The organism is Bartonella sp. MM73XJBT.G, assembly GCF_028618435.1.
In the GTDB taxonomy this organism is placed as follows: Bacteria; Pseudomonadota; Alphaproteobacteria; order Rhizobiales; family Rhizobiaceae; genus Bartonella.
In genome coordinates this window covers 1-53,136 of sequence record NZ_JAQISW010000014.1, presented here as the reverse complement: position 1 = coordinate 53,136, position 53,136 = coordinate 1, and the positions used below count along the sequence as shown (strand labels likewise).

The following is a 53,136-nucleotide window of genomic DNA, read 5'->3' as shown; positions in this document are numbered from 1 at the left end:
CGGAATGTTGAAACACTCATATGAAGCAATTTTGCACTTTCACGGTCTGTTAAAAGAATATCGTTTTCTGTCATTATAATTTCCTTTCAAGAGTAAAAAATGGGAACAAATCATAAGTATTTATTAAGCACATTTTGGAATCACTGGAAAGGTATTTAGTCTATAAAAAACAGTGTTTTATTATACATTTTCTGATGTGATAATTTATGAGTCTCATTGAGAAAGAATGAGAGAAGAGAGAGATAAAGTTATCCACAGATCATGGGGTATTACACCCCATATCTTAAGATTGACCTGTAACGTAAGCCGCCCATTTATCCATATAGACACGACGCTGTTCTAAATAATCAGTACGACGATAGGAGCGCTCTACTTGCCCCCCGACTACATGCCCCAGAATAGTTTCAGCGACCTCATAGGGGGCATCGGTTGTTTCAGCAAGCCAATTGCGTAAACTAGAACGAAATCCATGGGGGCAGGCTTTTAATCCAGTCTGTTGCATGTATTGTGACATACAATTTGCAGCAAGGGGACCCCGACCTGTTGCAGAAAAAAAGAAATCGTTACGAGAAAGTAAACGCGCTTGTTTTAAAATGTCTAATGCTTCAGATGATAGAGGCACACGAAATTCTTTTGTGGTATCCCGTTTTCCTTTCATATTTTCAGCAGGAATAGTCCATATATCCCCCTCAACTTGATTTTTATGAATATGACACAAAGGATTTGTACAAACGCCTGTCAGAATAAGCAAACGCAAAGCCAGTTGTGTTAGGGTTGATGCTTCGCAAAGTGTTTTATAAAAAGCCGGTACATCTTTCCAAACCATTGCTGGTCTATTAGTGACCTTATGACGTTGTTTTCCTAAAAGAGCCCGGGCTTTTTCTGTTGCTTGTAAATCAACATCCAATCCTAGTGCCGCCGCATGTTTAAGACAAAGATTGAGACGCATCAATGCTGTCCGAGCAGCTCCAGCTTTTGTATGCCAAATAGGGGCAAGGGTATCGCGTATCTCTGTTTGCGTAATTTCTGAAACGGGTAAACAACCTAATTTAGGGAGAATATGAAGGCGTAAAGGTAAAAACCAAATTCCATCTTTCCCATCCCCTTTTAATTCAGCTTTACGGCTTTCAAAAGCATCTAGTGCAATATCTTTTAAATAATGGAGATTGCTTATTGCTTCACGCTTTTGTTTATCGCGTTCTTTAATGGGGTCACGCCCCTCACGTAAAACAGAACGCCATCCTGTTGCCAATTCACGGGCTTGTTTTAAAGAGACATCTCTTAAAGTCCCCAAGCCCATTTCGCGACGACGCCCGTGAATGGTATAACGGTAAATCCATTGAGCACCCCCATCTTTACGCTTATGAAGAAGCAAGCCGGCACCATCATTATATTTACCAGCCCCCAATGTTGCGACAGACCTTGCATTAAGACGGTTCATAAGAGCCATTTTTTAATCCTTTCTTATACAAATTTTATCCACACATTCATCCCGCTTTTGATATGCAAGGGAATGATTTTGATTGATTCAACATACACAGATTTGAAATGAGAGAAGCTTGCGTTATTCGAGGGTCTAATTCAATATGAATAACGCTAGATTATCATTATAAATCAATATGTTGTATCTTTAAGGAGAAAATTAGTTTCTTTATATGAAGTGATCAATGATCGTTCAGGTGATGTGGTGAATTTTTTTCGGGTGTTGCAACGCCATTATTACCCTTTCATGGATCTGTTGGAGTTCCAGGTGAGTAGCCGTGAGGCGTTTGAACGGTTACGCACCCAAGATCTCAAGACCCTGACAGATTTAGAGCGAGCATTGCGGTTTTTATATCTGCAGCGGTTGAGTTTTGGTGGCAAAGTGGCAAAACAGACGTTTGGAGTTGATCCACACCGTGGTGCACGGTTTAATAGTCTCAAACTTGAAGCCTCCTTAAAGCTTATTTACCGTCGTTTAGCAGGTGTGACCATTGAACATTTAGATTGGTTTGAGTTTATTAGGCGCTATGATCGTCCCAACATCTTGTTTTACCTTGATCCGCCTTATTGGGGTGTTGAGGATTACTATGGCAAGGATTTGTTTAAGCGAGAGGATTATCAGAGGATGTCCACACTGCTTGCACAATTAAAGGGAAAGTTTCTTCTGTCACTCAATGATGTGCCGGAGATTCGCAAAAGCTTTAGCCCATTTAAGATAAAAGAGGTCACCATATCTTATACATGCAGTTCAAATAATCCAATTCCAGCTCAAGAGCTCATCATCTCAAATTGCGACTTTTAGCAAAGGAGAAAAAGCTGCCTTAAAGGGTCTTTAAATGATCTTTGAAAGGTCTTTGAAGACCCTTTGAAAACCCCTTTAATTTTTTAAAAAAGACGTGAATTTTAAAAATGAATTGCTGCAAAACCTGCTGACAAGCTACATACAAGACATATAGAATCAATAATTTATAGCACGACAAAAGTGCTGTGGCGGAGGGAATGCTATATTTATATAAAATCAATAGATTATATAGAAGTTCGGGAATTTTGATTCCGTTGATTCTTTTAACTTATTTTCTGCCTATCCCGAACCTTTTTAGAGCTTATTCTCGATCATTTAGTTCTAAATTTATCTTTTATTTTCTCTTCTTTCAGATATTAAGAAAGATGGCTGTGAGAGAAGGAATTGTGTTAGAGATCTGCTAAGGTTATTGTGTTTCAAAGGTTGCTTTTTAACACCTTTTGAACTATATTACCACCTTATTGTAAGGTAGGAGTATAGTCATGGCTACAACTGTTAAACTGTCTGATGATCTCATTAATGAGGCTAAGCGTTACGCGTCTGTTTATAGCCGCTCGGTTCCTAAGCAAATTGAATATTGGTCGCGTATGGGCAAAATAGCCGAAGAAAATCCAGATCTCTCCTTTCAATTTATTCAAGCAATCTTACTTGGACAACAAGAAAATGCAGATGGCGATGTAACAGCATTCGAATTTGGCTGAATCTATGCAAGTTTTACAAATCCATTCATTTAAAAAAACTGTCAAAAAACTGCATGCCAACCAAAAACAAGATCTAGACCAAGCTGTTCGCGTCATTATGAAAACGCCCACCATTGGTCAAGCCAAAACAGGTGATCTTTCTGGTGTTTTTGTCTATAAATTTAAAATGGCCAAGCAATTGACGCTGCTTGCTTACAGCTATGAAGATCACACGATTACTTTGACCTTGTTAGCACTTGGCTCTCATGAAAATTTTTACCGAGATCTTAAAGCATAATATATTTTACAACTTGATAGAGGCACACAGCATTAATTTTACTAAAGTTCTCCAGTGCTAAAGGTATTAAACCAAAATTTATAGACATGATCAAGCTATATTGGGCACCTAATTGCGGCATAATATTTTTAGCTAAACCGATTGGAGGACTTTGCAGCAAAGGAGTACTGCACTCATCTGCTATTACATACCTCTAACTTGAGTTAAAAACAAAGCTCTTCCGTACACCCCAACAAATGACTTTGTCATGATAGAACTTTACTAGATTAGAGGTAAGTCAGTAGCATCTGTTATAAATTTAACGCTTCGCACTTTCCTCGGTAAATTCAAGCCGCAAAATACTAAATACAACTAAGTCCTATAGCTCAATGCGCACATAATCATGCATGGTGTTTCTACGCTCAACAAGTTACACCTCAGTTCTCTTGCGCAAATACGAATAAGAAGGGTTTAATTTGCTAATTTTAGCTCAGTCTTAAGTACAACGTCTGGAAAGGCTACACGTGCCTGCTGCATCAACGTAATATTAATGCCATAGAAAAATCCCTTACTATCTGCTATAGCTTCATAAGGATTGCCTATAATGTAAAATAAATTTACAAAATGATTGACTAGGATATTAAAGCACGATAACGATTCATGCAATGCAAATCCGCAAGAGGAGATAAGGTATTGCATTTTAATTGAAGGTTTAGTTTTTAAGGAAAGTAAAAGCCTTATCCAACTAAGGCTCCGTGGGGAGGGGGCCATTACATGCAAGAACAAACATTTGTAAATTATAAGAAAAATGCTTATGAATTGGGCATGGAGCGTTTACGCTCTATGGAATTGGTCGAGACCCCTTCAATTCTTGAAGAAATGGCCGATGTTGCCCCTGATCTCGCAAAATTCATCATTTCTTTTGTGTATGGAGAAATTTATGAGCGACCTCACTTAACAAGCCGTATTCGGCAGCTTGCCACCGTTGCCATCTTTGCAACTCTCGGTAATGCAAGACGGCAACTCAAATTCCACCTTACCAGTGCTCTTAATATTGGGTGTAGTCCTGCTGAGCTGATTGAAGTAATGATACAGTTGGCACTTTATGCAGGGTTTCCAGCAGCCTTAAATAGTGTTTTTGCTGCAAAAGAGGTCTTTGATGAAAAGCAACTAGACTTCATATCTAGTTGCGGCTCGCCATTAGTATGCGAGGATCGCTACGAATCTGGACTGAAGGCACTAGAACATATTGATGGCCCCGATGGACAAATGATTATTAAGACACTGGGTAGCATTGCTCCAGACTTAGCTCGTTTTGTTGTTGAGTTTGGGTTTGGTGATATCTACACACGGCCTATCCTCAACTTCTTTGAACGGGAAATTATAACGGTGGCAGCGTTAGGAACGTTAGGAACTGCGATTCCACAGCTGAAGCTGCATATACAGGGTCTGCTTAATGTAGGTGGCACGCCCGAACAGGTGATTGAATTAGCAATTCACATTGCTTCTTATGCAGGCTTTCCTGCAGCGATTAATGTCGTTGAAATTGCTTCCGCGGTCAACTTTATTCTTTCCTCATCTAATACCGCACAAATTTCTTCTATACGTCTCGATGCTCCACTTTGGTATCAAGTATAAGGATCTATCCAATGAAAATCACGCCCAGAATAGCTCTTGTCTTAACCCTCGTAGGAACCTTTTTTTGGGGTTCCAATTTCCAAGCCACTAAGATAGCTTTAACGACTGTTTCTCCATGGACGGCTTCTTTTGAGCGGTTTCTCATTGCCGTAATCGCCATATTTTTAATTATGATTTTCAAAGAAGGCTTGCGGTGGCATGTTTTATCGCAAAATTTTATTTCTTATATTTTCCTAGGAATTATCGGTGTGGCAGGGTTTAATGGCGCTTTATTTGTTGGCTTGCAAACGTCAAATCCCATAACAGCCTCCCTCATCATGGCGACAACCCCTATTAGTGCTAATATTATTGAAGCTATCATGAATAAATCTTTCCCAACCTGTGAGAGGGTTATAGGGATGCTCATTAGCATGTTCGGGGTCTATTTAGTCATAACAAATGGGAGATTTTTGTCTAACCATGTTTCCTTTGCCAAAGGAGATATTATGATTCTTTTAGGTTCCATTGGTTGGGCGTTCTATACCGTGGGCACGCGGTCATTTGTCAAGAACGCAACCCCGCTTGAAACAACAAGCTGGACGATGCTCTCTGGCACCGTCGCCCTTGGCGTCCTAACCTTTTTATTCGAATCCCCTCTTCAAGAAACCATGTCTATGTCCGGCGCTAGTTTATTCGCACTCCTTTGGATAGGGGTTGCAGGATCAGTTTTAGCCTACCTATTTTGGAATATTGGAATAGCGATCCGAGGTCCGGGTAAGACGGCGATATTTTTCAATTTTGTACCTATTTCAGCTTTATTGGTGCAAATCCTGTTCGGCTTCATCCCTCAAATCATGCAAATCATAGGCGTTTTTGTTACGATTTTTGGAGTTCTAATCGGACAAGGCTATATATTCAGCTTACTAGGATCTAGAAAAGCCGTTCCCAATGCGCATAAAGAGTAATATACTTTTTAAGATGAATGGAAATTGGCGTGTTATTTTTCGCTTTATCGGAACAGATGTGGAGCTTGTTGATTATCAAGATTACCATTGATGAAAGGAATGAAAACAAATGACGCATAACCCCGCCCATTCTAGTGAAGTTCTAAAAGTAGCTTTTTTAGAAGAAATGGGGATAACAATACAAAAATTAGCGTATCGTCTTCATATAACAAAATACGTATTTATTGTCAAATAATATTTTATCTTTTTTTGTATTTTTTAAATACGTTGTGTATTGATAATATCTTATGATTATGAATTGCTTCTTTTATATTTATATGCGTTTAAAGCTATATTATGGGCTTTATGAAACGATTGCGTTATGTTTTGAATCTATACATCTATAATATTTAAAAAGGCTCTCATTATGCGTATTTTAAACTTTATAACCTATCAGTTTTTTTACTAAATGAATTTAAATTTTTTTGTGAATTTTGTTTATAATACATTTAAAATTTAATAGCCTCTTATAGGTGCTCTCTTTATAATCAATGCGTTCATTTACAGTTTAGTTATTTGAAGCTGCTGTTTTTACGCATTTTCTATAGCTGTTATATGCTTTATAGCCATGGCATCATTTTTCATTTTCATAAGAGAAACGATAAGTAGGATAATTGTAATTTATAGACTGTTATGAAAACATCTAAAGAGAGATTGATAATTATAGAGATCAGTAAAATTCCTTTTAATAGGCTTTTGTCAGTGATGTCAGTTTTGTCAGTTCTTTTTAGACCCTCTATTATTTTTTTTGAATGGTGAAAATAAAAATCAATATATTTCAATATGTTAATCTTTTAAATAAACAACCTATATTAAATACAATCCGTAAATACAATCTATAATATATATAAAAAGGGGTTTTGTAGGGGGGGTGGGGGTTTTAAGAACCTACAAAACCTATAAGTAATATAAGAAAAATGAATATACATAACTCTCTTTAAACAAAGCTTTTGAAAAGGATAAAGTTATCATTTTAGATTACGGTATAACCTCTTAAAGGCAATGTAAAAAAATCTAATTCTATTTAAGAGTGGGTTTCTTAAAAGTCTTAAAGCAATCCAAATAAGAGTATCTAAAAGTGCAAGTTTCTTCTTTTTAGAATAACGCATGATAAATTATCCTTTTAAAGATTGTACGTAAGCAATGTATAAAGGGGGTATAGAACCTATAGGTATAAGACCTTTTACCCCTTATAAGGTTAATATACCCATTATGTGGCATACCAAGTCTATTCAGTTTCTCTAATTTCCAATTTTGGTAGTTTTTTTACGATTTTCATGGTTTCTAAACTTACGGTAATAACCCTTTGAAACAACTCTAGAGGGTAGGCAGGGTTGCCAATGGTTTCAACGGCATAACGATTGGCATCATTCACAATGCCACTCTTTTTATCAGTCTTTACACATTGACGCCCCATAACCCATTCAAGAGCGGGTCTACCATTGACAATATACTCATAAGCTTCTGAAGCGGGTCTTGCGTCAAATAGGCAATGACAAACTTTTCAAAAGCAGCTTGCTTTTCTTGCTCTGTTATCTGCTATTTTCTACCAGCGTCAATTCTTTTTGAAAAAATGATAATAAAAATTAAAAATTCCTCCTCTTTACCCCATAATAATCGCAATATACTTTTAGAATGTGTACTCTTCTTTACAAGGGAATGCATAAAAATTTCACCTTCGCTTCTAAAAAGTTAGCGATTTTTTTTAATAACAAAACTTAAAAACTCAATTTTTTAAAAAGCTTATAAAATAATTTATTTGGCTTAATTGAGTATCGATAAAAAACATAAATCAAAATATAGAAACAATTCTTACAATAACGTCTCTTATGAAAGAGCACTTAACTTAATCAGTTTAGAAAAAAATATTTTCTTATAGCCTTGTATCTAGTAAAATCTCTTCACATTTTTGGGCATTTTAATTATAAAATCATTTTAACGTGAAGTACTTATATTGCGGGGCAGCTTACCACCAAAAAATATCTGATACTTATATGATGGAGTTATTATCATAGGTAATGGCTAAAAAAATATTCCAAAGAAAAATGCTAACGAGCAGATTATTTTCAATCTAGATTGTCCCAACCTTTGGAGGGAAACGATTAAATACCCGTTCTTCTAAAGACATCAACTATTTCTTTTTAGTTTAATCTTTATTTTATTGCAGTTTCTTCTGCTCAAAATTATAAAGTTTAAGGCTATAAAAACAAATAATAAGCCAAGCAATCCAACTAATACCGACAATTAAAACTGGTCGCGTCTCATCGAAGTACCATAAGAGAATAAAAATAAAAGCCATAAATAAAATAGAAAAAATTGATCCTATTGGCCAAAGTGGAATGGGAAAGCTTAACCCCTTCTGTGTTTCTTTAGGCATCTTAATTCGCATAAAAATTTGCGAAAGTAGAATCATCATCCAAACGAAAACCGTCGCAAATGTTGCCATTGATGCAATAAGAAAAAAAAGCTTTTCATGATAAAAATAATTAAGAACAGCACCAAGAAGAAAAATAGCAAAGACCATCAAAATAACAAAAACTGGTATGCCATTTTTTGATAAATATTGGAACTTCTTTAAAGCATAACCTTCCTGCGATAAACCATGGACCATACGACAAGCACCATACATTCCGCTATTCATTGCCGAAATAGCCGCTGTAACAACAACAATATTTAAAATATTTGCTGCATATGAAATCCCAAGATTTTCAAAAATAGACACAAAAGGACTATCCATAAGACCAATCTCATTCCAAGGATAAAGAGACATTAAAATAGCTAACGTCATAACATAAAAAAGTAAAATACGAACTGGAGTGGAATTAATTGCCTTTGAAATCGTTTGATGAGGGTTTTGAACTTCCATGACTGCCATGCCAATGATTTCTATGCCACCAAAAGCAAAAACAACAACACTAAAACAAGCTAAAAAACCAAACCAACCATTAGGAAAAATACCTCCATTCTTCCATAAATTATGAACAGTAACAGTGGAAGAATCTGTACCTTCACCCCATCCCCCAAAAATAATTGCTATTCCTAAAATAATCATCGCAATGATAGCAATAACTTTAATAGAAGACAGCCAAAACTCTAGTTCACCATAGACTTCTACAGCAGCTAAATTAATACCCGTGATGATGAATGTAATACTCAGTGCCCATACCCAAGGAGCAACATCAGGATACCAGAAACCCATATAAGTCGCAAAAGCTGTAATATCAGCCAAACCCACAAGAATCATCTCAAACACATATGTCCATCCGGTTAAAAAACCTGCTAATGGCGATATGTAATTTGCCGCATAACGAGCAAAAGAACCAGGCAATGGATTATAAAGGATCATCTCTCCTAAAGCCCGCATAACCATAAAAATAGCTAAACCAGCAATACAATAGGCAATCAAAACACTGGGACCCGCAAGCTTAATTGCTTGGGCTGACCCATAAAAAAGACCTGTTCCAATAGCAGAGCCAAGAGCTAAAAAAATAACTTGACGTTTACTCATCCCCCTCTTCAGTTCATTTATTGCCATTTCTTTCCTTTTTTATTGAAATGCTGATAAAATACACAACAATAACGGCTTTATGATAAATAAAGCTCCATGTTTCTTTCACAAATATATTTCAAAAACATCGAAGACCAGCCAGCTCAACACTTTGCTCTAAACAATGAAAAAATACTTTTATAGCGAATTATTCAGCTTTTATAGCTTGCAATTTCGTTAAATAAAGTGATAATGAATTTTTTTATAATTGTCATTTAATTCATTTCGTATTCTAGAGTTTTTTACAAAGAAAATTAGCTTTAATGTAGTGTAAACTTTTAGACTTCTATTTCAGTGCACTGAAATAGAAGTCTAAAAATTCATAACAAGAGCATTAACTATGCGTACAATTAATTTTTTTGTTACTTTTAGAAAAATTTCTTTTGGTCCATAAAACAAACCTTTTGCACCAATTAATGAACTCAATCAGTGATAAAGCGAAACTCGCCAATTTTTAAAAGTATGAGAAAGTGCATCCACAGCCCATCCTCTAAGGGCTCCAACAACTTTAACAACAAGTTTTCCGATAAAAAAATATACGGTAAAAATAGCATCTTTGACTGTTTGTCCAATAATAGCTCTCTCCTTTCCTCTAGGAGTTTTCCCTGAGATATTAATAAAACCTTTGTTTTTTGCCGAAACGAGAGGCTCTTTCTCTTGAGCAGCCATCATAACAAAAGTTTTCTCTGAAAAGCTACCTCTCCTAAAACTTGCATGAACCTCAAGAGTTTGTGAAAAACAAAAAAGTATTGTTGTTAAAATACATAATCTAGCATTTTTAAACATTTACTTCTCCTTTTTTAATTAAAATACAAAAAATGAACTATAAAACTCATAAAGTATTAACAAACAAGAAGAATATAAAATAAAATATCTAGTTGGTTACAAGTAGCAGATATATACATAATTAATTAAATAATTTAAATATAGTATTGATCTTCTATATTTTTACATGAGGAAGTTTCAAAATTCAATATCTAGCCTTCCTCATTCGCCTTAAAACAAATATTATTGAAAACTTAAGGAAGGAAAAATTGTTTCTGGTAAAACAGATAATAAGCGCCCTTCACGTACAAGTACATGTGCTTGATGAAGATCTGGAGCCAGATAGCGATCTTCCTTAAGAGAAGCAATATTTTTGCGTAAAAATCCCATAACAGACTGTAAAAGAGTACTTGTTTTTAAAGGTGCACGATATTCAATTCCTTGTGCTGCAATAAGCGTTTCAATGCCAATAATTGTAAAAAGGTTTTCGCTCATTACCAATAACCGACGAGCACCATGGCAAGCCATTGAAACATGATCTTCTTGATTAGCTGAAGTTGGTGTTGAATCAACGCAAGCAGGATGAGCCATTTGCTTATTTTCAGACATTAAAGCTGCTGCTGTTACTTCAGCGATCATGAAACCTGAATTTAGTCCAGCATTGTGCGCTAAAAAAGCCGGCAGACCATAAGAAACTGCTGGATCAACCATCAGAGCAATACGCCGTTGAGAAATAGATCCTATTTCACACAAAGCAAGAGCAATTTGATCAGCAGCAAACGCTACAGGCTCAGCATGAAAATTCCCACCGGATACAACCTCACCATTTCTTAAAATCAACGGATTATCTGTAACAGCATTTGCTTCAATAATCAGTGTTTTTGCTGCTGCTTGCAAAATATCAAAACATGCCCCCATAACCTGTGGCTGACAACGTATACAATAAGGATCTTGTACACGCTCATCACCCCGTAAATGTGCTGCACGAATTTCTGAATCCTCTACAAGCTTTTCTAATGTTTTTGATACGGCAATCTGCCCATAATGGCCTCGTAAAATATGGATATCAGGATGAAATGGTGCTGTTGATCCCATGGTAGCATCTGTCGTTAAAGCCCCAGCCAACAATCCACCACACAATGCCCGATAAGCTCGAAAAAGGCCGGCAAGTGCAAGTGCTGTTGATGTTTGAGTCCCATTAATAAGAGCTAGACCTTCCTTTGCCTCTAAAATAATAGGAGACAACCCTGCTTTTTCTAACGCAACCGCTCCACTCATACGAACATTCTGAAAAAACGCTTCTCCTTCTCCCATCATAACAGCCGCCATATGAGCAAGTGGCGCAAGATCACCTGAAGCGCCAACTGATCCTTTTTCTGGGATGACAGGAATAACACCCTTTACAAGCATATTTTCCAGCAAATTGACTAACTCTAAACGAACTCCTGAAGCCCCTCTTCCCAAAGAGATCAGCTTTAAGCTCATCATCAAACGCACGATATTTTCAGAAAGAGGATCTCCTACCCCACAACAATGAGACAAAATAAGATTTCTCTGCAACACAGTGACTTTATCTGCATCAATTTTAATGGAAGCCAACTTCCCAAAACCAGTATTAATACCATATACAGGCTCACTTCCTGCAACAATTTCAGCAATGCGCTGCGCTCCTTTCTCGATAGCTAAATGCGTATCATGATGAAGCTTAGTGATTGCACCATCAAAATAAATAGCTTCAAGTTCGCTAAGTGCTACCTCACCCGGGTTTAGTATAATCGTCATAATTTTCTTTCTTTTTTAATTAAAGTACACCCCTTAACATTATTGATCCTTCTATAAAACCTATAAAATAAAAAAATATAATCACTCTTTAAATGAAAATACTTTTTTAAAAGTCATTTCTTAGGATAAAAATGCATAATATTGGTGCTATTCCTTAACATCTTAACAATTTCCTCTCATCAATGCCTACATCCATGATGGACAAATGCTTTTTATTCTTAAAAGGAAAAAAACATGAACTTCAATAAAGTAAGGGGAAATGAGGACGATAGCGATCATAATCATCAGCTAATCCATTAAATCTTTTACTTTGCAGTTAAACGTTTTTCAATGTAGCATTTTTCCCCTTTTTCATAATTGTTGATATCTATAATCTAAAAACCTTTTTATCCAATAGGTTAAGCACGACTTCTAAAGAAGGAAAAAATGGGAACTTCCTCTTCTTTTTATAAACTTGATACCTATATTCTTCTTTTTCCCAATTGTTATTTGCTACGTTCTGAAACAGAAAAAATCCTACGGAAATAATATAATCTTATAATCTTTTATAAGAATAATTGATAGGAATAGTGTTGATCTTTCACAAGATAACATCTATATTCTCATTAGTGTTTTTATATCAAAAAGTCACTTAAAGCACGCTGAAAGCGCACAGAGATGTCGATCTATTAATAATAATATAGCTATTTATAAACTTAAAAATACTTTCCACAAGTGAGATAAACCCTATATGATACTAAAATATCTATGGAGACATCTTTATGTTAAATGTACAAACTTCTTCAATATTTAAAATATTAAAACAATTTTCAATTGTTATTTTTTTGGCAGGGTTAATACCATTTTTAAGTGGTTGCGGATTTAATACGATACCAACAAATGAAGAAAAAGCACACGCAGCATGGAGTGAAGTGCTTAATCAATATCAACGCCGTACAGATCTCATCCCCAATCTTGTAGAAACAGTTAAAGCTTACGCAGCCCATGAACAAAGCGTTTTCACAAATGTCATTGAAGCACGTGCCAAAGCAACACAAGTCAACATTAATGCAGATATGTTGAATAATCCGGAAATTATGCAGCAATATCTCAAAAATCAAGCAAATTTATCAAGTGCACTTTCGCGGCTTATGGCAGTTGTTGAAAACTATCCGGATCTTAAAGCAAACCAGAACTTTCTTGCTCTTCAATCACAACTAGAAGGAACTGAAAACCGTATCTCCGTTGCGCGCCGCGATTATATCGAAACAGTTCGTGCCTACAATACAGCACTCAAAACAATGCCGACAATGATTTGGGCAAAATTATGGTTTCGTGATGCTAAACCGATACCAACTTTTACCATCGATACGGATAGCCAAAAAACTCCAAAGGTTAATTTTAATTAATGAAATCATTTCAACACACTATAAAACGTCGTTTTTTTCAACGTTTATGGATTCCTTTGAGCATTCTATACTTAATCATTGCATGGGGGAATGTCTCTTACGCATATACTAAGTTTCCTCCCTTAACCGGCTATATCAACGATATAGCTCATTTACTTGACCATGCAACAAAGAGAAATTTAACGGAAAAACTTGCTACACTCGAAGAGAAAACAGGAGATCAAATTGTTCTTGTAACGCTCCCTACTCTTTCGGGCAATGATATAGAAACTTACAGCAATTCTCTTTTTCGTACATGGAAGTTAGGCCAAAAAAAAATCAATAACGGCGTATTAATCGTCATTGCACCCAATGAACGTGAAGCACGTATTGAAGTGGGCTATGGTCTGGAGGGGGAACTAACAGATGCTATTTCCTCTGTCATCATTAATAGCTTCATGATTCCTAATTTTCGTGAAGGAAATTATCAAAAAGGAATTGTTGAATCTGTTCATGCAATTATCAAAGTGATCACACAAAGTGATGCTGATTTTTCTTATCGAATCAAACAAAAAGCTAAAGCTGTTGAAGAACAACGTAAACAAACCGCAAAAGAAGAAATGATTATAAATACAATCATGTTTTTCATTCTTTTTATAGCAATGGGTTTACCCATTCTTGCCATGATTTTTGGTCAGAAAGTAGGTCCACAAAAGTATCTTTGGATGGGTATTGTTTTCACACCTTGGTTTTTAAACTTAAATACGAGGGGTAGAGACTCTGGTGGAATATTTGGTGGACATTCATCAGGAAGAGGAGGATTCAGAGGTGGTGGTGGATCATCAGGTGGTGGTGGTGCAACAGGAAGATGGTAAAAGAAACATAACACTTTTTAAAATAAAATTCATTGCATTTCTCATAAAATGTCTCTTAATCTTACGTTTTTGTTATTTTTCTAATACAATACAAACTCAAACATTAAGATAAATATTGCCAATGACATTTGAATTGAAACATAGAGATCGTAGTCACTTATCGCATCATTTTAATGCAATTCTCGGAAATTCACCCGTTGAATGGAAAATAAGTGATCATTTGGTTGAATATCCTGAAGCGCTGCGTTATATGCAGGAGCGTGTGGAAAAAATTCTTGCAAAAACTGCCCATGAGCAGGTTTGGCTTCTTGAACACCCTTCCCTTTATACAGCAGGTACGAGTGCAGATAAAAAGGATCTTTTAGCGCCTCATTTATTTCCTGTTTATGAAGCAGGACGTGGAGGTGAATTTACTTACCACGGTCCAGGGCAGCGTATTGCTTATATTATGCTTGATCTTAAACGCCGAAAACAAGACATTCGTGCTTTCATTAGTGCATTAGAAGAATGGATCATACAGATGCTTGCAAGCTTTAATATTAAAGGCGAACGCAGAGAAGATCGCGTTGGTGTCTGGGTTAAACAGTCTCATGGCCCATCAAAACAAAATGATCTTTCTTCCGAAGATAAAATTGCGGCGATTGGCATTCGAGTTCGCAAATGGATAAGTTTTCATGGTGTTTCTATCAATGTTAATCCTAATTTAGCTCATTACTCAGGAATTGTTCCTTGTGGAATTACAAACCACGGTGTAACAAGCTTTCTTGATCTAGGATGTCCTGTAACAATGCATGATATTGATATTGCTCTCAAACAGGCTTTTGAACAAATTTTTGGTCCAACAATTGATGTTTCCTAACTGCATTGATTTTTAAATAAAAAACGGGCATAAAATTTACTTTAGTAAATATTTTATTTTATGAGGTAAATAGTTAAACGCTATGAGCGATAACAACAAGGATCTTTTTAGTGTTTTTAATAAAGCCCAACCTAGGGTAAATACAAAAGAAAGCACTCTGCAATCTCCAATGAAATTAAAAGAAATGATTTCAAAAAAAAGTGCAAAAAATACGCAAGAGGACGACTATAATGCCCTCTCTATTCGAGTGCTTGAGGGTTTAGAACCTGTACGTTTACGCCCTGGAATGTATATTGGTGGAACAGACAGTAAAGCACTTCACCATTTATTTGCCGAAATTATTGATAATGCGATGGATGAAGCTGTTGCTGGTTATGCAGACTCCATTGAAGTCTCATTAGATAGGAATGGTTATATAACCGTTACAGATAACGGACGCGGTATTCCTGTCGAAAATCATCCTCAAATGCCTGACAAATCAACTCTAGAAGTTATTATGACACAACTCCACTCCGGAGGAAAATTTGATGGAAAAGCATATAAAACCGCGGGCGGGCTTCATGGAGTAGGAATTTCTGTCGTTAATGCTCTGTCAGATGATATGGAAGTTGAAGTTGCACGAGAACGAAAACTTTACCGCCAACGCTTCTCACGCGGTATTCCTCAATCTGGATTGGAAGATTTGGGAGATGTTTATAATCGCCGTGGTACACGTGTTCGTTTTCATCCTGATCGTGAAATTTTTGGTGAAAAAGCAGCTTTTGATCCGGAAAAAATTTACCAGATAGCACGCTCTAAAGCCTATCTTTTTGGCGGTGTAAAAATTCGCTGGACTTGTGATCCAGTCATACTTGAAGGCATAAAAAATATTCCTGAAAAGGCTGTTTTTCATTTTCCCAATGGGCTTAAAGACTATTTACTTGCGTCATTAAAAGATGAATATCGCGTCACATCAGAAATTTTTTCTGGAAAAATACAACAAAATAATGGTCATGGTTGTGTTGAATGGGCCATCGCTTGGCATGGCGGAGATCCTTGTGTGCAATCTTATTGCAATACTATTCCTACCGGAGAAGGTGGAACACACGAAACAGGACTGCGTCAAGCTCTTTTGCGTGGCTTAAAATCTTACGCTGAGTTAATAGGAAACAAGCGCGCAGCAATCATTACATCAGACGATATTATGATTTCAACAGTGGCAATACTTTCACTTTTCATCAAAAATCCTGAGTTCGTTGGACAAACAAAAGATCGATTAGCAACAATCGAAGCGCAACGTATCGTTGAAAATGCAATCCGCGATCCTTTTGATCATTGGTTAGCAAACTCCCCCCAAGAAGCAACGAAACTTCTTGATTGGGTTATTGAACGTGCTGAAGAACGTGTTAAACGACGTCAAGATAGAGAAATAAGTCGAAAAACAGCTGTCCGTAAATTACGTCTTCCTGGTAAGCTTGCAGATTGTAGCCAAAACCATGCTACGGGTGCTGAATTATTCATTGTTGAGGGGGATTCTGCAGGGGGATCTGCTAAACAAGCAAGAAATAGAGCAAACCAAGCAATTTTACCTCTTCGTGGTAAAATCCTCAACGTTGCCAGTGCAGCCCATGAAAAAATGAATTCAAGCCAAACAATTAGTGATCTTATCCTAGCTCTTGGATGTGGAACACGCTCTAAATATCGTGAAAAAGATCTCAGATATGAACGTATTATCATTATGACAGATGCAGATGTTGACGGTGCTCATATTGCGTCACTGCTCATTACCTTCTTTTTTCAAGAAATGCCTGACCTTATTCATCAGGGACATTTATATCTTGCCGTCCCTCCCCTTTATAGAATATCGCAAGGAGGAAAAGTTGCTTATGCACGTGATGACATCCATAAGGATGAGCTACTTAAGACTGAATTTACAGGAAAAGCTAAAATTGAAATCGGGCGTTTTAAAGGGCTGGGTGAGATGCGTGCGGAACAACTTAAAGAAACAACGATGCATCCTCAAAAACGTACATTGCTTCGTGTTTCTATTAATGCCGTTGAAATACAAGAAACAAAAAAGACCGTAGATAATCTCATGGGAACAAAACCAGAAGCACGATTTCGTTTCATACAAGAAAACTCTACTTTTGCTTCTAATTTAGATATCTAATGTAAAAAAAATATCTCTTTTAAACTACTGCAGCAGCATCAATCACACGCAGTTGTGGATTGATCGTTCCATTCCAATAATTCAAACTAAGATGACCAGCTAAATGAATCATCTCACCAATATTTTTCGACAAAAAATCACCAAGCGCTGTCCCTACAGCACGAAAAGCTATTCCTTGCAGTTTCTTACCTTCCACATTAGATACAATGAGGCGAAGATGTCCTTTACCAACTTCAGATAGGTTCATTAATCGATGAGAGGGAAGAACAAAAACAGGTGTTGCATTCCCTGTCCCAAAAGGCCCAGCCTTTTCAAGCAACTCAAATAGTGCTTGATTAACACCAGAAGCAGAAAGAGAACCATCTATACTAAGAGACTTTTTTGCATGTAATTGTGAAACCATGACAGAAACTTTTTCTTCTAGCCATTTTCGAAAGCTTTCAATTTTTGTTGATTGAATTGTAATGCCCGCTGCCATACTATGTCCCCCTCCTTTTTCTAATAAATTGAGTGTAACAGCTTCACGAACGAGTGCCCCTAAATCTATGCCACTAATTGAGCGTCCCGATCCTACGCCATTTCCATCTTCTTTCAATGCAATAGCAAAAACAGGACAAAAAAAACGCTCTTTGAGACGGGAAGCAAGAATACCGATAATCCCCGGATGCCATTCTTTATGGGAAATGACAAGTGATAATGGTGTTTCTTGATCTTGATAAATAGAAGCAATATAAGATTCCGCCTGTGCTAATTGAATGTTCTCCATTTCTTGGCGTTCTTGATTAAGTTGATTTAATTGTTCTGCTATTCTGTCCGCCTCATCTTTATCCTCACAACTGAGTAAACGTGCCCCTAAAGCTTGGTCGCCAATACGTCCTCCTGCATTAATTCTAGGGCCTAACAAAAAACCTAAATGAAAACTATTAAGTGGCTCACCTATCCGTGCAACCTTTGTTAAAGCTGCTATCCCAGGATTATGCATAGAACGAGCAACTTGAAGTCCTTTCATCACAAAAGCGCGGTTAACCCCCTGTAATGGAACAACATCACATATGGTTGCCAAAGCAACAAGATCAAGTATACTGAGAAGATCAGGCAACGGTCCTTCGAATTGTTTTTTCCGCAGTAAACGATGAACCCAAGCTAACGTAACAAAGACAACACCTGCTGCACATAAATGCCCTTGTCCAGAAAAATCATCAGGGCGATTAGGATTGACAAGAGCAACGGCTTCTTGATGAACCTCTGACATTTGATGATGATCTAAAATGATAACATCAGCACCTGCAAGCCTTGCTGCTTTGACAGCTTCTGAACTGTTCGCCCCACAATCAACAGTAATAATTAAACGAGCACCTTCTTGCACAAGCATCCTCATTGCTTGTTCATTTGGCCCATAGCCTTCAATAATACGATCAGGAATATAAATTTTGACTTCAATCCCAAAATAGCGAAAAAAACGTGCTATGAGTGCTGATGCGCAAGCGCCATCAACATCATAATCACCAAAAACAGCAACCTGTTCTTGATTAAGAAGAGCCTTAATAATACGCTCTGCTGCGCATTGCATATCAACAAAACTTTCTGGATCAGGCATGAGCGTACGCAATGTTGGATTAATAAAAGCAACAGCTTCAGTTTCATCCACATCTCTTGCCGAGAGAACACGGGACAATTGATCTGGAAAACCAAATTTTTGAGAAATAGCACGCGCATTATTGATCCCTTGAATATCAAGGGCATCTAACCAAGCCTGACCACAAGCAGAAGATTCAACATTGAGAAAATAACGAGAGCGCTGCATTACTGCTTATGTTATAATGAAGGCGAATAAAATACAATCACGCGTTCAAGATAAAACAGTCTTTTACCACATTCATCCTCAATAAAGTGCACATAAGTACTTCCCTAATATAAGGTATTAAAATACCTCACTTATAACGCACTGTTTTATAAAGTTTTTATTTTCTCTTGACGTAAATCAAAAGACATTATATCAGAGTAAATAAGAGTAAATAATATGCGTTAAATACTTCGCTGTGCTAACAATTTTCAACGCAAACAATGGAAATGCCCTCATACTACAGGGGCTTTAATTAAAGGATACTTCTATGGCAACTTTTTCACAAAAGCCAACTGAAGTGGTGAAAAAATGGGTTATTATTGACGCAGAAAACCTTGTTTTAGGTCGTCTTGCCACATTTGTTGCGAACCGCTTACGTGGCAAACATAAAGCTACATTTACGCCACATGTTGATGATGGAGACAACGTCATCGTCATCAATGCCGATAAAATAGCTCTTACCGGTAAAAAATATACAGATAAAAAATATTATTGGCATACTGGCTATATTGGTGGAATCAAAGAACGTACAGCACGTCAGATTCTTGAAGGACGTTTTCCCGAACGCGTTATTGAAAAAGCTGTAGAACGTATGATTCCGCGTGGTCCCCTTGGGCGCCGTCAATTGAAGAATCTCCGTGTTTATGCTGGAAGCCAACATCCACATGAAGCACAACAGCCCGAGTCTCTTGACGTTAGTGCTTTAAACCGCAAAAACAAAAGGATTGCTTGATTATGGCTGAAATTAATTCTCTTGCTGAGCTCAGTGTCGTAACAAATACTGTAGAAGCTCATGAAAATGTCACTCCCATCCACGTACAAAAGCTTGATTCACAAGGGCGTGCTTATGCAACAGGAAAACGTAAAGATGCTGTTGCTCGCGTATGGATTAAACCAGGTTCTGGAAAAATTACCATTAACAACAAAGAATTTGACAAATATTTTGCTCGTCCTGTTTTGAGAATGATTCTTCGTCAACCAATTGTTGCAACAAATAGAGATACCCAATTTGATATTATTGCAACCGTTGCAGGTGGTGGTCTTTCTGGACAAGCCGGTGCAGTACGCCATGGTATTTCAAAAGCTTTAACTTATTACGAACCAGAACTTCGTCCAATTTTGAAAAAAGGGGGGTTCCTTACCCGCGATAGCCGTGTCGTTGAACGTAAAAAATACGGTAAAGCAAAAGCGCGTCGTTCTTTCCAGTTTTCGAAACGTTAATTCCAATATTTGTCTAATATTTCGTATAATATATAGAGCCCCGTTTTTATCGGGGCTTTTTTCGCTCTGTTAAAACAGATTTTTAGATGAATGTAGGAATAAATCTATACCACTTAGAAGAAAACAAGAGCGAAAAACGACCACTTCTCTTAAGAGAAAAACTAAGAGACATAAACTAAAAAAATCAAAATTTCCTTTCAATTTTTCAAGTCTGTTTTGATAACTTTAATATATCCACCTGCTAAAGTACAAAAATACTTGCATGATAACTTTAGCAATCTCATACACATTTCCAATGTCTTTTTTTATCATCACTTAACAAAACTTTAGTCCACAAAATGCTTTACCATTGTGATAAAATGGGGGACAGAAATAGGCTTTGACATATATTCTTCACATCCACTGGCACGAATTCGTTCCTCGTCTCCCTTCATAGCAAAAGCTGTTACAGCAACAACAGGGATTGATCTCAGTTCCTCATCTCCTTTTAATTGTTTAATAACATCTATTCCAGAAACCTCTGGTAACTGAATATCCACAAGGATAAGAGACGGCATCGATGAACGCGCCAAATCTAATGCCATAAGACCATTACGTGTTTCAACCGTTTCATAGCCACTCGCTTCTACAAGATCACGGAATAACTTCATATTAAGCTCATTATCTTCCACGATCATGACTTTCTTTGACATTCGTATAACTCCGCCCTTCTCAGATAAAATAAAGAAATAGAAATGAATCCACATTCTCTTTGTTTAAGATAAAATGATAAAAAAAATTGTAAACTACAAAGAGACAAAAAGCTTTCAATAAAAGAATTTTTACGAATATTTGTAAGACGTATCACTATGATTTTTCAGTTTATCAGAAAGAAAATTCACAATAACCATAATTATATTACTCTGTATTTTTTAGTAGATACACAAAGTTTATGGATATCTCAATTAAAGCAGATGATAACCCTGTTACTTTTGCAAAAAGATATATATTTTTATCATAGAAAAATATTAACTACAGACTTAGTTCAAATGCATATTTTGAAGAGAAAAAAATTAATTAGCTTTTAAAAGCAGCTGATTATTTAAATTTAATCCCCTCTACACTGCTATCGTACAAACAATAACTTAATGATATAAAAGGATAAATTTATCAATATCATTAAAAGTAAAAAAACAAATAAACCGTGATTAAATATCACGGTTTATTTAATATAAACATTTAATAACAAAATAATTTAAAGTTCATCAAGGATTAAGAGCCCATGCACTATGAGCAACAGCATCAAACGTTCTTCCACCTGTCGCTCTGTTAGGACTCGGTGGCTTTCTCGTAAAGAAATATACAAGATATGCGATTAAACCAAAAAACGCGGTCTCTAGGCCCATTAAAGCTACAACCTTTTGGACATTTTCCTCAGCACCTTGTCCTCCAAATTGGCTCATAATCATATTAACAGCTTTAGTAACCCCATTTTCTTGTGTCATTACAGAAATGAAACCAGTATTTTGAAATCGATCATTTAAAGAATCGGCATTAGCACCCAAAACCTGTAAAAAGAAAATAGCCATTGCAACAACATACACTATACAATGCTTAAATATTTTCATTACAACCACCTATATAATATTGAATAAAATAATTTATATTTACTGTATCCTCTAAACAAAAAATATCGCATCATCTATCGATAATTTCTATTTATATTCTTAGAATAATAATATAACACAAAATTTTAATTAATAAATTTATTTTAATTATCATTTTATATTATATGATATTTATTATTAATACAATACATATTTAATTTACGTTGTCAATTGTTTAATTTGTGTTTTTTGTAATAATATAACTAATTTATTTTTTTGTTATAATTTTATTTTTAAAATATATAGTTAAAATATTATATTGTTATTTTTAGTTACACATAATATTTTTAATGTAGAACAATAAATTTTTTATAAAAATTATATTATTGAAATATTCTAATACAATAATTTTTCTTATTATAGATTGAAAATAAATAGCGAACCGCGTAAAACTTAGCGCACACACAAGCTTAGCTCTTTGATTGGAAAAACTTAAGTAACTTTGATACACATAGATTTTTTTATTTGTAAACAATCGATAGTTTATATACCCAATCAAAATTTGTTTTTGTGTTCTTATGTTGTCTAAAACGCTTTTATTATACATCAATATAGCTATATAATAATAAATCAAAAAATCTTACCTATATAATTTAAAAGAAAAATTTAGAATAAATCATACATTATCTATACGTTATTAAAATAAAAAGTAGTCATAATACTGAAAAATAGAAGACTCATTATAAATACTCATACTGCTACGGTATTTATTTTTTTCTTATATAATTTTTTAAAATTTTAGTAAAAAAATGTAAATGATACGCGAAAAATTCTCAATCTTTTCAAGATTTATATCTCAAATCACACCATTTTAATACTAACCATCAAAATTATATGATCATTTATTTTACAACATAACATTCAAGCATTATTTTTGTTTATTAAAAAAGAAACTGTCTAGATTTATTTTTCTATTTATTTCTTTAGCAAAAAATTAAAAACATAATTTTATTATTTATTACTGTAATCTATATATTAATAATAATAACTAAATTAATATATTACAAAATAACGATAATGATTGAATGAAATGCTTTTATAATAAATGTAACAAAATACGTCTATATTAATAATATCCACCATATAAATTAAAAACTAAATTAAATAATAATTATATTTAAACATAATTTATATATTTATATGAAGTAATATAATAATATAAATGCAATTATTGATGATTTTTATAAATTTATTTTTACTACGAACTTTATGAAAATAATATTAAACTTACTAAGATATAAGTAATAATTAAATTTTCTGAATTAAAACATAGAAAATTATAATTGACAAACATCCTAATAATATTTGTAAATATGTTTTTTTATTAACATATCTACAAAATTATTATGTTTTAGAGATATATTGCAGATATTCTATAAATTACCAACATTGATAAGAGTGATACACAGATCCAAAGTCCCACCGACTAAAGCACCGTTTATACTACCCTCCACTGTACCTAGTGCTACACTGCTGCAGCTGGCATCACCTGTTACAGCTAACGCAGCTGCTCCTATGATTCCTCCAAGAGCTCTGGCCTCTACCGCTCCAATAGGCACCACTATTGCTGTCCCTATTTGCTCTGCTATTTTTTCGTCCCACTACATGAAACACCAGAATCATATGATAGGTTCAAACTTCCCATTTCTAATCTCTTTATATATTTAACATTTTATCAAAATATTAAATCTCAAATAATTATTATATTTTTTAGAAAAATAAAATATTATTATAATATAAAATACAAAGTTTTCTTACCAAAATCATGAAATGATGACTCACCTCAATAATTTTTTATCCTTCTCTTGGTTTACAAAAAACACTAGAAATACATTTTTATGACGTTATTGAATCAATCTTGTTACTATTCATCGTCTTACCATTCGTTTTTGGCATCAAACTGCCATCTAACTCAAATAAAATTGATCTGAAATCAAGCCATTATCTCTGGTTTCTGTTCTCCCTTACTAACAGCTGTGAGAACATGCCAATATTACTCATCAATATATTTAACAAAAAACACCGCTGTATAAATTTTATATGCCTTATAGCGTCGGCGTAAATAACAATATTCTACAGCACAATAAAATTATTCACTCAATTTTTTTATTTTTATACATCAGGCAGACTTTTACATTATCCCCCTAATCCATTAAATTTACGCATTGTTTTCTTATAGACCATAAAAGTCATGGCAATGGAAAGAAAAGTGCTCAACAGAAGATATCCGATATTCCATTCATTTTTACCAAGCAGGAATGATACAGGGAGGGAAGCAGAAAAAGCTAGAGGCAGCAAAAACAGCAGCCATTTCACAAGATTTAAGGGATAGATTGCTATGGGGATAAAAGAAAGTTGGTAAAGCATGGCATGAAAATAGGCAACCGGCATCTTACGGTTGGTCATGAATGTTATAAAGTTAAACATCATGAAAAAACACATGTTTACGATAAAGGCACAACCAATTGCAATGATAAAGGAAAACCATTTCAGCTTTATTTCCGACATATTTGGTAGAGAGACAAAGGAATAAGAACTCACACCAACAAGCAAAAATTTAATCAGATAAAGAGGTCTGCACCAGCCAAGCAAGATTAACAGCCAAATTGAAACAGGCTTTGTCAAATAGCCCTCAATTTTACCTTCTGCTACTTTTTCAAAAAATGTTTCAATAGAACTGGTAAAAATATTTAAAAATATTCCAAGTAAAATGAAGACAACAAAGATAAAATGAATTTCATCTCTGCTATAGCTCCCAATATTTCCTGAAAAGCAAGAAATTCTGTCAATAAAGGTGAATTGAATAAAATAATAGCACAGAGAAAGAATAAATTCTCCAAAGAAGTTTTTACCATAAACAAGTTGTCGGCGCATATTCATACCGATAAAATAAAGAATTATTTTCATCTCATCCCCCCGCTCCATGATACGCTTTCATTCCTTTTTTCCAGACAAGATGAATAAAAAATAAAAGACACAAAATATAAAAAATACTCCCCAACATCAATTGTTGAAACACCGCTAAGTTTTTTGTGGAGAGGAATTCGGCAGGGGCTGATATGATGAAACGATAAGGATTAAACTTCATCAATGGAATAAGCCATGTTGGCCAAAAAGAGGGAGGTAAAAGGGTACCGCCAAGAAGTGCTGAACTAAGAATACTAAAAGAGAGCAAGATATTGTATTCAATCACCCAGAAACTCAATAAGGCAATGGCAAAGGAGAGAAAAAAACACAGTAATTGTGAGAGAACAAAAATGAGAAAAAATAATAAAAAAGCCATGACCAATCCTGAAATATTTTCATAGGATAAAAGAAGCTTTACAGTAAAAAGAGCGATTAAGGGAATGGCATAGAGCACACTTTCACCCAAAAAGGGCAACAGCATTTGTGTCATGTAACTGAATGGTTTGGTGAGATAGACTTCTAATTGACCTTCTTTCACATGTTTAGAGAAAGATTGAATGATGCCATAACCATTATTTAAGCGTGAAAAAACTAAGGCAAAGGCGTAATAATACATCATATCCTGAAAGCCAAAACCGTTTATGTTGTCGCCCGTATCAGAAAAAAGCGCATTCCACAACAGAAGTTGAATCATGAAAGGCGAGAGCGTCCCCATGACAAAATCAGTAAAAAACATTGCTCTGTCACTGAGGATGGTGAGCAGTCCGTTTTTGGCGAAGAGAAATAGAGCAAAGCAATGGTTAGATAAATTCTTTAAATTTAACACGGAGTATCTCTTCAAGTGAGGGAGTGGATACAGAAAACGGACAGTTAAGTTCTGTTGCGATTTCTCTTATGAAACGTGGAACATCTTCATGCAACAGTGAAATATCGAGTGTACATTTTTCATTGTTAAAGTGTTTCTCTTGTAAAGGAGCAGACAATTTTATGGCGAGTTCATCAATGTTTTTTATAAGGGTTGAGGGTGTTAGCAAATGTTCACAAAAAACAGTTATTCTCACACAAGAAGGGATCATCTCTTTAAGCCTATCCATAGTGCCATGAAACTGCTTCTTTCCTTTATGCAAAAGAATAATATCATCGACATAGCCATCAATATCTCCCATATCATGACTGGTGATGATATATCCTAAACCTTGCTCTCTTTTTAGTTTTTTAAGCAGTTCTCTGATTTCATGTTTGGAGGTAATATCAAGACCAATGGTTGGTTCATCTAAAAACAACAGCTTAGGTCTAAAGGACAAATTAAATGCCAATTCACTTTTTACTCTCTCACCAAGGCTTAGCATGCGCACGGGTTTATCCATGATATGCTCAATGTCTAATAACTCTGTGATTTCTTTAAGATCGCGGTAAAAAGAGCCAGGTTCAAGGTTATATAAGGGTTGAACCATTCTTAGACTATAGCGTAAGGGTAAATCCCACCATAAGCAATTTTTGTGACCAAAGACTACGCCAAGAGACTTAAACAAATCTTTTTTCGTTTTATAAGGATTAACGCCTAAGACTTTGACATCCCCCTCATCAGCGGCTTGTATACCAGAAAGTATTTTAATCAGTGTTGATTTTCCGGCTCCATTAGGTCCAACAATGGCGAGTGCTTGCCCTGAAAAAAGGGTGAAACTAATATCTTTTAGCACGTGATGGTTTCTATAGGTTGGCTTAAAAAGAGAAACCACCTTGTTTGTAAAACCAGGTGCACTGTCTACGCTGCGGTATATTTTTGAGACCTTGTTAAGATTAATCAATAATGATCTCATCAGACACTCCTCATTTCAACTTATCCCTCTTGGAACATTTCCATAATCTTTGAATAGATTTGTTTTTTCTTTTGGAAAAATAATCTTTCAGAAAAACGAACAGAAGAATAATTGATCATTGAAAGGTGCACTTTGCTCATAAGTTCTCATTGTATAAGCAAAGCTACAAACCATAAATCTATAAATATACCCAACCCCACCGCTAGCAGGATAAACTTCCTTGAAAACAACAATTTGTTGAGAAGCTGTTCTCCCTAAGAGTTCCTGTAAAAGTCTTCAATTATTTCCCATGAAAAAATTAAAAATTGCCATCACTTTTTCAGTCAATATCCTTCAGACTTTATCTCGTTCATCTTCCTGAACCAACATGCCTCCCCAATATATCACCTCTATAGATAATTCAAAAGAGCAGCTTCATAAGCCCAAGATTATCGAAGATACACCATTTTAAAAATAACAATACAGCCAATATGGACAAAGAACTGTAGGAATAAAATTGATAATATTTAAAAGTTCATAACTCAAAAACAAATGAAGTTTTTTATTCTGTTTCATCATCACGCTCATTAAAAGACAAAAGATTAAAACTTTGGACCATATGAGGGGGTAAAGGCGCAACAATATCCAATATGCCTCCTGAAGGATGAGGAATACGAATACGACGTGCATGAAGATGAAGGCGATTTTGAATGCCTCCTGGGAATGTCCAATTACTATCAGAAAAAAAATACTTTGAATCGCCAATGATAGGATGATCCATATGGGCAGCATGCACACGCAGTTGATGTGTTCTCCCCGTATAAGGTTCCATTTCAAGCCACGAAAGAGCTCGTCCGCGCGACTCTAAAACGCGATAATAGGAAACCGCATGATGTGAATCCGGCTCCCCATGATCACAAACACGCATTTTATCACCTTGTGCCGTCATTTCCTTAACCATCCACGTTGAAATTTTATCCTGTTTTTTTTTAGGAACGCCCCGAACCAACGCCCAATAAGTCTTTTTTGTTTCCCGTTCTCTAAAAGCAGCTGTTAAGGCCTGTGCAGCTCCCCTAGAACGGGCAACAATAAGCACCCCCGATGTCTCACGATCAAGACGATGAACCAAACGCGGCTTTTCACCTTTTTTATTGCGCCATACCTCAAGCATACTATCTATATGACGTGTTAAACCAGAGCCTCCTTGTACAGCAAGACCTGCTGGTTTGTTAAAAACAAAGACCTTTGGATCTTCATAGAGCAACATTTTTTTTAAAATGACTCCATCACCCTGTCCGCGAATTGTTTTATCTGTTATAGGAAGGCTTTCCTTTTTACCAACAAGTAAAGGCGGCACACGAACAACTTGACCTGTAAAAAGACGCGTATCGGCTTTAACACGTCCACCATCAACCCGTATCTGGCCAGAACGCAACAATTTTTGCAAAGCTCCAAATCCAAGCCCTGGATAATGCGCTTTAAACCAACGATCTAAACGCATTCCATTTTCATCTGTCTCAACTTTTTTTATTTCTACACCTGCCATGAAAGTTCCCTTACCTGATAATTTTCATCGCCCAATATTTTTTCCTGATAATTTTATTGATCTATTTTTGCACCTTTATAAACACAAAAATTCATATTCTCGTTGGCTTTATCACACCATATTACAATGAGTATTCAAATTTGCCTTTTCTTAACGTTCAATTTTTATTAGCTAGAATTCAAGCATTATAAAAATCAACAGCCTTTACGCTTAACAACGAATGGAGATCATTAACAGTGTCCTTATTCAAAACCTATGCACGTGTTCTCACTTACCTAAAGAGAGAGAAAAATGCATCCCTTTTGATCTGTAACGCTAATGTTATGTTAGCGATCATCACCATTGCAGAACCTATTTTATTTGGACGCGTTATTGATTCTATTACAGAAAAAACAGGGATAATCCCTACCCTTACCATTTGGGTTTGTTTTGGTCTTTCCCATATTATCGCTTATGTCCTTGTTGCTCGTGGTGCGGACCGCTTAGCCCATAGACTCCGTTTAACGATTTTAACAGAATCTTTTGAACGTATCATTGCCATGCCTTTAATTTGGCATCAACAACGCGGAACTTCCAACGTACTCCATACACTTTTGCGCGCAACAGACACCATGTCAAGCATATGGCTTGATTTTATGCGTCAACATCTCTCAACACTTGTCGCCTTATTGGTTCTCATCCCCACAGCCTTTAACATGAATTGGCGTCTTTCAATAGTCTTAGTTGTACTTGCCATCATCTATGTCTTAATTGCCCGTTTAGTAATGCGAAAAACAAAAAACGGACAAGCCGCTGTAGAATGCTATCACCATAACCTTTTTAAACATGTCAGTGATTCAATCTCCAATGTTTCTATTGTACAAAGTTATAACCGAATAAAGGAAGAAGCGTCCATACTGCACCAACATACAAATGCTCTGCTTAAAGCGCAAAATCCTGTTCTCAATTGGTGGGCGCTCGCCAGTGGCTTAAATCGAATGGCTTCCACAGTTTCAATCGTTTGTGTTCTTCTCCTTGGAGCTTTTTTTGTTGCAAGAGGTCAATTAAGGGTAGGTGAAGTCGTTGCTTTTGTCGGATTTGCACAACTCATGATTAGCCGTCTAGATCAAATGAGCAATTTTATTAATTGTGCTATATCCTCACAAACGAAACTGCAAGAGTTTTTTGAAATGGAAGACTCAACTTTCTCTATCAACGAACCACAAGATCTCCCTTCCCTACAAAATGTTAAAGGTGCTATACAATTTCATCACGTTACCTATAAATTCCCAAATTCTTCTCAAGGTGTTTTTGACATTTCCTTTGAGGTTAAAGCAGGGCAAACTGTTGCGATTGTAGGACCGACAGGAGGTGGAAAGACAACATTAATCAATTTATTGCAGCGCATATACGACCCTACCTTCGGACATATCTCCATTGATGGAATAAATATATGCTCGATCAATCGCGAATCTTTACGAAAATCTCTAGCAACAGTGTTTCAAGATACAGGACTTTTCAATCGCAGTATTCATGACAATATCTCAATAGGAAAAGAAAGTGCAACAAAGGAAGAACTTTACGAAGCAGCAAAAATAGCAGAAGCTCACGATTTTATTCTAAAAAAAGCTGATCGTTATAACACAATGGTGGGCGAACGAGGATCTCGATTATCAGGTGGAGAAAAACAACGGTTAGCAATTGCACGCGCAGTTTTAAAAAATGCTCCCATTCTCATTCTTGATGAAGCAACAAGCGCTCTTGATGTTGAAACAGAAGCACGTGTCAAAGATGCTCTTGATTGCATAAGTCATAACCGCACCACGTTCATTATAGCACATCGCCTCTCAACAATACGCAATGCTGATGTGGTACTCTTTCTAGAACAGGGTTATTTAATTGAAAAAGGAAGCTTTCAAGAATTGATCGATAAAGAGGGGCGTTTTTCTAAATTTTTAAAAGCAAGCAATTTAACAATCACGCCACCCAAAAGAGAAGGAAAAAATGAAAACGTCATCCCCTTACATGAAGCCATGCATCATAAAAATAATTACTCTTCACAAATCTCATGCAAAAAAATATCTTAATGCCAAAAATTACAAAAACACTTTATTCATGCAAATGCGGTAAGTGCACACAGAAAAATTTGAATTAATATATGTTTTATAATTTGCAAGAAAAACCTGTTCTCTTACACATAAGCCGCAAAGGAAACCAATAAAACAGCTCTAAAAAATGAACTTCTTATGAAGAGCGAGTAATAATTTAAGCAACTTGAAAAGAAAAAACGATATATTACAACTTCATAAGCTTAAGAAACTGTTCTGCAATAAATCTTTCGTTATCCTCTTCACAATTCTTATTGTGAAATAAGAATAGAGATATTTCTTTTAAAATCAATATAATAGATGCTATATTTCATGAAATATATGATCCGTTCAGTTCATATACAAAAGCACGAATCACCCCACAATTTTGCCAACGCAACACTGTTTTTTTATCTTTACAATTTTATCTCTCTCAATGAGACTGTATCTACATTTTAGTAATACACCAGACAGACATCCGTTTAGACGCCAATCCAACATACAAATGTAAAAAACACCGATAAGGAAATTTTTTACTTTTTAAATTTTTCTAGAAAATCTTTTAGTGCTGCAAATGCCTCATCAGCCTTGTTCCCCTCAGGACCACCAGCCTGCGCCATATCAGGACGCCCTCCACCGCCTTTCCCACCAAGAACAGATGAAAGAATACGCACCAAATCAACAGCATTTAACTTATCTGTTAAATCATCCGTAACACCAACAACAGCACTCCCCTTGCCATCTTCTGAAACAGCAATAAAAGCAATAACCCCTGATTCAATTTGTTTTTTACCAGAATCAACAAGTGCCTTAAGATCCCGTGGTGGAATATTGTTCACAACACGTCCCATAAAAGCAAGTTCATTGATGATACTAATATCATCTTGACCATCTCGCTTTGTTTCATCACTCAGCAGCATTTTTTTGCGCACATCATTCAACTCTTTTTCAAGTTTACGGCGATCTTCAAGCAAATTTTCAATCCGTTCTTCTACACCCGTAGCAGAAGTTTTTAAAAGATTAGCAATTTCACGGATACGCGCCTCTTGGCATCTCAGATAAAGACGTGCTGCTGCACCTGTTAAAGCCTCAATACGCCGCACTCCAGAAGCGACAGAACTTTCAGAAACAATATGAATCAAACCAATATCCCCCGTTCTTTCCACATGTGTTCCTCCACAAAGTTCAATTGACCAACGCTTTTTTAATCCTCCCTTTTCAAGCAAGTCTCCCATCGAAACAACACGTACTTCGTCACCATATTTTTCACCAAAAAGTGCCATTGCCCCTTCAGAAATTGCATCATCAACAGCCATAAGGCGGGTTGTTATCTCGCTATTTTGCAAAACAATGTCATTTGCTAAATCTTCTATTTTTTTCAATTCTTCTGCAGAAACAGATTTTGGATGAGAAAAATCAAAACGTAACCGTTCCGGCGAGACAAGAGAGCCCTTCTGTGTAACATGGGATCCCAATACTTGACGTAAAGCCTCGTGTAATAAATGGGTAGCAGAATGATTGGCCCGGATTTTTTTACGACGAACACCATCAACCGCTAATTCTACACAATCAGACCTCATTGCCTGACCAGATTTAACCTTTCCGATATGAAGAATAACACCCTCAGCCTTTTTCTGTGTATCGTGCACTTCAAAAATAAAATTTTCACCAGAAATAATACCGCTATCACCAACTTGCCCACCAGATTCACCATAAAAAGGAGTCTGATTTAACACAAGAATAGCTTTCTGCCCTGAAGAAACCTTATCAACAATTTTACCATCACACACAAGAGCTGTAATAATACCTTCAGCTTTTTCTGTTTCATAACCCAAAAATTCTGTAACCCCTACCAGATCACGAATAGAAAACCAAATTGTCTCTGCTACAACTTCACCTGAACCAGACCAATGAGCACGGGCTTCTTCTTTCTGGTGTTCCATTGCTTTATCAAAGGTATCAACATCAACAGATACTCCACGACGCCGAAGAACATCCTGCGTTAAGTCAAGTGGAAAGCCATAGGTGTCATAAAGCTTGAAAGCAACTTCACCATTTAAATCATCACCTTCTTTAAGATGAGCACTTGCATCATTTAACAACCCCAATCCTCGTTCAAGAGTCTTGCGAAAGCGCACTTCTTCTAATTTCAAAGTTTCTGCAATCAAAGATTCAGCACGCACCAATTCTGGATAAGCTTGTCCCATTTCGCGGATAAGAGCAGGCAAAAGCCGCCACATTAAGGGTTCTTTAGCACCAAGCAGATGTGCATGACGCATAGCACGACGCATAATACGACGTAAAACATATCCCCTTCCCTCATTAGAAGGAAGAACACCATCCGCAATCAAAAATGCGCATGAGCGAAGATGATCAGCAATGACACGATGGCTGGCAATAAAATCACCCTTTGCCTCAATCCCTGTCATTTCTTGTGATGCACCAATTAATGCACGAAAAAGATCAATGTCATAATTATCATGCACCCCCTGTAAAACAGCAGCAATACGCTCTAACCCCATACCAGTATCGATAGAAGGATGAGGCAATTCAATCCGCTCTTCCTTACTAAACTGCTCATACTGCATAAAGACAAGATTCCAAATCTCAATAAAACGATCACCATCTTCATCCACACCTCCAGGAGGTCCCCCAAAAATTTCATCACCATGATCATAAAAAATCTCTGAACAAGGACCACAGGGACCAGTTTCTCCCATTGACCAAAAATTATCTGCCGTCGCAATACGGATAATTTTTTTGTCTGAAAGACCTGAAATTTTACGCCATAATTGTGCCGCAACATCATCACTCTGATAAACAGTTACCAACAATTTATCTTTAGGAAGACAAAATTCTTTTGTTAAAAGATTCCATGATAAAAAAATGGCCTCTTCTTTGAAATAATCACCAAAGGAAAAATTACCCAGCATCTCAAAAAACGTATGATGGCGCGCTGTATAACCAACATTGTCAAGATCATTATGCTTTCCACCCGCACGAACACATTTTTGCGCCGTTGTTGCCTTTTTATAAGAATACTGTTCAAGTCCAGTAAAAACATTTTTAAACTGTACCATTCCTGCATTTGTAAACATGAGTGTGGGATCATTACGTGGAACAAGGGGGCTAGAAGAAAGAACTTTATGCCCATTACGATGAAAATAATCCAAAAATGTTGACCGGATATTATTAACACTATTCATATCAATACCTGCAGAATACAGCACCAAACCACAAAAGAAAAATCCCCCTCGTTAAATATCCTCTTTGCCAAGCATGGAGTTAATTTAATCAAAGAATGGAATTTCATTTAAAAAAATTGAGAAAAAAATGACTGTATATTTAAAACTCAAACGAATAAAAATAGAAAAGCCCTAAATAAAGCACTTAATGCTCAAATAAACATAGCATCAAATTGCTTCATCACTTTCTGTCACATCTGCTCCTGCATTTTCTAACAATTCAATGGCAATCAAACCAGCATTTTGACGCAAAGCTGTTTCGATTTCTGCAGCAATCTCCAGATGTTGTCGCAAAAACTGCTTCGCATTTTCACGTCCCTGCCCTAAACGTTGAGAATTATAAGAAAACCATGAGCCAGATTTTTCCACAATACCAACTTTGACTCCCAAATCAATCAATTCACCTAATTTGGAAATCCCCTCACCATAAATAATATCAAATTCAACCTGTTTGAAGGGAGGAGCCAATTTATTCTTCACCACTTTAACACGAGTCTGATTACCAACGATCATATCCCGATCTTTAATGGAGCCAATGCGGCGAATATCCAAACGAACAGAAGCATAAAACTTTAAAGCATTTCCACCTGTTGTCGTTTCAGGAGAACCAAACATCACACCAATTTTCATGCGAATTTGATTAATAAAGATCACCATACAGTTAGAGCGAAAAATTGAAGCCGTGAGTTTCCGCAAAGCTTTACTCATTAAGCGTGCTTGCAATCCAGGTAAAGCATCACCCATTTCTCCATCAATTTCTGCACGCGGCGTTAAAGCCGCCACAGAATCAACAACAAGTACATCAACAGCACCAGAACGCACCAATGTTTCTGTAATTTCTAACGCCTGCTCACCGGTATCAGGCTGAGAAATAAACAAGTTTTCTAAATCAACGCCGAGCTTTCGCGCATAAATAGGATCAAGGGCGTGCTCAGCATCAATAAAAGCACAAATCCCACCAATTTTCTGTGCTTCAGCAATAGCATGAAGAGCCAATGTTGTCTTTCCAGAACTTTCTGGTCCATAAATCTCAACAATCCTCCCTTTTGGTAATCCACCAACACCCAAAGCAATATCCAAGGACAATGACCCCGTTGGAACTGTTTCAATTTCAACAACTTGCTCCTTTTGCCCAAGACGCATAATGGAGCCTTTACCGAAAGAACGTTCAATTTGAGCGAGAGCAGCATCGAGAGCTTTTGTTTTATCCACGATTATATCCTTGACGATTCATAACGATCTAATACTTAAACTGTACATTGCACTTTTAATTTAACTAAAGCTTTAAGTTTAGATTTTCACAGACTATTTTCATCCTTACCCTTACGTTATGTCTATAACATATCATAACCCACAAAATAAAGAACTGGTATTCCCTATCTTATGACACAACATAGAATCCAAATAAAATAATACTTCTACACGAGAGCAAATTAACACATTTATCTCTTTCTAGAAAAGAAACAATTTAAATTTCAACACAATGTTTGATCTTTCTGTCTACCCCTTAATTTTCTAAGAGACAAACTCTCCCCTTAATCACATAAAAACGCCTCATCAATCAAAACCACACCCTATTGCATCGAAAAACAAAACACTTTTATGTTGCATATTCACATACTTGTAAAAAAAAAGCATCTTTCAACGCTCGTTACACCCATTTTTTGACGGCGCTTGTGAAATGGTATATGTAAAATTTATTGAGCAACAACCTCTTTATGCTCAGTACCACAATCATCACACCACCACCCACTTTTCCCGCCCCCAATGGTGCAGTGGCTCTCAACACTTAAGACTCTTCATAAGAGTCATTTTTAGTTTTATTCTTGTATAGTTTTTATCACACGTGATCCAGCATGTAACATACAAGCGAATGGTTGTGATTGATGAGATTTGGCATGAGAGAATCGTATAGTATCTGAAGTTCTCATTCAACATACAAAACATTGTATAATCAATATCTTAATCAATTAAAATCATAAAATAAAATAGCTTTAAGAATTAAATGACATATTTCTTAAACTTGAATCCATAAAAAGATATGCTTTTTGAAGGGATCAAAAAAATTGCACTACGAGCAATATAATAAATGTTAAAAATAAAACTAAATTGTTCATACAATAAAACGAGGAATAAAAAATAAATCTAAGTTCAATAAAAAACGTGTTTTAACTCAAATTTTATGGTTTATTTTTACGTTTTTTGCGCAATTGTTTCCACCATTCAAGACGTTTCACAATTTCACGCTCAAATCCACGCTCAACTGGTTTATAATAACTCTGTCGCCCAAGTTTTTCGGGAAAATATTCTTGTCCAGAGAAGGCATCTGGTTCATCATGATCATAACAATAACCATCTCCATACCCTTCCTCCTTCATCAATTTCGTCGGTGCATTAAGGATATGTTTAGGAGGTGGTAAAGAACCATTTTTTTGTGCACAACGCAATGCAGCTTTATATGCAAGATATGTCGCGTTTGACTTTGGTGCCGTTGCAACATAAAGGCATGCCTGTGCCAAAGCCAATTCTCCTTCTGGTGATCCTAAATAATCATAGGCATCTTTTGCCGCATTACAAATGACAAGAGCTTGGGGATCCGCCAAACCCACATCTTCAACAGCCATACGAACCAATCTTCGCCCAATATAGAGAGGATCTTCACCAGCATCCAACATACGTGCTAAATAATAAAGCGCCGCATCAGGATCAGAGCCACGAACAGATTTATGCAACGCTGAAATAAGATTATAGTGCCCATCTCGTCCTTTATCATAAATGGGTGCACGACGCTGAATAACTTTTTGCAACGCACCAGCATCAAGAATCTCTCCGGAACGCACAACAGACCAAACTTCCTCTGCTAATGTCAATGCTACCCGCGCATCTCCATCAGACATCCCTATCAAAGTGTCTCTGGCCCCATCATCCAAAGGAAGAGATTTCTCTACCACCTTTTCAGCACGCTTCAAAAGCATCCCTAAACTTTCACGATCATGAGAAAAAAATGTTAAAACCCGCGCACGCGAAAGAAGAGCAGCATTAAGTTCAAAAGAAGGATTTTCAGTTGTTGCACCGATAAGGACCACCGTACCATCTTCCATCACAGGAAGAAAACTATCCTGCTGTGCACGATTAAACCGATGAATTTCATCAACAAAGAGAAGCGTTTTATCCCCAGACATAAAACGCCTCTGTGCAACTTCAAAAATCTTTTTAAGTTCAGAAACACCTGTAAAAATAGCAGAAACTTGTTCAAATGCGAAATTTGTTTCAAGTGCTAACAAACGTGCAACTGTTGTTTTTCCGGTCCCTGGAGGCCCCCAAAAAATCATCGATCCAATTGAGCCCGCTGCCACCATCCGTGAAAGCAAACCATCCTCTCCAATTAAATGTTTTTGTCCCACAACTTCATTGAGAGAACAAGGACGCATTCTTTCCGCAAGTGGCTGATTTTTATTAACTTTAGGATCAACCGACGAAGTAAAAAAATCTTTCTTCAAAAAAAACCTCAACGAATAAATTGGCGAATATACATACCATCACGTTCATATTCCAATTGCCAAGTACGCGAACGCGTTTGCATAAGAATCTTTTTCAACTGATGAACTGTTTGAATCTTATAGCCATTGACAACACGTAAGATATCTCTGGGCCGAAAAATTCCCGCAGCATTGCTCATTTCATCAAGACTGGTAATCACAACACCTTTTGCCGATATAGGAAGATGAAAACGTCGACTATTTTGCGGTGTTAAATCTAACACTTCAGCCCCAGCAAGAGGATTATCACCTGTAATTTTTTCAGATTTTAAAAATGCAGTTTCTGATATTGATGCAACCTTTATCTGTGTTTTTAAAGTTTTTCCACTTCGTAAATATTCTAAAGCAAGACTATGGCCAATGTCCGCTGTCATTAAACGATACCCAAGACTATCTGGACTATCAACGCGCACCCCCTGTACACTCAAAATAACATCACCTACTTTCAAACCGGCTTTTTCAGCAGGACTGTCTTTGATAACTTCAATAATAAGAGCACCATAAGGGCGTTCTAAACCTAAACCACCAGCAATATCAGGTGTAACATTTTGAAAGGATGCCCCAATATAAGGTGGCACAAAATATTTTCCACCGCGTTTAACTGTATCAAGCATCACTTTTACAAGATTAACTGGAATAGCAAAACCAATCCCTACAGAACCACCGGAACGTGAATAAATAGCCGTATTAATTCCGATTAATTGTCCCTTCATATCAATTAAAGCGCCACCAGAATTTCCTGGATTAATGGCTGCATCTGTTTGAATAAAAAAGTCAAAATCAGAAATCCCAACACGTGTACGCGCTTGCGCTGAAACAATACCACTTGTAACCGTTTGACCAACACCAAAAGGATTACCAATAGCTAAAACAAGATCACCAACTTCAACAGTATCAGAATCCCCCAAAGGAAGAACAGGAAACTGTGTATCTTTTACATCAACTTCCAAAATAGCAATATCGGTTGCTTCATCTTTGAGTACGACCTTACTCTCAAATTCTCGCCCATCAGAAAAAGCCACCTTAATTTCGCTTGCATCTTTAATGACGTGGTAATTTGTAACAATCAAACCACGCGCATCAACAATCACTCCTGATCCTAATGATGATTGCTTACGAACAGGAAAATTATTTTGCAAACGACCAAAAAATTGCTCAAAAAATGGATCACCCTCAAAAGGTGAACGTGCTCTAATTTGTCGAGCTGCATAAATATTGACCACAGAGGGAACTGTCTTTTTAACTAAAGGAGCAAATGAAAGAGTGATTTCTTTTTGTGTTTGAGGAACATGAGCATATACATGATCAAACGATATCAGCATCATAATGGCAAAAAAAAGCCGCACCCCAAAAGAATACCTCATAATCTACTCCTTATAAAATCAGCCCATTCTGTTGAATATTCATAGAATTTTTTAAAAGCATCCCCATAAATAAAGGATTTCTATTAATATTTCATAATAGAGAATAAAAACAACCTATTTAAACAGTAAATATTATAAAAATAAAACAATTCAATATCCTATAATTTTTTCTCACCATCGATTTCTCAAGTAAAACAAACTTTAAAAATAAGCATAAAAAAAACCGCCTAAGACAAGGCGGCCTTTTAAAAACCAATAAAATAAAAAACTTATGAGGACGTGCTCTTCTCATTCTCTGAAGCTTCCATACGAGCACGATCCCCTGCCCCCTTTGCTTCGACATCACGATCAACAAATTCTATAACAGCCATGGGCGCATTATCACCGGTACGAAACCCCGCTTTCATAATACGCAAATATCCACCATTGCGTGAAGCATAACGCGGCGCAAGTGTATCAAATAACTTTGCAACCTTTTCTGTATCACGAAGTGCTGCAATTGCTTGTCGACGCGCGTGCAAACCACCACGCTTACCAAGAGTAACAAGCTTTTCAACAATAGGACGAATTTCTTTAGCCTTTGGAAGTGTTGTCACAATCTGCTCATGCTCGATCAACGAAGTTGCCATATTTGCAAACATCGCTTTACGGTGACTGGCAGTCCGGTTCAACTTGCGGCCTGACTTACTATGGCGCATAAGCCCTCTCCTTAAATTCTAATTTTAATACTGATCTTCATAACGTTTAGCAAGATCATCAATGTTTTCAGGCGGCCATGCAGGAATTTCCATTCCAAGATGTAACCCCATACATGCCAAAACTTCTTTAATCTCATTCAATGACTTACGACCAAAATTTGGTGTTCGAAGCATTTCAGATTCTGTTTTTTGAATAAGATCACCAATATAAACAATATTATCATTCTTAAGACAATTTGCCGAACGAACCGAAAGCTCTAATTCATCCACTTTTTTGAGAAGTGCCGGATTAAAGGAAAGCTCAGAATCCGCCTCTTCAACAGGCTCTTTCTGAGGCTCTTCAAAGTTAATAAATAACGATAATTGATCCTGAAGAATGCGCGCTGCAAAAGCAACAGCATCTTCTCCATTAACAGCACCATTCGTTTCAATCGTTAACGTCAATTTATCATAATCGAGAACCTGACCTTCACGTGTATTTTCCACTTTATAAGACACTTTACGAATTGGTGAATAAAGACTATCAATTGGAATTAATCCTATGCGCCCATCATCGACACAATTCCGATCAGATGGAACATACCCTTTCCCCGTATTGACAATAAATTCCATACGAATTTCAGCATCTTCATCAAGGGTACAAATAACATGATCCGGATTGAGGATTTCCATATCCCCAACGATACTGATGTCCCCTGCTTTCACAACACCAGGACCCTCTTTATAAACGACGAGACGTTTAGGCCCTTCTTCTTCCATACGAAGCGCAATTTCCTTTATATTCAGAATAATATCTGTAACATCTTCACGGACACCTGGAATTGATGAAAATTCATGTAAGACACCATCAATCTGTACAGCAGTAATAGCAGCACCACGAAGCGAAGATAACAACACACGACGAAGTGCATTTCCTAAAGTCAAACCAAACCCCCGCTCAAGAGGCTCAGCGATTACGCTTGTAATATTCGGATTATCATGCGTATATGATTCAACCTTGTTGGGTTTAATAAGTTCCTGCCAGTTTTTCTGGATCATATTTTTATTCCCGTTCTTTAGTTCCGTTACCATTCAATCGTAACGACCAATGTGAACATCAGAGAAATCTCCGACAACAAAAAACAACACCCAATTAAACACGCCGCCTTTTACGCGGACGACATCCATTATGAGGAATTGGTGTTACATCACGAATAGAAGTGATGACAAAACCAACAGATTGCAACGCACGTAAAGCAGATTCACGCCCTGCCCCAGGACCACAAACTTCAACTTCCAAAGAACGCATACCATGTTCTTGTGCTTTTCTCGCACAATCTTCCGCAGCAACTTGAGCGGCAAAAGGTGTAGATTTACGCGCCCCCTTAAACCCTTGAGCGCCAGCAGATGACCAAGCAATTGCATTTCCCTGAGCATCAGTAATGGTAATCATTGTATTATTAAATGTTGAATTGATATGCACAACACCCGATGAAATATTTTTACGTTCGCGACGACGAACACGTGTGGCTTCCTTGGCCATAATTTTCCTTTCAACGATCTCAACACTGCCGTAATATCAGCAGCTCCACCTTCTGTTTCTTGTCAAACCGCTTTCAACAAGAAACAGAATAAATAAACTTCCAAAAAGCTTCTTATTTCTTCTTACCAGCAATTGCCTTAGCAGGTCCCTTACGTGTACGAGCATTTGTATGTGTACGCTGTCCCCGGACAGGTAAAGACCGACGATGACGCAATCCACGATAACAACCAAGGTCCATCAAACGCTTAACATTCATAGCAACTTCACGACGAAGATCACCTTCAACTTGATATCCCTGATCTATTGCTTCACGAATCTGTAACACCTCGGCATCTGAAAGCTCATGCACACGACGGCCCGTGGGAATGCCAACCTTTTCAATAATTTCTTGAGCAAATTTTGGTCCAATCCCGTGGATATATTGAAGCGCAATAATGACACGCTTATTTGTCGGGATATTGACGCCAGCAATACGAGCCACGCCTACTCTCCTTAGTTATGTTGACAAATTATTATAAAATACCTGATGTACTTTATAGAAAAAACAGACTCAGAACAAAATCCTTCCGAATCCACTTATTTAATTGAAATAAATTAAAGTTGTTTGTGATAGATTTCATCTCAAAAGTCAACTCTTTTCATTTAATTCTAAAAAATCTCATGAAAGAAAACCTTTAATCTTATGCGTCACTTCAGTAATATCAATCATTCCATCAATGACCTTTAACATTCCTCTCTCTGAATAAAATTTTGATAAAGGAGATGTTTTTTCACGGTATTCTACTAATCTTTTTGTAAAAGCAACAGGGTTATCATCTAAACGGATCTGTCCACCGGCCGCTATTGTATCCTGAACGCGCTTTTCCATACGTTCAATCAATGCACCTTCATCAACACATAACTCAATGACAGCATCAAGGTGCATATTTTTTGACTCAAGTATCTGTTGTAATGCTTCTGCCTGTCCTACAGTCCTTGGATATCCATCCAAAATAAAACCATTTACACAATCAGGCTCATCAATCCGATCTGATACGATTTGATTAACAAGACTATCAGGAACCAAAGAACCTGAACTTATAATAGCTTTAGCTTTTTTACCAACTTCCGTTTCTTTAGTAATAACCTCACGTAATATATCTCCTGTTGATAAATGAGGAATATTATATTCCTCAGTTAACATCTTAGCTTGCGTCCCTTTTCCTGCTCCAGGAGGACCTAAAAGAACCACTCTCATCTATTTCTTCGACCTCCACGAAGTTTTGATTTTTTTATCAACCCTTCATATTGGTGTGCAACAAGATGCCCCTGGATTTGAGCAACTGTATCAAGAGTAACAGTCACAACAATCAGCAAAGACGTCCCCCCAAGATAAAAAGGAACTTGGAATGCAGATATCATAAATTCAGGGAGTAAACAAACCAAGATAATATAAATAGCGCCCACAACAGTAATACGCGTCAAAACATAATCAATATATTCCGCTGTACGTTCACCTGGACGAATTCCTGGAATAAAACCAGAATGTTTCTTCAACTGATCCGCAGTATCACTCGGATTAAACACAATAGCTGTATAAAAAAAGCAAAAAAACGCCATTAAAAATGCATAAACAATCATATAAAGTGGCTGCCCATGACCAAGAGAATAAGAAATTGTTTGCATCCATTGTGGCATTTTATCAGAAAAATTATTAATAGTGGCGGGTAATAACAATAAAGATGAAGCAAAAATAGGCGGAATAACACCAGCAGTATTCAATTTTAAAGGAAGATGCGACATATCGCCTTGAAACATTTGGTTACCAACCTGACGTTTCGGGTACTGAATAATAATCCGCCGTTGCGCACGTTCTATAAAAACAATAAGTCCGATAACCAAGACAGCAATAAAAACGATTGCTATTAAAAGAAAAGTTGATAAATCAGCCTGACTATGCGCAGTCAAAAGCTGAGCAAAAGTAGAAGGAAAGTTGGCTACAATCCCTGTAAAAATGATGAGAGAAACCCCATTACCAACACCGCGTGACGTAATTTGCTCACCAAGCCACATGAGAAACATTGTTCCGCCAACAAGTGTAATAACAGAAGAGATACGAAACATGAGACCCGGTTCTAGAACAATTTGAAGTCCTGTCCCTATACCGCTTTCAAGCGCAACCGCAATACCAAAAGCTTGCAGAATAGCCAATACGACTGTCACATAGCGCGTATATTGATTAATCACCTTACGACCGACATCACCCTCCTTTTTAAGAGTCTCCAAAGAAGGAATAACAGACGTGAGCAATTGTACAATAATAGATGCCGATATATAGGGCATAATTCCTAGCGCAAAAATTGCCATACGCCCAACAGCGCCTCCAGCAAACATATTAAAAAGTCCTAAAACACCTGATGCATGATGTTCAAATGTTTGCCGCAAAGCATCAATATTAATACCCGGAAGAGAAATATAAGTGCCAAAACGATAGACAAGAAGTGCCGCCAGAGTAAACCAGATACGTTTCTTTAACTCAGTTGCACGCGAAAAGGTACCGAAGTTTATATTGGAAGCAAATTGCTCTGCTGCTGATGCCATAAAACGTCTCCACTTCACACTTCAGTTCTTTAAGTTACAGAACTATAACTCTAAAATTCATATCTTTACACACAAATAATCGCAGAACTTAAACAATTCCCACAAAATATTCAAAAGAATAGATGTACCTCTTCTTTAAATCATGACTTATATCAAAAAAATTATTGAATAACATCAGGAAAAATAATCTGACCACCCACTTTTTCAATCTTAACACGAGCAGCTTGTGAAGCACCAGAAACATGAAAGGTAATCTTAGCTTTCAAATCACCATCAGAAAGAAGACGAACCCCACTCTTCTCTCGACGAATAACACCAGCCTCTTTCAAGGTAATCATATCAACCGGCTTTTCAATATTCAACTTACCTGCATCAACAGCTAACTGAATACGTCCCAAGGAAACTTCATTGTAGGTTTTAGAAAAGAAATTTTTAAACCCACGTTTTGGTAAACGGCGATAGATAGGCATTTGCCCACCTTCAAAACCGTTAAGAGAGACACCAGAACGGGATTTTTGTCCTTTTACACCGCGACCACCAGTCTTACCAATACCCGAACCAATACCACGTCCAACACGCTTACGATTTTTTGTTGCGCCTTCGCAATCACGTAGTTCATTGAGTTTCATATCTAATACTCCTGCAACCCTTAATCTTCATCTATAACACGAACAAGATGCCGAACTCGAGCAATCATACCCCGTACACAAAGTGTATCTTCTAAAACGCGCCGGCGACGCATTTTATTGAGCCCAAGCCCCTTCAAGGTTGCACGCTGAATCTGTGAATTTCGAATAGGGCTCGCAATTTGCTCTACTGTCACAGTTTTACTACTCTGAGATTTTTTCTGAACCATTTCCTAATTCCTTTTCTGACAATCTCAGAAACTACCCTTCTACATCGACTAAATGACGACGACGCGCCTGCAAAGTCGAATATTTGATACCACGCTGAGCAGCAATATCTCTCGGATGCATTTGATGTTTCAAAGCATCAAATGTTGCACGAACCATATTATAAGGATTTGATGATCCTAGTGACTTCGCAACAACATCCTGCATACCAAGAGCTTCAAAAATAGCACGCATCGGTCCCCCAGCAATAATACCAGTACCAGCAGACGCTGAACGAAGCAAAACACGGCCTGCTCCGTGACAACCTTCAAGATCATGATGCAATGTACGTCCAGAGCGAAGTGGAACATAAATCATTCCACGCTTTGCAGATTCCGTTGCTTTACGAACGGCCTCAGGAACTTCACGCGCTTTACCGTGTCCAAAGCCCACACGCCCTTTCTGATCTCCAACGACAACAAGAGCAGCAAAACCAAAACGCCGACCACCCTTTACAACTTTAGCAACACGATTAATATGAACAAGCCTATCGACAAACTCATTATCGCGTTCTTCTCTTTCACCACGTTCTTTTTGTGCCATTCCTCATTCCTTTTTCTTTTCCGGAAGCACGATAACAAAGCTCTTCATCAAATCAGAAGAACTTAAACGAAATGCTCTAAAGTATCCAGCCCCATCCATAAGGAGAAAACTTTAAAAGTTCAAACCACCTTCACGAGCAGCTTCAGCCAAAGCCTTGACTCGACCATGGTACAAATAAGCACCACGATCAAAAACCACTTCATTGACACCAGCTTGCTTCGCACGTTCAGCAATTAACTTACCCACAGCGAAAGCGGCTTCTTTATCAGATCCACTTTTTAAGGATTTTTTCAAATCACTTTCAAGAGTAGAAGCTGAAACAAGTGTACATCCCCGTAAATCATCAATAACTTGCGCGTAGATGTTCTGATTTGAACGATAAACGCTAAGCCGCGGACGATCGTGAGAAACCATCTTGATTCTACGACGAACACGTCTCGCACGGCGCTGGATAATGTCCTTAGATGAAACCATAATACAAAATCCTTATTTCTTTTTACCTTCTTTACGGAAGATACGTTCATCTGCATGCTTAACACCTTTACCTTTATAAGGCTCAGGCCTACGATACTCACGAATCTCCGCTGCAACTTGTCCAACTTGCTGTTTATCAATTCCAGAAATAACAATCTCTGTGGGTTTAGGAACAGTTACAGTAACACCCGACGGAACTTTATAAACCACATCATGCGAAAAACCTAGAGAGAGTTGAATATCCTTACCCTGCAAAGCAGCACGATAACCAACCCCATTGATCTCTAACCTCTTTTCAAAACCATCTTTTACACCACAAAAAATGTTTTCAATCATTGAGCGTGACATCCCCCATTTAGAGCGCGCATCTTTTGACTGATCCCGGGGCATAACTGATATGACATTGTCCTCGAATTTAACTAAGACTTCGTCATTTACGACATAACTCAGCTCACCTTTCGGACCTTTTGCTTTGACCAGCTGACCTTCAACAGTTGCGGTAACTCCAGAAGGAATTGAAATGGGCTTTTTTCCAATACGAGACATTGTTCTAACCTATTTTTCTTCTGTTTTCTTGGACATAACTTAGAAAACACGACAAAGAAGTTCACCACCAACATTCTGTTCACGCGCTTCATGATCAGCCATAACGCCTTTAGGAGTCGACAAGATCGAAATACCTAAACCATTTGCCACCTGCGGAAGTGACTTAGCAGAAACATACACACGACGACCAGGCTTTGATACACGCGAAATTTCACGAATAGCAGCCATCCCTTCAAAATACTTCAATTCGATTTCAAGCTCAGATTTTCCATCACCCAAATCAACTTGATTATATCCGCGAATATAACCCTCTGACTGAAGAACATCAAGAACATGTGCACGAAGCTTTGAAGCTGGAGTAACCACCTTGCCTTTTTTACGACCAAGTGCATTACGAATACGTGTTAACATATCACCAAGAGGATCTGACATAGACATTAGATAATCTCCTCTTACCAACTAGACTTTACAATACCAGGAATATGGCCAATAGAGCCAAGTTCACGCAATGCAATCCGTGACATCTTTAACTTACGATAATAAGCCCGTGGACGACCTGAAACCTCACAGCGATTACGAATACGAACTTTCGAAGAATTACGCGGTAATTCTGCCAACTGAACAGAAGCCTTAAAACGTTCTTCAAGAGAAACCTTCTGATCCATAACGATTGCTTTCAAACGTGCACGACGCGCAGCATAACGCTTCACCATCACCTCACGACGCTTATTTTTTTCAACGGCACTTACTTTGGCCATAATCTCACCTCGCTACGTTTGCCGTTACGAACGAAAAGGAAAATTAAAGGCACGCAATAACTCACGCGCTTCATCATCCGTTTTCGCTGTCGTACAAACGATAATATCCATGCCCCAAATTTGATCAACTTTATCATAATTAATTTCTGGAAACACAATGTGTTCTTTAATACCCATAGCAAAATTACCACGACCATCAAAGCTTTTTGGATTTAAACCTCGAAAGTCACGAACGCGCGGAAGAGCAATCGTAACAAGACGATCTAAAAACTCAAACATACGATCTTTACGCAATGTCACTTTAGCCCCAAGAGGCATTCCTTCACGAACCTTAAAGGTTGCAATAGAATTACGCGCACGGGTAACAACAGCCTTCTGACCTGTTATGAGTCCTAAATCCTCAGCAGCAAGGGAAGGCTTCTTTGAATCAGCAGTTGCTTCACCTATCCCCATATTAATTACAATTTTATCAATCCGCGGAATCTGCATTGTATTTTTGTAATTAAATTTCTCTTGAAGCGCTTTACGAATCACTTCAAAATAATACGCTTTCATACGCGGTATTTGTCTTTCCTCAGCCATTAATCAACTCTCCCGAACGCTTGGCAAAACGTACCTTATTACCATCTGCATTCATACGAAAGCCCACGCGTGTAGGCTTACCATCTTTAGGGTCAGCAATCGCCAAATTAGACAGATGAATCGGAGCCTCTTTAGAAATAATTCCAGCTTCTTGCTTCTGTGTTTGACGTTGATGACGTTTAATCATATTAATCCCACGAACAAAAGCCTTATTCTCTTTTGGACTAACCTTAATTACTTCACCACTCGACCCTTTATCCTTACCAGATAAAACGACAACTCTATCACCTTTTCGAATCTTCTGCATAACATCAACTCCTTATAACACTTCAGGAGCAAGTGAGATGATCTTCATATGATTCCTCCCACGCAATTCACGGGGAACAGGCCCAAAAATACGCGTACCGATCGGCTCTTTTTTATTATCCACTAAAACCGCAGCATTACTATCAAAACGAATGACACTACCATCTGCGCGACGAATATCCTTAGCAGTACGCACCACAACAGCTTTCATAACATCACCTTTTTTAACACGACCACGAGGAATAGCATCCTTAACAGAAACAACAATAATGTCACCGACCGAAGCATATTTCCGCTTTGAACCGCCTAACACCTTGATGCACATGACACGACGAGCACCAGAATTATCAGCAACGTCGAGGTTTGTTTGCATCTGAATCATGACTGGCCACCTTTTCTTAACATATATATCCGCCTGTACCTTTTATACACTCAGATTTGCCTGCCAAATAAATACAAAGCCATCGTCTTCAAATTTATCAACGAAAAACCACTGTTAAATTCTAAAACAATAAACTCAGCTCATTACACTACATTGTCTTTTACAACAATCCAACATTTATCTTTTGAAATTGGTCTAGATTCCTGAATAGAAACCTGATCCCCAATCTTGAATTGGTTGTTTTCGTCATGCGCTTTATAATTTTTAGACTGCCGAACAGTCTTCTTAAGAAGCGGATGAGAATAACGACGCTCCACTTTTACAACGACAGTTTTATCGCTTTTGTCGCTAATAACAACACCCTGTAAAACGCGTTTAGGCATCTCTTATTTCCTTAAACCTTACTTTCACTTAACTTTTGACGAAGAAAAGTCTTAATGCGTGCAATATCACGACGAACTTGTCTAACACGTGCAGTCTTTTCCAATTGACCTGTAGCCTTTTGAAAGCGCAAATTAAACTGCTCTTTCTTTAACTTAGCCAATTCATCCTTCATTTGGTCGAGCGTTTGCGCCCGTAATTCTCTGGCTCTCATCGCTTAACCTCTTTATTCAGCAATACGCTGGATGAAACGCGTTTTGATAGGCAACTTTGCAGCGCCCAACCTTAGTGCTTCACGTGCAACATCCTCAGGAACCCCATCAAGCTCAAACATAATGCGCCCAGGAGCAACACGTGCGGCCCAATAATCAACACTTCCCTTACCTTTACCCATGCGAACTTCCGTCGGTTTAGATGTAACTGGAAGATCTGGAAAAATGCGAATCCACACACGACCAGAACGCTTCATATAACGTGTAATCGCACGACGTGCCGCTTCAATTTGACGAGCAGTAACCCGCTCCGGCTCAACAGCTTTCAAACCGTAGGCACCGAAATTTAAATCCGTACCACCCTTCGCAACACCGTGAATACGGCCCTTGAACTGCTTACGGAACTTTGTGCGCTTTGGCTGCAACATTGTTCTCTACTCCAAATTTTAGTTCAATTTCAAAAACTAAGCATTTTCGCGGCGACGATTCGATGAAGAACCAGATTGATCAGCTTCCGTAGCACGACGTTCCGAAGCCATCGGATCATGTTCAAGAATCTCACCCTTAAAGACCCAAACTTTAATACCACAAATACCGTAAGCGGTCTTAGCTTCTGCTGTACCGTAATCGACATCAGAACGCAAGGTATGAAGTGGAACACGACCTTCACGATACCATTCCATACGAGCAATTTCAGCACCACCAAGACGACCAGAACAATTGATACGAATACCTTCCGCACCAAGACGCATAGCAGACTGAACGGCACGCTTCATTGCGCGACGAAAAGCAACACGACGCTCTAACTGTTGAGCAATTGATTGTGCAATAATCGTCGCATCAATCTCTGGCTTACGAATCTCCACGATATTCAACGAAGTTTCAGCATTAGTCATTTCTGAAAGCTTACGACGAAGCTTCTCGATATCAGCACCCTTTTTACCGATAATCAAACCAGGACGTGCAGAATGAATCGTAACACGACATTTTTTATGAGGACGCTCAATAACAACCTTAGAAATCGCAGCCTGTTTAAGCTCTTCAAACACATAAGAGCGAATTTTCAAATCTTCATGAAGAAGACGCCCATATTCACCACTATCAGCATACCAACGAGAATCCCAGGTCCGATTAACACCAAGACGAAGTCCTATTGGATTGATCTTCTGACCCATTACGCGGCCTCCACTTTTTCGCTAACTTCACGAACAACAATAGTAAGATGTGAAAATGGACGTTCAATTCGACTAGCACGCCCGCGACCACGAATATGAAAGCGCTTCATAACGATCGACTTACCAACATAAGCTTCTGCTACAATAAGCGAATCAATGTCAAGATCGTGATTATTTTCTGCGTTTGCAACTGCTGATTCAAGCGTTTTTTTCACAGTAGCAGCAATACGTTTACGCGAAAACATCAAATCAGCAAGCGCTACATTAACTCTTTTACCACGAATCATTGAAGCAACTAAATTAAGCTTCTGCGGACTAACACGAATTGTCCGTGTGACAGCCTTTGCTTCATTATCTTTAAGCTGGCGCGGAACCTTAGCTTTTCCCATTCCTACTTCCTCTTCGCTTTTTTATCGGCACCATGACCATAATAAGTCCGGGTAGGAGCGAACTCACCAAACTTATGTCCAACCATCTCTTCAGAAACAGAAACAGGAATATGCTTATTGCCGTTGTAAACACCAAAAGTCAAACCAACAAATTGCGGCAAAATAGTAGAGCGACGACTCCATATTTTTATAACTTCATTACGTCCACTTGCACGTACCTTCTCTGCTTTACCAAGAAGATAGCCGTCAACAAACGGACCTTTCCAAACTGAACGAACCACTTCAGACTACCTTTCTTATTTCTTGCGCTGATGACGCGTACGCATAATAAACTTATCAGTGGCTTTATTGGAACGCGTACGCTTACCCTTTGTAGGCTTACCCCAAGGAGACACCGGATGACGCCCCCCTGATGTACGTCCTTCACCACCACCATGTGGATGATCAACGGGGTTCATAGCAACACCACGAACATGAGGACGTTTACCACGCCAACGTGACCGACCTGCCTTGCCATCATTAATATTCCCATGATCAGGATTTGAAACAGCACCAACGGTCGCAAAGCAACTGCTAGATACCAAACGCTGCTCTCCAGAATTAAGACGAAGAATAGCCATTCCTTGATCTCGCCCAACAAGCTGCGCATAGGTTCCTGCGGAACGTGCGATCTGACCACCTTTCCCCGGTTTCATCTCAACATTATGAATAATTGTCCCCACTGGCATATTACCAAGCGGCATAGCATTACCCGGCTTAACATCAACATTTGAGCCAGCAATAATAGAATCACCAACACCAAGACGCTGTGGCGCAAGGATATAACTTAACCGCCCATCTTCATAGCGAATAAGCGCAATAAAAGCTGTGCGATTTGGATCATACTCTAAACGCTCAACTTTAGCAGAAATATCACGTTTAAGACGCTTAAAATCAACAAACCGATAGCTCCGCTTATGTCCACCACCCTGAAAACGAACAGTAACACGACCGCGATTATTACGTCCACCTTTTGAAGATAAACCTTCCGTCAACATCTTTACAGGTTTTCCCTTATAAAGACAAGAACGCTCCACAATGACAAGCTGACGCTGCCCAGGTGTTATTGGATTAAATTGCTTAAGTGCCATTATTCCTATCTCCGAGCCTCTTTAAAGACCTGTAGAAACGTCGATAGACTGACCAGCCGCCAGTGTCACGATCGCTTTTTTGACATCACTCTGCCGACCAACAATACCTTTAAAACGTTTCACTTTACCCTTTCGGACTATCGTGTTAACTGCTTTTACTTTTACGCTAAAAAGCGCTTCAACAGCAGCCTTAATTTCAGGTTTCGTCGCTTTCGGCGCGACATTAAAAGCAACTTGATTATATTCAGAAATCATAGTCGACTTTTCAGTAATAACTGGACTAATAATTACATCATAATGGCGAAGATCTGTCATTTAAAACGCTCCTCAAGAGCCTCAACAGCTGCCTTTGATAAAACAAGTTTGCTGCGACGCAAAATATCATAAACATTAATTCCCTGAATGGGCAAAATATCAATATTAGGGATATTCGATGCTGCACGAAAAAAGTTAATATCAATCTCTTTACCACCAATCAACAGAGCATTATTAAAGCCAAGCTTAGAAAAATGAGAAACAAGCTTTTTCGTTTTAGCATCCTTAACAGTCAACTCATCCACAATAATTAAATCTTTTGCTTTTAATTTTGCAGATAAAGCAAAACGTAACCCAAGGGCACGAATCTTTTTAGGCAGATCATGCGCATGGCTACGAACCACCGGCCCATGTGCTTTACCCCCACCTCGAAACTGTGGTGCACGAGCAGATGAGTGCCGAGCACGTCCAGTTCCCTTTTGTTTAAACATCTTTGCCCCCGTTCGTGATACATCAGAGCGCCCTTGTGATTGATGCGTTCCCTGTTGACGACGGGCCAATTGCCAACGAACAACACGCTGCAAAATATCTTCACGTGGAACAAGATCAAAGATAGATTCAGAAACTTTTAATTTACCAGCTTCATTACCATCAAGTGTTTTAATTACAAGATCCATTATTAGGCTCCCTCAACTTCAGAGGTTTCCGTCATCGGAGTAATCATCTCCGTTTTCTCCTTCACAAGACGGCGAATACCAGCAGGCTTTGGAGCATTATCGGGGAGAGGTTTCTTAACAGCATCTCTTACCAAAATCCAAGAACCCTTCGAACCAGAAACAGCACCACGCACTAAAATTAAACCACGTTCAATATCAGTGGAAATAACTTCAATATTTTGTGTTGTTACACGCACCTGCCCCATATGGCCAGCCATTTTTTTTCCTTTAAACACTTTACCAGGATCTTGACACTGTCCCGTAGAACCATGAGCACGATGTGTAATTGAATTACCATGGGAAGCACGATGCCCGCCAAAGTTATGCCGTTTCATAACACCAGCAAATCCCTTACCAATACTGGTACCAGTCACATCAACTCTCTGCCCTGGAACAAAATGCTCCACTGTAATCTCTGTACCGATATCGAGAAGATTATCGGGACTAACACGAAACTCTGCTATTTTAGCTTTAGGCTCAACAGAAGCCTTAGCAAAATGTCCACGAAGAGCCTGTGAAGTATTCTTAACCTTAGCCAAGCCTACACCTAATTGAACAGCAGTATAACCATTCTTTTCAACTGTACGCTGAGCAACGACTTGACAATTCTCTAAACGAAGTACTGTCACCGGCACATGCTCACCAGCATCATTATAAATACGGGTCATGCCCAGCTTCTGTGCTATTACACCTGAACGCATCGGGTCTGTTCCTTCTGTCCTCAAACCTCAGAGCTTAATTTCTACATCCACACCAGCAGAAAGATCGAGCTTCATAAGCGCATCCACTGTTTGCGGCGTTGGATCAACAATATCAAGAAGACGCTTATGTGTACGCATTTCAAACTGCTCACGACTCTTCTTATCGATATGCGGCCCACGATTAACCGTAAATTTCTCAATCCGCGTCGGAAGCGGAATAGGACCACGGACATTTGCACCGGTCCGCTTAGCAGTCGATACAATCTCACGCGTCGATGTATCAAGAATTCTATGATCAAACGCTTTCAAGCGAATGCGAATATTTTGACTGTTCATGCTCTTTATTTCCCTGTTATGCAAAACGCCTTTAAAAACAAAGGCGTTTTTCAATAACCATTATTTACTCAATGATCTTAGAAACGATACCGGCACCAACAGTACGACCACCTTCACGAATAGCAAAACGAAGCTTCTCTTCCATTGCTATCGGAACAATCAGTGACACATCCAT

The 53,136-nt window shown here is 37.6% G+C and carries 55 protein-coding genes and 5 pseudogenes; 14 read left to right on the top strand and 46 right to left on the bottom strand.

Annotated features, from left to right (window positions below; all coding sequences use genetic code 11):
- Together PVV59_RS07600 and PVV59_RS07595 are read right to left on the bottom strand one after the other, a co-directional pair.
- Positions 1–74, bottom strand: a pseudogene (locus PVV59_RS07600) (DNA-binding protein); the annotation flags it as partial.
- A 209-nt stretch (positions 75–283) separates the two neighbouring features.
- Positions 284–1,450, bottom strand: a complete 1,167-nt coding sequence (locus tag PVV59_RS07595) for a site-specific integrase (protein ID WP_273755538.1) — start codon at positions 1,448–1,450, stop codon at positions 284–286.
- 150 nt (positions 1,451–1,600) lie between these two features.
- Between PVV59_RS07595 and PVV59_RS07590 the strand changes: the two genes are divergently transcribed.
- The 7 genes and pseudogenes from PVV59_RS07590 to PVV59_RS09885 form a co-directional block, all read left to right on the top strand.
- Complete coding sequence (locus tag PVV59_RS07590; protein ID WP_273755540.1) at positions 1,601–2,284, top strand: DNA adenine methylase; 684 nt, start codon at positions 1,601–1,603, stop codon at positions 2,282–2,284.
- A gap of 482 nt (positions 2,285–2,766) precedes the next feature.
- A complete protein-coding gene (locus PVV59_RS07585) occupies positions 2,767–2,985 on the top strand; it encodes a TA system antitoxin ParD family protein (protein ID WP_005773872.1) in 219 nt (72 codons plus the stop codon).
- A 4-nt stretch (positions 2,986–2,989) separates the two neighbouring features.
- Positions 2,990–3,262 carry a type II toxin-antitoxin system RelE/ParE family toxin gene (locus tag PVV59_RS07580; protein WP_273755537.1) on the top strand — a complete coding sequence of 91 codons (273 nt, stop codon included), beginning with the start codon at positions 2,990–2,992 and terminating at the stop codon, positions 3,260–3,262.
- A gap of 753 nt (positions 3,263–4,015) precedes the next feature.
- Positions 4,016–4,879 (top strand): carboxymuconolactone decarboxylase family protein, encoded by an 864-nt coding sequence (locus PVV59_RS07575; protein ID WP_273755536.1) that lies wholly within the window; start codon positions 4,016–4,018, stop codon positions 4,877–4,879.
- 11 nt (positions 4,880–4,890) lie between these two features.
- A complete protein-coding gene (locus tag PVV59_RS07570) occupies positions 4,891–5,823 on the top strand; it encodes a DMT family transporter (protein WP_012231667.1) in 933 nt (310 codons plus the stop codon).
- Positions 5,824–5,836: 13 nt separating this feature from the next.
- A pseudogene (locus PVV59_RS07565) lies at positions 5,837–5,914 on the top strand (Killer protein); the annotation flags it as partial.
- Between the two features lie 18 nt (positions 5,915–5,932).
- A pseudogene (locus tag PVV59_RS09885) lies at positions 5,933–6,037 on the top strand (transcriptional regulator); the annotation flags it as partial.
- A 1,053-nt stretch (positions 6,038–7,090) separates the two neighbouring features.
- On the opposite strand, the pseudogene PVV59_RS07560 reads toward PVV59_RS09885, so the two are convergent.
- From PVV59_RS07560 to hutH, 4 genes and pseudogenes are all read right to left on the bottom strand, one after another.
- Positions 7,091–7,327: pseudogene (locus tag PVV59_RS07560) on the bottom strand (type ISP restriction/modification enzyme); the annotation flags it as partial.
- 693 nt (positions 7,328–8,020) lie between these two features.
- Entirely contained in the window at positions 8,021–9,397 is a 1,377-nt protein-coding gene (locus PVV59_RS07555; protein ID WP_273755534.1) for an amino acid permease, read from the bottom strand.
- 438 nt (positions 9,398–9,835) lie between these two features.
- Positions 9,836–10,195, bottom strand: a complete 360-nt coding sequence (locus PVV59_RS07550) for a hypothetical protein (protein WP_273755533.1) — start codon at positions 10,193–10,195, stop codon at positions 9,836–9,838.
- A gap of 222 nt (positions 10,196–10,417) precedes the next feature.
- Positions 10,418–11,956: a histidine ammonia-lyase gene (gene hutH / locus PVV59_RS07545; RefSeq protein ID WP_273755532.1), complete on the bottom strand. Its 1,539-nt coding sequence runs from the start codon at positions 11,954–11,956 to the stop codon at positions 10,418–10,420.
- 761 nt (positions 11,957–12,717) lie between these two features.
- Between hutH and PVV59_RS07540 the strand changes: the two genes are divergently transcribed.
- The 4 genes from PVV59_RS07540 (at position 12,718) to parE (ending at position 17,206) form a co-directional block, all read left to right on the top strand.
- On the top strand, positions 12,718–13,344 hold the full coding sequence (locus PVV59_RS07540) for a LemA family protein (RefSeq protein WP_273755531.1): 627 nt from the start codon (positions 12,718–12,720) through the stop codon (positions 13,342–13,344).
- Positions 13,344–14,198 carry a YgcG family protein gene (locus PVV59_RS07535; RefSeq protein ID WP_273755530.1) on the top strand — a complete coding sequence of 285 codons (855 nt, stop codon included), beginning with the start codon at positions 13,344–13,346 and terminating at the stop codon, positions 14,196–14,198. Before PVV59_RS07540 ends, PVV59_RS07535 begins: the two co-directional genes overlap by 1 nt.
- A 121-nt stretch (positions 14,199–14,319) precedes the next feature.
- Complete coding sequence (gene lipB, locus PVV59_RS07530) at positions 14,320–15,057, top strand: lipoyl(octanoyl) transferase LipB (RefSeq protein ID WP_273755529.1); 738 nt, start codon at positions 14,320–14,322, stop codon at positions 15,055–15,057.
- A gap of 82 nt (positions 15,058–15,139) precedes the next feature.
- Complete coding sequence (parE, locus tag PVV59_RS07525; protein ID WP_273755528.1) at positions 15,140–17,206, top strand: DNA topoisomerase IV subunit B; 2,067 nt, start codon at positions 15,140–15,142, stop codon at positions 17,204–17,206.
- Between the two features lie 19 nt (positions 17,207–17,225).
- On the opposite strand, the gene recJ is transcribed toward parE, so the two are convergent.
- Positions 17,226–19,010: a single-stranded-DNA-specific exonuclease RecJ gene (gene recJ, locus PVV59_RS07520; RefSeq protein WP_273755527.1), complete on the bottom strand. Its 1,785-nt coding sequence runs from the start codon at positions 19,008–19,010 to the stop codon at positions 17,226–17,228.
- Between the two features lie 307 nt (positions 19,011–19,317).
- Here recJ and rplM point away from each other — a divergent pair, with 307 nt between their 5' ends.
- Both rplM and rpsI read left to right on the top strand, forming a co-directional pair.
- On the top strand, positions 19,318–19,782 hold the full coding sequence (rplM, locus tag PVV59_RS07515; protein WP_273755526.1) for a 50S ribosomal protein L13: 465 nt from the start codon (positions 19,318–19,320) through the stop codon (positions 19,780–19,782).
- A 2-nt stretch (positions 19,783–19,784) separates the two neighbouring features.
- Complete coding sequence (gene rpsI / locus PVV59_RS07510) at positions 19,785–20,270, top strand: 30S ribosomal protein S9 (protein ID WP_273755525.1); 486 nt, start codon at positions 19,785–19,787, stop codon at positions 20,268–20,270.
- Between the two features lie 326 nt (positions 20,271–20,596).
- Here the strand turns inward: rpsI and PVV59_RS07505 are convergent, their stop codons facing one another.
- The 7 genes from PVV59_RS07505 to PVV59_RS07475 form a co-directional block, all read right to left on the bottom strand.
- Positions 20,597–20,962 carry a response regulator gene (locus PVV59_RS07505; protein WP_273755524.1) on the bottom strand — a complete coding sequence of 122 codons (366 nt, stop codon included), beginning with the start codon at positions 20,960–20,962 and terminating at the stop codon, positions 20,597–20,599.
- A gap of 552 nt (positions 20,963–21,514) precedes the next feature.
- Positions 21,515–21,877 (bottom strand): hypothetical protein, encoded by a 363-nt coding sequence (locus PVV59_RS07500; RefSeq protein ID WP_342753289.1) that lies wholly within the window; start codon positions 21,875–21,877, stop codon positions 21,515–21,517.
- A gap of 1,412 nt (positions 21,878–23,289) precedes the next feature.
- A complete protein-coding gene (locus PVV59_RS07495; protein WP_273755522.1) occupies positions 23,290–23,478 on the bottom strand; it encodes a hypothetical protein in 189 nt (62 codons plus the stop codon).
- A 574-nt stretch (positions 23,479–24,052) separates the two neighbouring features.
- Positions 24,053–24,841 carry an ABC-2 family transporter protein gene (locus PVV59_RS07490; protein WP_273755521.1) on the bottom strand — a complete coding sequence of 263 codons (789 nt, stop codon included), beginning with the start codon at positions 24,839–24,841 and terminating at the stop codon, positions 24,053–24,055.
- On the bottom strand, positions 24,825–25,559 hold the full coding sequence (locus PVV59_RS07485) for an ABC-2 family transporter protein (RefSeq protein ID WP_273755520.1): 735 nt from the start codon (positions 25,557–25,559) through the stop codon (positions 24,825–24,827). The genes PVV59_RS07490 and PVV59_RS07485 overlap by 17 nt, the downstream gene beginning before the upstream one ends.
- A gap of 64 nt (positions 25,560–25,623) precedes the next feature.
- The gene (locus PVV59_RS07480) at positions 25,624–26,643 is read right to left on the bottom strand and encodes an ATP-binding cassette domain-containing protein (RefSeq protein WP_273755519.1); all 1,020 of its coding nucleotides are present in this window, start codon (positions 26,641–26,643) and stop codon (positions 25,624–25,626) included.
- Between the two features lie 541 nt (positions 26,644–27,184).
- Positions 27,185–28,168: an RluA family pseudouridine synthase gene (locus PVV59_RS07475; protein WP_273755518.1), complete on the bottom strand. Its 984-nt coding sequence runs from the start codon at positions 28,166–28,168 to the stop codon at positions 27,185–27,187.
- Positions 28,169–28,404: 236 nt separating this feature from the next.
- Here PVV59_RS07475 and PVV59_RS07470 point away from each other — a divergent pair, with 236 nt between their 5' ends.
- Positions 28,405–30,234: a glucan ABC transporter ATP-binding protein/ permease gene (locus tag PVV59_RS07470; RefSeq protein ID WP_273755517.1), complete on the top strand. Its 1,830-nt coding sequence runs from the start codon at positions 28,405–28,407 to the stop codon at positions 30,232–30,234.
- 533 nt (positions 30,235–30,767) lie between these two features.
- Here the strand turns inward: PVV59_RS07470 and alaS are convergent.
- From alaS to PVV59_RS07310, 32 genes and pseudogenes are all read right to left on the bottom strand, one after another.
- The gene (alaS, locus tag PVV59_RS07465) at positions 30,768–33,440 is read right to left on the bottom strand and encodes an alanine--tRNA ligase (RefSeq protein ID WP_273755516.1); all 2,673 of its coding nucleotides are present in this window, start codon (positions 33,438–33,440) and stop codon (positions 30,768–30,770) included.
- 207 nt (positions 33,441–33,647) lie between these two features.
- On the bottom strand, positions 33,648–34,691 hold the full coding sequence (gene recA, locus PVV59_RS07460) for a recombinase RecA (protein ID WP_273755515.1): 1,044 nt from the start codon (positions 34,689–34,691) through the stop codon (positions 33,648–33,650).
- A 968-nt stretch (positions 34,692–35,659) separates the two neighbouring features.
- The gene (locus tag PVV59_RS07455) at positions 35,660–36,979 is read right to left on the bottom strand and encodes a replication-associated recombination protein A (protein WP_273755514.1); all 1,320 of its coding nucleotides are present in this window, start codon (positions 36,977–36,979) and stop codon (positions 35,660–35,662) included.
- Between the two features lie 8 nt (positions 36,980–36,987).
- Complete coding sequence (locus tag PVV59_RS07450; protein ID WP_273755513.1) at positions 36,988–38,382, bottom strand: DegQ family serine endoprotease; 1,395 nt, start codon at positions 38,380–38,382, stop codon at positions 36,988–36,990.
- Between the two features lie 269 nt (positions 38,383–38,651).
- Entirely contained in the window at positions 38,652–39,080 is a 429-nt protein-coding gene (rplQ, locus tag PVV59_RS07445) for a 50S ribosomal protein L17 (protein ID WP_273755512.1), read from the bottom strand.
- A gap of 24 nt (positions 39,081–39,104) precedes the next feature.
- Complete coding sequence (locus PVV59_RS07440; protein ID WP_120122461.1) at positions 39,105–40,118, bottom strand: DNA-directed RNA polymerase subunit alpha; 1,014 nt, start codon at positions 40,116–40,118, stop codon at positions 39,105–39,107.
- 94 nt (positions 40,119–40,212) lie between these two features.
- Positions 40,213–40,602 (bottom strand): 30S ribosomal protein S11, encoded by a 390-nt coding sequence (rpsK, locus tag PVV59_RS07435; RefSeq protein WP_005773294.1) that lies wholly within the window; start codon positions 40,600–40,602, stop codon positions 40,213–40,215.
- Between the two features lie 112 nt (positions 40,603–40,714).
- Positions 40,715–41,083 carry a 30S ribosomal protein S13 gene (gene rpsM / locus PVV59_RS07430; protein ID WP_100129410.1) on the bottom strand — a complete coding sequence of 123 codons (369 nt, stop codon included), beginning with the start codon at positions 41,081–41,083 and terminating at the stop codon, positions 40,715–40,717.
- Between the two features lie 177 nt (positions 41,084–41,260).
- Positions 41,261–41,839 carry an adenylate kinase gene (locus PVV59_RS07425; RefSeq protein ID WP_273755511.1) on the bottom strand — a complete coding sequence of 193 codons (579 nt, stop codon included), beginning with the start codon at positions 41,837–41,839 and terminating at the stop codon, positions 41,261–41,263.
- Entirely contained in the window at positions 41,836–43,182 is a 1,347-nt protein-coding gene (secY, locus tag PVV59_RS07420; protein WP_273755539.1) for a preprotein translocase subunit SecY, read from the bottom strand. Before secY ends, PVV59_RS07425 begins: the two co-directional genes overlap by 4 nt.
- Positions 43,183–43,343: 161 nt before the next feature.
- Entirely contained in the window at positions 43,344–43,811 is a 468-nt protein-coding gene (rplO, locus tag PVV59_RS07415) for a 50S ribosomal protein L15 (protein ID WP_273755510.1), read from the bottom strand.
- Between the two features lie 20 nt (positions 43,812–43,831).
- Complete coding sequence (gene rpmD / locus PVV59_RS07410) at positions 43,832–44,038, bottom strand: 50S ribosomal protein L30 (RefSeq protein ID WP_273755509.1); 207 nt, start codon at positions 44,036–44,038, stop codon at positions 43,832–43,834.
- 31 nt (positions 44,039–44,069) lie between these two features.
- A complete protein-coding gene (gene rpsE / locus PVV59_RS07405) occupies positions 44,070–44,618 on the bottom strand; it encodes a 30S ribosomal protein S5 (RefSeq protein ID WP_273755508.1) in 549 nt (182 codons plus the stop codon).
- Between the two features lie 111 nt (positions 44,619–44,729).
- On the bottom strand, positions 44,730–45,092 hold the full coding sequence (gene rplR, locus PVV59_RS07400) for a 50S ribosomal protein L18 (RefSeq protein WP_273755507.1): 363 nt from the start codon (positions 45,090–45,092) through the stop codon (positions 44,730–44,732).
- Between the two features lie 12 nt (positions 45,093–45,104).
- Positions 45,105–45,638, bottom strand: a complete 534-nt coding sequence (gene rplF, locus PVV59_RS07395) for a 50S ribosomal protein L6 (RefSeq protein WP_005773285.1) — start codon at positions 45,636–45,638, stop codon at positions 45,105–45,107.
- A 39-nt stretch (positions 45,639–45,677) separates the two neighbouring features.
- Positions 45,678–46,076, bottom strand: coding sequence for a 30S ribosomal protein S8 (rpsH, locus tag PVV59_RS07390; RefSeq protein WP_273755506.1), 399 nt, complete (start codon positions 46,074–46,076; stop codon positions 45,678–45,680).
- A 14-nt stretch (positions 46,077–46,090) separates the two neighbouring features.
- The gene (rpsN, locus tag PVV59_RS07385; protein WP_005773283.1) at positions 46,091–46,396 is read right to left on the bottom strand and encodes a 30S ribosomal protein S14; all 306 of its coding nucleotides are present in this window, start codon (positions 46,394–46,396) and stop codon (positions 46,091–46,093) included.
- Positions 46,397–46,420: 24 nt separating this feature from the next.
- Complete coding sequence (gene rplE, locus PVV59_RS07380) at positions 46,421–46,978, bottom strand: 50S ribosomal protein L5 (RefSeq protein WP_273755505.1); 558 nt, start codon at positions 46,976–46,978, stop codon at positions 46,421–46,423.
- Entirely contained in the window at positions 46,971–47,285 is a 315-nt protein-coding gene (gene rplX, locus PVV59_RS07375) for a 50S ribosomal protein L24 (RefSeq protein WP_273755504.1), read from the bottom strand. The genes rplE and rplX overlap by 8 nt, the downstream gene beginning before the upstream one ends.
- A 12-nt stretch (positions 47,286–47,297) precedes the next feature.
- Positions 47,298–47,666 carry a 50S ribosomal protein L14 gene (gene rplN / locus PVV59_RS07370; protein ID WP_004855715.1) on the bottom strand — a complete coding sequence of 123 codons (369 nt, stop codon included), beginning with the start codon at positions 47,664–47,666 and terminating at the stop codon, positions 47,298–47,300.
- Between the two features lie 143 nt (positions 47,667–47,809).
- Positions 47,810–48,049 (bottom strand): 30S ribosomal protein S17, encoded by a 240-nt coding sequence (gene rpsQ / locus PVV59_RS07365; protein WP_273755503.1) that lies wholly within the window; start codon positions 48,047–48,049, stop codon positions 47,810–47,812.
- Between the two features lie 11 nt (positions 48,050–48,060).
- Complete coding sequence (gene rpmC / locus PVV59_RS07360; protein ID WP_120100732.1) at positions 48,061–48,261, bottom strand: 50S ribosomal protein L29; 201 nt, start codon at positions 48,259–48,261, stop codon at positions 48,061–48,063.
- A gap of 12 nt (positions 48,262–48,273) precedes the next feature.
- Positions 48,274–48,687, bottom strand: a complete 414-nt coding sequence (rplP, locus tag PVV59_RS07355; RefSeq protein ID WP_139413397.1) for a 50S ribosomal protein L16 — start codon at positions 48,685–48,687, stop codon at positions 48,274–48,276.
- A 36-nt stretch (positions 48,688–48,723) separates the two neighbouring features.
- On the bottom strand, positions 48,724–49,434 hold the full coding sequence (gene rpsC / locus PVV59_RS07350) for a 30S ribosomal protein S3 (protein ID WP_273755502.1): 711 nt from the start codon (positions 49,432–49,434) through the stop codon (positions 48,724–48,726).
- Entirely contained in the window at positions 49,434–49,823 is a 390-nt protein-coding gene (gene rplV, locus PVV59_RS07345) for a 50S ribosomal protein L22 (protein ID WP_273755501.1), read from the bottom strand. The genes rpsC and rplV overlap by 1 nt, the downstream gene beginning before the upstream one ends.
- 2 nt (positions 49,824–49,825) lie before the next feature.
- A complete protein-coding gene (gene rpsS / locus PVV59_RS07340; protein WP_004855734.1) occupies positions 49,826–50,104 on the bottom strand; it encodes a 30S ribosomal protein S19 in 279 nt (92 codons plus the stop codon).
- A gap of 15 nt (positions 50,105–50,119) precedes the next feature.
- Complete coding sequence (gene rplB, locus PVV59_RS07335; protein ID WP_273755500.1) at positions 50,120–50,953, bottom strand: 50S ribosomal protein L2; 834 nt, start codon at positions 50,951–50,953, stop codon at positions 50,120–50,122.
- A gap of 21 nt (positions 50,954–50,974) precedes the next feature.
- The gene (locus PVV59_RS07330) at positions 50,975–51,268 is read right to left on the bottom strand and encodes a 50S ribosomal protein L23 (RefSeq protein WP_120122472.1); all 294 of its coding nucleotides are present in this window, start codon (positions 51,266–51,268) and stop codon (positions 50,975–50,977) included.
- A complete protein-coding gene (gene rplD, locus PVV59_RS07325) occupies positions 51,265–51,885 on the bottom strand; it encodes a 50S ribosomal protein L4 (protein ID WP_273755499.1) in 621 nt (206 codons plus the stop codon). Before rplD ends, PVV59_RS07330 begins: the two co-directional genes overlap by 4 nt.
- Positions 51,886–51,887: 2 nt before the next feature.
- Positions 51,888–52,625, bottom strand: coding sequence for a 50S ribosomal protein L3 (gene rplC, locus PVV59_RS07320; RefSeq protein ID WP_273755498.1), 738 nt, complete (start codon positions 52,623–52,625; stop codon positions 51,888–51,890).
- Positions 52,626–52,652: 27 nt separating this feature from the next.
- Positions 52,653–52,961, bottom strand: coding sequence for a 30S ribosomal protein S10 (rpsJ, locus tag PVV59_RS07315; RefSeq protein WP_005773267.1), 309 nt, complete (start codon positions 52,959–52,961; stop codon positions 52,653–52,655).
- Positions 52,962–53,025: 64 nt separating this feature from the next.
- Positions 53,026–53,136, bottom strand: a pseudogene (locus PVV59_RS07310) (elongation factor Tu); the annotation flags it as partial.

Coding starts and splice junctions, on each gene's coding strand:
- PVV59_RS07595 (WP_273755538.1), bottom strand. CDS start 1,450: ATGGCTCTTATGAACCGTCTTAATGCAAGGTCTGTCGCAACATTGGGG.
- PVV59_RS07585 (WP_005773872.1), top strand. CDS start 2,767: ATGGCTACAACTGTTAAACTGTCTGATGATCTCATTAATGAGGCTAAG.
- PVV59_RS07580 (WP_273755537.1), top strand. CDS start 2,990: ATGCAAGTTTTACAAATCCATTCATTTAAAAAAACTGTCAAAAAACTG.
- PVV59_RS07575 (WP_273755536.1), top strand. CDS start 4,016: ATGCAAGAACAAACATTTGTAAATTATAAGAAAAATGCTTATGAATTG.
- PVV59_RS07570 (WP_012231667.1), top strand. CDS start 4,891: ATGAAAATCACGCCCAGAATAGCTCTTGTCTTAACCCTCGTAGGAACC.
- PVV59_RS07555 (WP_273755534.1), bottom strand. CDS start 9,397: ATGGCAATAAATGAACTGAAGAGGGGGATGAGTAAACGTCAAGTTATT.
- PVV59_RS07550 (WP_273755533.1), bottom strand. CDS start 10,195: ATGTTTAAAAATGCTAGATTATGTATTTTAACAACAATACTTTTTTGT.
- hutH (WP_273755532.1), bottom strand. CDS start 11,956: ATGACGATTATACTAAACCCGGGTGAGGTAGCACTTAGCGAACTTGAA.
- PVV59_RS07540 (WP_273755531.1), top strand. CDS start 12,718: ATGTTAAATGTACAAACTTCTTCAATATTTAAAATATTAAAACAATTT.
- PVV59_RS07535 (WP_273755530.1), top strand. CDS start 13,344: ATGAAATCATTTCAACACACTATAAAACGTCGTTTTTTTCAACGTTTA.
- lipB (WP_273755529.1), top strand. CDS start 14,320: ATGACATTTGAATTGAAACATAGAGATCGTAGTCACTTATCGCATCAT.
- parE (WP_273755528.1), top strand. CDS start 15,140: ATGAGCGATAACAACAAGGATCTTTTTAGTGTTTTTAATAAAGCCCAA.
- recJ (WP_273755527.1), bottom strand. CDS start 19,010: ATGCAGCGCTCTCGTTATTTTCTCAATGTTGAATCTTCTGCTTGTGGT.
- rplM (WP_273755526.1), top strand. CDS start 19,318: ATGGCAACTTTTTCACAAAAGCCAACTGAAGTGGTGAAAAAATGGGTT.
- rpsI (WP_273755525.1), top strand. CDS start 19,785: ATGGCTGAAATTAATTCTCTTGCTGAGCTCAGTGTCGTAACAAATACT.
- PVV59_RS07505 (WP_273755524.1), bottom strand. CDS start 20,962: ATGTCAAAGAAAGTCATGATCGTGGAAGATAATGAGCTTAATATGAAG.
- PVV59_RS07500 (WP_342753289.1), bottom strand. CDS start 21,877: ATGAAAATATTTAAGCATTGTATAGTGTATGTTGTTGCAATGGCTATT.
- PVV59_RS07490 (WP_273755521.1), bottom strand. CDS start 24,841: ATGGAGCGGGGGGATGAGATGAAAATAATTCTTTATTTTATCGGTATG.
- PVV59_RS07485 (WP_273755520.1), bottom strand. CDS start 25,559: ATGTTTTTTACTGATTTTGTCATGGGGACGCTCTCGCCTTTCATGATT.
- PVV59_RS07480 (WP_273755519.1), bottom strand. CDS start 26,643: ATGAGATCATTATTGATTAATCTTAACAAGGTCTCAAAAATATACCGC.
- PVV59_RS07475 (WP_273755518.1), bottom strand. CDS start 28,168: ATGGCAGGTGTAGAAATAAAAAAAGTTGAGACAGATGAAAATGGAATG.
- alaS (WP_273755516.1), bottom strand. CDS start 33,440: ATGAATAGTGTTAATAATATCCGGTCAACATTTTTGGATTATTTTCAT.
- PVV59_RS07450 (WP_273755513.1), bottom strand. CDS start 38,382: ATGAGGTATTCTTTTGGGGTGCGGCTTTTTTTTGCCATTATGATGCTG.
- rplQ (WP_273755512.1), bottom strand. CDS start 39,080: ATGCGCCATAGTAAGTCAGGCCGCAAGTTGAACCGGACTGCCAGTCAC.
- PVV59_RS07440 (WP_120122461.1), bottom strand. CDS start 40,118: ATGATCCAGAAAAACTGGCAGGAACTTATTAAACCCAACAAGGTTGAA.
- rpsK (WP_005773294.1), bottom strand. CDS start 40,602: ATGGCCAAGGAAGCCACACGTGTTCGTCGTCGCGAACGTAAAAATATT.
- PVV59_RS07425 (WP_273755511.1), bottom strand. CDS start 41,839: ATGAGAGTGGTTCTTTTAGGTCCTCCTGGAGCAGGAAAAGGGACGCAA.
- secY (WP_273755539.1), bottom strand. CDS start 43,182: ATGGCATCAGCAGCAGAGCAATTTGCTTCCAATATAAACTTCGGTACC.
- rplO (WP_273755510.1), bottom strand. CDS start 43,811: ATGAAACTCAATGAACTACGTGATTGCGAAGGCGCAACAAAAAATCGT.
- rpmD (WP_273755509.1), bottom strand. CDS start 44,038: ATGGTTCAGAAAAAATCTCAGAGTAGTAAAACTGTGACAGTAGAGCAA.
- rpsE (WP_273755508.1), bottom strand. CDS start 44,618: ATGGCACAAAAAGAACGTGGTGAAAGAGAAGAACGCGATAATGAGTTT.
- rplR (WP_273755507.1), bottom strand. CDS start 45,092: ATGGTTTCATCTAAGGACATTATCCAGCGCCGTGCGAGACGTGTTCGT.
- rplF (WP_005773285.1), bottom strand. CDS start 45,638: ATGTCTCGTATTGGAAAAAAGCCCATTTCAATTCCTTCTGGAGTTACC.
- rpsH (WP_273755506.1), bottom strand. CDS start 46,076: ATGTCTATGTCAGATCCTCTTGGTGATATGTTAACACGTATTCGTAAT.
- rpsN (WP_005773283.1), bottom strand. CDS start 46,396: ATGGCCAAAGTAAGTGCCGTTGAAAAAAATAAGCGTCGTGAGGTGATG.
- rplE (WP_273755505.1), bottom strand. CDS start 46,978: ATGGCTGAGGAAAGACAAATACCGCGTATGAAAGCGTATTATTTTGAA.
- rplX (WP_273755504.1), bottom strand. CDS start 47,285: ATGCAGAAGATTCGAAAAGGTGATAGAGTTGTCGTTTTATCTGGTAAG.
- rplN (WP_004855715.1), bottom strand. CDS start 47,666: ATGATTCAGATGCAAACAAACCTCGACGTTGCTGATAATTCTGGTGCT.
- rpsQ (WP_273755503.1), bottom strand. CDS start 48,049: ATGCCTAAACGCGTTTTACAGGGTGTTGTTATTAGCGACAAAAGCGAT.
- rpmC (WP_120100732.1), bottom strand. CDS start 48,261: ATGAGAGCCAGAGAATTACGGGCGCAAACGCTCGACCAAATGAAGGAT.
- rplP (WP_139413397.1), bottom strand. CDS start 48,687: ATGTTGCAGCCAAAGCGCACAAAGTTCCGTAAGCAGTTCAAGGGCCGT.
- rpsC (WP_273755502.1), bottom strand. CDS start 49,434: ATGGGTCAGAAGATCAATCCAATAGGACTTCGTCTTGGTGTTAATCGG.
- rplV (WP_273755501.1), bottom strand. CDS start 49,823: ATGGGAAAAGCTAAGGTTCCGCGCCAGCTTAAAGATAATGAAGCAAAG.
- rplB (WP_273755500.1), bottom strand. CDS start 50,953: ATGGCACTTAAGCAATTTAATCCAATAACACCTGGGCAGCGTCAGCTT.
- PVV59_RS07330 (WP_120122472.1), bottom strand. CDS start 51,268: ATGACAGATCTTCGCCATTATGATGTAATTATTAGTCCAGTTATTACT.
- rplD (WP_273755499.1), bottom strand. CDS start 51,885: ATGGATCTTGTAATTAAAACACTTGATGGTAATGAAGCTGGTAAATTA.
- rplC (WP_273755498.1), bottom strand. CDS start 52,625: ATGCGTTCAGGTGTAATAGCACAGAAGCTGGGCATGACCCGTATTTAT.
- rpsJ (WP_005773267.1), bottom strand. CDS start 52,961: ATGAACAGTCAAAATATTCGCATTCGCTTGAAAGCGTTTGATCATAGA.